Genomic DNA, 57,671 nt, shown 5'->3' with positions numbered 1-57,671 from the left:
CGAAAATAAGGAGACCTGATGGGAGCCTTCTTTCACCATAACGACTTGATGGATGGGTAATAAGATCACCCCCGACAACCATCTCAGAAGAAGCACCACCGTCTAAGAAACCGGCATTTATGCAGCCTTCTTCCAGCAATAAATCCTGAACGTCTTTTAAAGAAGCTCCTATACTCTTAGTCTGACGACCGTCAATAACGACGAAGACAATGACACCATCTGCGCGTTGACCGATAGCTGTTCGGGGATTTAATCCATCACCTACGATGGGCAGTGCTTTTCCGTTTGCAATGATACGCGGATAGAAGGAAACAGCATCACTCACATGCAAATCTAAAAGCTCCTCAATAGAATATTTGCCGATGATCAATTTACCGCTATTGTCCAAAGCGACAACTTGTTGAGGTACAGTTCCATCAACGCTCGTATACAAAATCTCACCACCTGACATAATAACACCAATAGGAGCAAATCCGTTGCCAAGACCCTGAGGGTCGTCAAAGCCTCCACCATTCACACCGGCTAATGCTCCCGTACGTTTCACCATAGAACTGATTGTTTCACCTTGACCCACTACACTGGGAACAACAACCCGGATTGCTCTTGGGTCGTATACGTACATTTTTTTTCCAACCCAGCCACGCCCAGATATATCTTGAATGTCTATTACCTTGCCATCTTGTTTTTGAATGGTGATGGCATTCATGTCTTGTTTTTCTATCGAGTTATTTTCACTCATTTGCATGACATTTTGAATCATCTCGTCTCGTTTCTTTACACCAACAAATATCCATGCCCAGTCACGATGCTGTGTGGCAATTACGGTATCCGCAAGAAATAGGCGGATGTTCTCTCCTGGCGACGTACTGAAAAGAAAACTGACGGAAAGAAATAAGAGTAACAGACAAATCAGTACCGAACGTTTCAGCCAGCTTCTGCTTTGATCTTGTTTGTAATTAATTCCTGCTAGCTTCATATTAAATGGATTCCTACTTTCTATAAAATTTAAGCGTGATAGATAAATATTCGAAGTTACGGCTGTAGCTTTTATAATTGTGTAGATAGTGTAAAGGTACTCAAAGTATATAAAGTAAATGTGTATTGGAGATGAAAATGAGATTAAGATTTCAAAAACATGCCGATTAAATAGATCCAATTTAGTTAAATAATTCAGAATTACCTTTGAACTTAACACAAAAATGGCAACCGCAATGGGCAGCCATCTTTACCGAGAGTATTAAATAGGCACTTTTCTTGACGTGAGGTAATGCGTCTAGGAAGGTGTTTTTTTATGTTCATCTGCCTCTTATAAAATAACTCTATGAATGAAAGTTTCAACTCAGATATAGTTTGCATAATGAGAGGAGATCCACTTATGAGAAAAAATGGAATTCTTGCCTTCACTGCAATTAGTACACATATTTCCGGCTTCATTGTATATAACGTACAGGCGAGCAGCCTTTTTAAGAACGAAACTGTCCAGTCTACAGTACAGTCTGCAGAACAGCTGGGTACCCAGTCTGTAAGTAACAACGCTATGAATAAAGAGGAGCGTATTTTAGAAGGGAAAACGATCGTCATTGATGCTGGACATGGAGGCAAAGATGTAGGTGCAACAGGACAAACAGGCATCCATAAGAAAGATCTTACACTTAAAACGGCGTTAAATATCAAGCAGGAATTAGCGGGGCAAACGGGTGCGAACATTGTATTGACCCGTGAACAGCGAATTCAAACTCAAAAATTTCAAAACAAGGCAGCAACATCAATTACTGAAGGTATTATCTCTTTTTATCATAATATTTTTCGACAAAATCTTCATCTTATCTTTATCTCGACTCCACTTTAACTTTGCGCAAGGGGAGTAGAATGCCTAATGAAGACAGATAAAGAAAGGTACTAGGAATACATGAAAAAGTTTGCAAATAAAGTACTAATCGCCTCACTACTCATGGTAGTATCACTTCCATACGAGAGCTTTGCCGCCAAAATAGTTATTGATGCTGGTCATGGTGGTAAGGATCCTGGCACAACTAGCGCAACAGGTTTGAAAGAGAAAGATTTGGTTCTAGATATTGCCATGAAACTTAAAAATGACATGATAAGAATTGGTCATGAGGTTGCTATGACACGGATGGATGACCGATTTCTTACGTTAGATGAACGCATTCAATTTACCAATGATCAGCATGCTGATCTCTTTGTTTCGGTCCACGCGAATAGCAATCCGACTACACAAGTAAACGGAGCTCAAATCCTTTATTATGATTCCGCATATCCACAAAAAGATTATCCGGCAAGCCCAGAAATGAGCGCACTTACACCAGTGTCAAAGAAATTGGCACAGAACGTACTTGATGATCTCTTGAAATCTACAGGTTTAACGAATAAAGGGCTGGTTGCGGATGCTTCAAAATTGGTACGATCCGGAAAGGTTCCCAGTATCTTAGTGGAAACCGCGTTCTTATCTAATCTAAATGATGCTTTAAAAATGGCCGATCCCAATTTTCGCACTCGAATAGCAACAGGGATAAGTAATGGCATTCAATTTTTCTTGAGATCTAGAACATCTGGTGACAACAGCAGTAACAACAGCAGTAGCAACAGTAACAACAGCAGAAACAACAATACTAACAAAAGTGACAAAGATAATTCAGTAAAGACCGCGCCTGTTGTTTTTCCGGATACCGTGAACCATTGGGCCCGCCAAGCTATTTTACGACTAAATGATCGTAACCTGATAAATGGCGTTAACGGTTTATTCCAGCCAGATCGTTCAATGACTCGTGCTGAATTCATCACCTTGCTTGATAAAATGGGCTTAGTTGCTACAACGCCGAATCCCCCGCAATCCAATTTTAAAGATCTGCCTAAATCGTTTTGGGGATATACCGTTATGCAGAAAGCATTTGCAGTCCAAGTCATTCAAGGCTATGAGGATGGAACGACTAAACCGAATGGTTCTATCACTAGGGCAGAAGCCGCGGCCGTCCTCCTAAGATTGCTGAGTAATCAGTTAACCGATATATCTGTAAAGCCGCAGGAAATGATCGGATTTTCCGATGTTCCAAACACCTTATGGTCTGCAAACGCCATTTATACACTTAAAAGAGCTGGATTCATTGACGGCATCTCAACGACAAAGTACATGCCAAATCGGAGTATAAGTAGAGCAGAAGTTGTTGTTGTGATGGATCGGTATTTGACAAATAAGGAAATTTAAGAATTGTAAACTTTCTAGAATTGAGGCGAACTTAATGAGAAAAACAATTATCCCTATCATCGTTGCATCTTTGACGCTCGCAGGTACTTTAAGTTTGAATGTACCTGCTTATGCAGATGGCGGGCAACGCAGTGTCGAAGCTCAACTCGGTACCGTTGCTTGGACGGGTGATAGCAGCTTTGAGCTCAAGAATATTCAAATGATACCTGAGCAAGAAGGACAATTACTGACATTCACCGTTACCGTTCATAATAATGGGAGTCGTGAGTTAAGTTTTAATGATGTTTGGATTCGTTTAAAAGACAGTTCAGGTAAATCATATTCCGTTAAACTGAACCCAAAAGATCATAACAACAAACGAATCCAACCAAAATCAAGTCAAGATCTAAGCTTCTATACAACGGTAAATGATACAACCAAATTACATGAACTTATCTTCCAATTCTTTCAATGGGATTTCAGTCAGACGAATTATGAACGTAATATTGGAGAATTAACGATTCCAGAAGGTTATACAACTACGGTGCCAGCTGGTGAAAGCCAAGTCATTCACATGAATGATGTCAACATCAAAGCGCAAGTAACCAAAATAGAAACGAAGTCGAATGGGAGGTATATCTTACCGACTGTCTATGTCAACATGGAGAATGAAGGAGCCTATCAAGTCACTGTACCTACGTTCACCTTTGCCATCCGTACATCGGATGGACGAATCCATCCACTAGAAGCAAAAGATGTGAAAGATATGACCATCAGCCCCAATGATGCCAAAGAACTTCAACTCTCTGGATCCATTCCTGTTTCTGTAGACACAGATAACTGGCAGCTTGTTGTGACTAGCTTGGATTCGGATCTTAAACGGCACATGCCCGTTGCAACGTTTCAATTACCACCGGAGACCATGCAAGAAGTCAAGACGATTGGCCGTGAATATACATTTTGCAACGATGATGGGATATATTCGACTCAGTTAAATGATTTGCAACGCTTGCCATTGAACGATCTAGACATGCTCTCTGCGAATGTGATTCTTGGTAATAAAGGCGATCAATCACTGCCAATTCCCGAGTTAACAGGTTATTTCCTACTGGATGGTGGCGTGAAAGTGGAGGCAGAAATGATTCGAATGGCCAAGACAATAGGAATTGGTTCTGGCGACCATGTAGATGTCCAATTCGTAGGGAAAATTCCTTATACGTACGCATTCTCGGATTTGAAACTTGTCTTACAGCAAAAAAAGAGCGACGCTAAGTTGCAAGATTTGCTTACTTTTTCCGATTTGAAAGAGCAGCAAACCACACCTTACATACGTAAATTCGAAACGCACATGATCAGTGACCCAGGTCGCCGAACTCGATATGCCATTTATGGTTCCGCGGTATACAAAGGAAGTTCATCCGATTTATTTACAGCACAAGTTCGTGTTGAAAATCTAGAAAAGCGCTTCTCCAACCTTCCGAAGTTAGTAGCGTATTTCCGCTCAAAGGACGGTTCTATCTTCCCAGCAACTCTGGACGAAGTAAATCAGAAGATTAGCCCATCTGGTATAGCGCAGCTTAATGCTTGGACCCGCTTGCCGAAAGATTATCCTACACAAGAACTGGAACTCGTTTTAGGTGAAGCCATTCAAAAAGAATCTGAAGTATCAACGGCAGTTAGTTCAACGGATGTCATGTACGTGAAACCTACTGCGTACTGGGTGCCAGAAGATACCAAGGATGTGAAGTCGCTGCTAAAAGAAATTACACTTTACCCCTATAACCTGTCATTAAGTCAGATAAGCACATACATTTCTGGAAATAATCAGGGGATTAGTGAACTTACGCTAAAGTTTAATTATGAACTAACGAAAGATCTAACCGCTGAAACAAATGTAGATGGGCATAAACTTGTCCTAGCGTTTGAAGATCACAACGGTAAGACTTCGTTTGAAAGAGCGTTTGAAGCTAAGGATTTTGAACCTAAAGCAATGGATGATGATCGATCTGGTCAACAGAGACTATTACTAGGTATGCATGAAGGATTCCGCATTGACATCAATGAGAAAGACCTTATCTACCAGCAACAATTCCTAAAAAAATATACATTGAAGTTATATGATGAATTCCATGGTCATCGAAGGCTTCTAGGAAGCCAAGAGATCGACTGGTTCATAACGACAGATTAATTAAAAATAGCTAAATCCCTCTCAGTTGAGGGATTTTTTTTTGCCCGCGGCTTAATCTTCATCTCATCTTTATTTTGTTATGTCTTTATCTTGATATGAGCAGGTTAAGATCTAAGTAAGGTTGAGCAAGAGAGAAATAAGTTTGAAGTAGGTGGTTCACAAGAATGAAGATGCAACAATTAGTACGAAAACAAAGTGTCGTAGCGATTGGTTTTCTTGCACCAAGCATCATTGGTTTCGCTATCTTTTATTTAATCCCATTTGCTATAGGTGTCTTTTACTCCCTTATGGATCGTACGATTGATGGCTCGTTCGTAGGCTTAGCCAATTATAAAGAGTTGTTAGCAAGCGATTCTTTCCTCAAGGCATCAGCGAACACCTTGTTGTTTACAGGTATAAGTGTGCCGGTATTGATTGTTATTTCACTACTTCTTGCTCTGCTCTTGAATCAGAATGTTTTCTTACGTAAATGGCTCAGAACCGCCTATGTTTTGCCGCTTGTTGTACCTGTGGCCTCGATTGTTATGGTTTGGCAGATCCTGTTCGATTGGAATGGTGCGCTAAACGGCGGGTTGCATCTTTTTGGTCTAGAGCGTGTGGACTGGATGAATTCAGAGTGGGCGAGGGTGGTCATTTCCGCTGCTTACCTTTGGAAAAATGTTGGCTATAACATCATCTTATTTCTAGCTGGTTTGCAAAGTATTCCAAGTGATTATTACGAAACGGCAGATTTGGAAGGGGCTGGACCCTTCCGTAAACTAACTTCGATTACGTTGATCTATTTAACACCAACCCTGTTCTTTGTAGTTCTCATGTCGATCATCAACTCTTTCAAGATTTTCCGAGAGACATATTTAATCGCAGGGGATTACCCGCATGACAGTATTTATATGCTTCAGCATTATATGAACAATATGTTTTACTCACTTGATGTTCAGAAGTTGACAGCGGCAGCAACATTAATGGTCATTGCGATATTTGTTCTTGTCCTTGGGATGATGACGCTGGAGCGCAAATTCAGACAATTCATGGAGTGATTATGAAAAAATCAGCTTTGATAAATAAATGTCTATTATCCCTTATATTAGTGGTCATTTCAGCCTGTATGATTTTCCCTGTTGTGTTCACATTTACGAACTCGTTGATGACGGAGAATGAAATCAGTACTAACTATGATTTGATTGGCCAAATGATTGAGAAGACCGCAGATAGCAAAGAGCAATTCATCACGTTAAAACTCATTCCCGACTGGGTGTCCTTTGCGCAGTATGGGAAGATTCTATTCGAAACGCCAACGTATCTAAACATGTTCTGGAATTCGGTGTTCCTGGTTGTGCCTATGATTATCGGGCAAGTGATTGTGGGCTCGCTGGCTGCTTATGCCTTAGCCAAACTTCGGTTTCGAGGTCGCGATACCTTATTCCTTGCCTATGTCATGGTTATGCTAATGCCATTTCAAGTTACTTTGGTGCCGAACTATATTATTGCTGATAAGCTTGGCCTTCTCAATAGTGCGAGTGCCATTGTATTACCTGGTATTTTTGCTACATTCGGCGTTTTCATGCTAAGACAGTTTATGTTGTCGATCCCGTATTCCTATGTTGAAGCAGCCATTATGGATGGCGCTGGTCATCTTATGATTTTTCAGCGAATTATTGTTCCTTTGATTAAACCGGGTTTGGCCGCACTTGTCGTACTTCTCTTTGTGGATTATTGGAATATGGTCGAGCAACCTCTGATCTTCTTGGAAGATGCTTTCAAACAGCCATTATCCCTTTACTTATCACGTATCCAAGAAGAAGCACGAGGCATTGGTTTCGCAGCTTCCGTGCTGTATATGTCTCCTATGTTGCTCTTATTTTTGTATGCAGAACGTTACTTTATTGAAGGCGTTCAGTTGTCTGGGATCAAAGGCTAGTGCAATGAAAACATCTAGGAAAGGGGGATTATATTGAAAACCCAAATCTCTGATCAGGCTGGAACTGGTTTAAATCCAAAACTGAAATGGACTTCGATCCTATTTATTGCTGGATTACTTATTCTTACCCTTTATAGCAATACGATGCGCACCATGAATTTACCTAAGGTTGTGGCAGAAGAAGGGAAATCGGAACCACTCGTTCAACAATACAACGGCAGTGGTGTGCTGCAGCCGATTAGCAAAGTGGAGTTTTCCAACAAGTCTGGATGGACGATTAAAGATGTCATGGTGAAGGCAGGGGACCATGTCGAGAAGGGACAGCTTCTCGTTACTTACGAGAGCAAAGAAGCATCGCGTCGTATTCTCGATGAGGAGGCTACATTATCACGACAGAAGTTTATGATGGAAGGCATGCAAGATGGCTACATCGAAGCTGTCCAGAGTGGGGAGGATCTCAAGATTCGCGCTGCCAAACGAGATCTGGAGGTCGCTCAACTGGATAGGAATATGCAAGAGCGTAAAATAAAAGAATTGAAGGATGACTTCGCGAGCCTAAGTCAAATAGCAGCTCCTTTCGAAGGCATCATCTCACATCTATCTGCTGTGAAAGGATTGGTTTCTGGAAGCGCGGGGATTGATATAACGATTTCAAATGCTAGCTTAGGTTATCAGTTAGTTCTACAAATGCCATCAGCAATCTCTGACAAGTTGGAGGTTGGCAGCAAACAGGATATGGCTGTCAAAATCAAAGGGGAAAGTAAAACCTATGAAAGTGTCATTGCTGGGATTGAAGCTACGGATGAGCAAATGAAAAAAGTAAGTTTAACTGTGCAAAGTGCCGAATTACAAGGCGGCGAGAAAGCTAGTGTGGAATTCCGTATAAGTACGGACGCAGGCGATGGGCTACTTTTACCTAAAAAAGCGGTACACGGTGAAAGTACGACCAAATATATGTATGTTTTGGAAGAGAAAAAGAGTCCGCTCGGTAATACCTATCATGTTCGTAAAGTGTTCATAGAAGTAGGAGAATCCACTGAAGATGCGGTGATTGTCACAAAGGGGGCGTACCCTGGACTAAGTATCATTACGGATAGTAGTGAAGCGCTCACAGATGGTGGTCGAGTAAGAAAGAATTAGAAAAGATGTACTAATTATAAGGAGTGAAGTAAAGATGAAAAAATGGTTTCTTCTTCTCATGAGTTTAGTTGTCATGTTCAGTTTGACAGCGTGCAATGAAAGTACCTCTGTCAACCAAAGCGAACCGACGAGCAGCAGCAATACTGAAAGTACAGTAAATCCGAGTAGTCCCACTAACAGCCCAGCAGGAAAAACAGTCATAATTGAAGATGAAAACAAAGACAGCAAGAAAACGATTATTGTCTCCGTTCTTGCGGTCACTGATTTCTACAAGCAGGCAAAGCAGAAATATGAAGCAGCGCACCCTAACATCACAATAGAATTCAAACCATTCGCAACTGGAGGAGGTACTATGAGTCCTGCCGAGGTTGAAAAATACGTGAAAACGACGACGACACAAATCTTGTCTGGTAAAGGAGCTGATTTGTTTGCCCTGGACACCATAGACTTGCCAATCGATAAATACGTGAACAAGAAAGCATTCGTTAATTTGGACGAACTTTTGAAGAGTGATAGCACCTTTGACCCAAGCCTTTATTACATGAACATTCTAGAAAGTTCAAAAATGAATGGCGGACTCTACGTTCTGCCAACACGTTTCTTCTTGAGTCTGTTGTTCGGCGACGCAGTTGGTATTGAAAAAGCCGGGGTCGTCATCGATGATAAGAATTGGACATGGAGTCAGTTTGTGGAGACAAGTAAACAGCTAGCTGCCAAAGGAGTTCACGCCAGCTCTATGGGAAGTACGCCCGTGCAGATGCTTAACTCGCTAGTATCCGACAATTATGCTCAATTCGTGGATGGAACAAAGGCGAATTTCGAATCCACAGCCTTTACTGATTTACTAAACCGTGTAAAGAGTTTGTTCGACGAGAATATCATAGCATCCGGAAATTCAGGTCCTATAGGCAGCAACACCACTTTCTATCAATCTGAAATCTATAATCCCAAAGACTACGTGGCTCGTCTCGGGCTTTATTATACAAACGGAAAGATTTATCAAAAGCCGCATGCTGCAGGACAGAAATCAGGAGTAGCCTATGGTGGGCTTGGTAAAATTGCCATGAATTCGAATTCAACTGTTAAAGGAACAGCGTGGGATTTTATGAAGTTTCTAATGTCTGAAGAGATGCAATCCATGCCTGGGCTACAAGAGAACGGCAATGGCTTCTCGCTGAACAAGAAGATTACGGAGAAACAACTAGCAGATTTAGTAACTGAAGTGACAAACGGTAAAGGAACGATAACCGTTCAGAAGGGCGGTGCCGTCAATGTAACTGAGAAGGATATTCAGTCCCTTAAGACGATGGTGTCTGAAGCGAGTCTCCCGATTACGCTATTTAACAAGGTTCAAACGATCATTTCTGAGGAAGCCAAAGCTTACTTTGCGGGTCAAAAATCGGCTGATGCTGTTGCTAAGTTGATTCAGAATCGTGTGACGACTTATCTTAACGAATAAGATCAACTGCATGGATGCCGGCTCTTGAAAAGTAGAAACTTTAGAAACAACACTAGAAAGACAGCCATTATATGCTGCATTGTAGAAGCCGCGCAAATGCGGCTTTTTTTTGTACTATAAACGACAAAAATGTAGTTGTGTGGTCCTGTACCTATTACTCTTGGGATAAAAAAACGACTTGCAGGAAAATATAGGTACAGGGGGTGAGTTCTTTGTCGACATTTTCCAATCCAAAAATCAATCCTATGCATGGTCTTATTTTGTGTATGAGTGCAACTTTAAGCTTAGCCCAGATTTCAGGTGGAATCATACTCGTAGAACAAGCAAAGCGGGATTCATTTGTTAGTAGTATTATTGGCTCCATTGTGTATTTCTTATATGCCTTTTGGATTTATCGAATAGCAAAGAATCAAGCGCCTAACCAATCTTTCCTCGATGTACTTGAACTTAAAATGGGATTCTTCATCGCGTGGGTAGTCAGATATTGGATTGTCTTATATTTAATTTGTGAATTATTTGTCATTGATAACAATGTAGTCATATGGGTTAAATCTTTTTTTCTACCTTATACACCTATATGGGCGATTTCATTGCCCTTATTAATTGTTTGTGCGTACTTAGCTATTAAGGGAATTAAACCGATTGCCATTTCCTTTTCTGTTTTATTGCCGATTATTTTATTCCTGATTTTTTTTATGGCTGTGTTTACTTTCAAATATAGACAATTTGACCTGCTGCTCCCGCTATTCACTGAAGGGTCTCGCCCCATATTAAAAGGCGCAACTACCGTCGTTAGGGCTGGTATGGATTTGTTTTTATTATTATTACTATCCCCTCATTTTGAAGGCACCTTTAAATGGAAACACTTTGTAGCCATAGTGTCTGTTGTTTCATTTTTTTTCATCAATGCGGTTATGAGTGTTTTGACTATATTCGGTACTTATGAAGCATCCAAACAACGATTCCCTCTCTTTACACAGTGGCGATTAGTTAGAATCAGCAGTTTCTTGGAGCATCTGGACTTCTTATCTATCTACCAGTGGATTAGCAGTACAGCTATTGTAACCAGTTTGGGATTATTTTTAATTGGCGATTTGTTGACTTCCAAGCATTGGCTTAATAAAACTACTATCCTTGCATGCACGACGGCCTTATTCATCGGGTTAGAGTTGCAAATCAATGATAGCGATTTTTTAGCTTATACTAAAAATTACTTCTATCCAATTTCCACGTTTTCGATTCTCTGTTGGACTGTTTTAGCCTATTTTACAACAAGAAAAAGAGGAATCGTATGAACATTAAACATGCAAAAGAAGAGGATTTTAGGGCATTATTCTCTGCCTGTTACGATGTGAAATTTCAGAAACGCAGCGGCACGCAAGTTGTTTATTGCGATGGCTTGGTGGATAGCAAGCAATTAAATGAGAATGTTCTCCCACGAATGACAGAAATGATTCGAAACGATGAGTTGAAGCTCATCGATGAGAACGAAGAGTTAAGCCAAATTGAGCAACGGGTTTTTTCAGGAAACGTGATTGTTTTAATTTTTCACGAAAATGAAACACACGTATATGAAACAGATATTTCGAACCCGCCAAAACGTCAGCCCGAAGAGTCCATTAGTGAAATATCCATCCGCGGACCGCGCGATGGTTTTACCGAGGAAGTCATCACGAACGTAGCTCTCATTCGCAAACGATTAAAAACCAGTTCCCTTCAATATGAAAATTTCATTGTCGGTAAAAGGGGAAATGTACATTTAGCCATTCTATATATCAAAGATATTATTAACCCAGATTTCGTAGTTGAAGCGAAACGTCGGATATCTCAAATCAATGTGGATTCCATTATTGGCGTCGGACAATTGGAAGAATATTTAAGCGATTCCAGCGACTCTATATTTCCGTTAGTGGATACCATTGGAAGACCTGACTTTGCTGCTGAGGTACTTCTACGGGGGAGATTTGTGATCTTGTTGGACGGGTCTCCAATGGCCATCATCGGCCCTTCTAATCTTACCGAGCAATTGAAGTCCCCCGAAGATGCCCATTCCTCTTACTATTACACCATATTTCAACGTTTGTTACGTCTTAGCGGTTTAGTGATAGCGATGTTTTTGCCAGGATTCTATACTTCATTGACCTGCTTTAATATCGACCAAATTCCATTTCCTTTATTGGCAACGATTAGCGAAGCACGTAAGGGAATACCCTATTCAACGACGATAGAAAACTTCTTAATTTTTGGATTATTCGAGTTGTTCCGTGAAGCTGGTATACGCCTACCGAAACCAGTGGGACAAACGGTAACTGTAGTTGGGGGGCTCATTATTGGTGATGCTGCGATTCGATCAGGACTTGCCTCCTCGGCACTGCTCATGGTAACGGCGGCTTCTGCCGTTGCATCCTTTACATTGGTAAATCAATCCTTGACAGGAACTGTCACACTGGTCCGTATTTATTTATTGTTGATCTCCTCGTTATTGGGGATATATGGTTTTTTTATCGGATTATTTTCGGTTGTGGCTTATACGTCGACATTAACTTCTTTCGGAATTGCGTATTGGTCTCCGATCGCTGAACTCAATGTGAAGTCGTCCATAATAGCGGTACTTAATCGACCTTTCAAATCCAAAAACAAAAGACCTAGCATATTACAACCGACAGATTCTACGTCACAAGGAGATAGAGAATGAAACCCGCGGTACTCTTCATTACACTCTGTTGTATGGTATGCCTATCCGGATGTTGGGACAATAAAAATATTCAAGATCTGCTTTATGCTACTGCGATAGGAGTTGATTATAAAAATAATGTATATGAGGTCTACATACAAACGGTATCCTTTGGGCATGTAGCTAAGTCGGATACGGGAGCCGGGGGAAACGGCCCGCAAGTGTATGTCGGAAAAGGGAAAGGGAAGTCACTGGCGTTGGCCTTAGGTGACATTTATAGTACCGTACAAAGACGAATATATTGGAGTCATGTTCGCACATATCTATTTACCGAAAATGCCATTCAATCAGGTGGCGATGATTACTTCGATAATTTAAAGAGATACAGAGAGTTTAGGTATACACCATGGATATTTGGCACGAAAGGATCCATCGAAGACATCTTTAAGACACCATCTTTTTTTCAAATGTCGCCCATTACCAACTTACTTGGCCAACCGGAAGAAAATTATCTTCAGAGATCGTTCATCAAGCCTTTGCTTGCGCAAGATTATCAAATTGATCTCAATGAGCCTGGTGAAACGGCTATAATTCCTACGCTAACCATTGACAAAACAGCATGGCAATCCGAGAAGAACTCGGAAGAAAAATTGAAAATAAACGGGGTGTTTGTTGTTCGAAAAACCGGTTTTCAAGGATGGATGGCAAACAATCAGCTGAATGGATTGCGATGGATGGAGCAAGAGACAGAAAGATCACCGATCGAGATCAAGTCCGCGATCATTTCACTTGAAAAACCAAAATCTAAAATAAGGGTAACAGAACAAGATGGGAAAACAATTTTTAATATTGAAGTGAAAGTCACAGGAAATATTGTAGAGTTGTTTGACAGCCATTCATCCGAGCAAGAAATGCAAAAAGAAGCAGAGGAGAAAATCAAAAAAGAAATCCGTTCTACATACGAAGAAGGGTTACGCATCAATGCTGATTTGTACAAATTTAGGAATGCCATGTTTAAGAAAAGAATGAACGACTGGCAAGATATAGAACTTACCTCTTCCTCGCTAGACCAAATCAATGTCCATGTTTATATTCAACATACGGGCGAGCTTAAGAAAACTTAAAACACGGGACCAATTGGGTAACGTGTTTTTTTGTCTGTCTTTAATTTGCATACGTATTCAGATAATTAAGGGGTAGTTTTTTCGATTTTGATGACTCTGTTCAGGTTTTGATGGCTATTCAAGCGAAATGGATTCGTAACATAATAAGGTATGGAAGTCTACCACATCCAGAATTGTACAAATTGTTGTCGCTTGAAAGTGAGGATTAACATGAAAGAGAAGAACATATCGAAAAAACCTAATGTTGTATTTATCATTGCTGACGATCATCGTGGTGAAGCTATTGGAGCGTTCGGTAGTGAAACCGTGCAGACGCCTGTACTGGATTCGCTGGTCGCAAGCGGAACCTCATGTCGTAACACGCATATATTTGGCGGTTTAACCGGAGCGCTTTGCGCGCCGAGTCGTGCGTGCGTCCATACGGGCAAGCCGATTTTCCGCGCTACGATTGGCAAAGATATGATGAACCGAGAGCATTCGAGTGTTATTCGGTCGGATGTGCGACTCATGCCGCAAACGATGCAGGGGGCCGGGTATCGAACACATGCAGTCGGTAAATGGCATAACGACAAAGCGAGCTTCACACGAAGTTTCGAGGGGGGAGATAAGCTGCACTTTCACGGAATGAGCGATCATTGCAAGGTTCCCGTATATGATTATGATCCGACCGGCGAGTATTCGAAGGAAAAAGAATACATGGAACATACGTTCTCGACGGAGCTGTTTACGAATGCAGCGGTCAACTTTATTGAGGAGTACTCGGATGAGCAGCCATTTTTCCTATATCTAGCATATACGGCACCGCATGATCCCCGAACCGCGCCGGAGCCGTATGCCAACATGTATAACTCGTCCGAAATTCCGCTGCCACCGAACTTTATGCAGGAGCATCCCTTCGATACAGGGGATATGGTAGTACGGGATGAGAAGCTAGCACAATGGCCGAGGGACGAGGGCGAAATTCGTCAACATATGGCTGATTACTATGCGATGATTAGCCACATGGACGCTCAAATCGGTAGAGTTATCGAATCGTTGAACGCAAAAGGCATTTATGACAATACGCTCATCGTGTATACGGCGGACCATGGATTGGCGGTCGGGCAACACGGACTGATGGGTAAACAGAACCTTTACGAGCACAGCGTACGCATTCCGCTTATTTTCCGAGGGCCAGGCGTGCCAGCGGGCAAGCAGGTGCGAGCGATATCAAGTAATATCGATATTTTCCCTACCGTTGCCGGGCTATGCGACATCGAGCTGCCAGAGGAAACGGAAGGCATAAGTCTGCGTCCAATCTTTACAGGGGAAACCGAAGGGGTACGCAGTATCGTAGGCTCGGTTTATCGAGATGTCCAACGGATGGTAACGGACGGCCGATGGAAGCTAATCCGGTATTATCGCTCGCCTGTTACGAACGCAGGAACAGAACGAATTCAATTGTTCGATCTGCTCCATGATCCATGGGAAACACAGGATTTGTCGGCAGAGCCTGCACATGCGGAGAACATTAAACGGCTTGCCTCTGAACTGGCATCATGGATGCATACGAATGATGATATTTTGAAAGATAAGCCTGTACAAAAGGGTGAGTTCTAGCATGCAATTCATTGAAATCAATACAGCGTGGTTTCGTGGAGCCGTTTCCATAGAAGCGGATGAATCAGGCCTTCGACCATGGAGATTGCCTCACGATCAGCTCAGCTTATTTGCATCTAAATTAGTGGAGAAGGCCGGGGAAACGGCGGGGGTACGACTTGCTTTCCTAAGCAATTCCACTTCAGTGGAGGTGCATGTGGTTAAAACAGAGCAAGACCGACAATTTGATCTCGTTATTGAAGATCAATTCATCGAAACCAATACTCTTCTTGCAGGTGAAGACATTTGTTTATTTTCAAATTTACCAAGAAACTTGAAGCGGGTTGACATTTATTTATCGCAAAAAGCTGACGTCACGGTGAAAGGACTAAAGCTTGATGACGGAGCATCCGCTGATCCTTTGCCAAACAATCAACCCCGGTGGGTTACATACGGCAGCTCGATTACACAATGCACTGCAGCTAAAAGTCCAGCTCAAACATGGCCGGCAATCGTTGCACGCCATAAAGGTTGGGACCTGACCTGCATGGGGTTTGCTGGACAATGCCATTTGGAACCTATGGTTGCTCGTGTCATTCGTGATCTTCCCGCAGACATCATTTCCTTATGCCTCGGTATTAATGTCATGGGGGGCAATACGTTAAATATTCGAACGTTTCGATCTGCCATTATAGGTATGGTATCGATCATACGGGAAAAGCATCGCAACACGCCTATTTTTATATTTTCTCCTATTTATTGTCCTTACAGAGAAAAGGATGAAAACCTAGTTGGGATGACCTTGGTTACCATGAGGAAAGAGATTCAAGAAGCAGTAACTATCTTAACTTCTTATGGGGACTCAAATCTTACTTATGTAGATGGCTTGGATGTTTTTGGAGAAACGTTCATTGATCTACTACCCGACCAGATTCATCCGAACGCAGAAGGCTATCAAATTATGGCTAAACGTATATTGGGCATGTTGGCTGAAACGCAACTAGTACCATGCAAGGAGAAGATGTAGATCATGATGAATCTAACAAGAGTAAGGGAGCAGAGTGCTCTTTCATTATTTGATACAAAATGGATGATTAAACAAGCCGATGCGTCAATGAAGGAAAGTACCCTACATATTACAGATGCCATTGCCGACAATAGCGAAGGTGGCCCGCATGATTATTATTCGAACGGTGACTACTGGTGGCCAAATCCTGATACCGTAGACGGGCTTCCTTATGTACGTCTCGATGGCGAAAGCAATCCCCATAATTTTAACAGCCATCGGTTGATTTTACGAAGCATGAGAAGCCACGTGGCGAACTTGGCCGCTAGTTATACCGTGACTGGCAATGAGGCTTATGCAGAGAAAGCGGTCATGTTCTTACGGGAGTTCTTCTTGGATGAAGCCACAAAGATGAATCCGCATCTGCTCTATGCGCAAGCGATACCTGGTATTTGCTCAGGAAGAGGGATAGGGATTATTGATACACTCCATTTGATCGATGTACCAGTTGCAATAGAAGCGTTGAAATCATCTTCTTCCATGACAGACGCCATCTATCAAGGACTTCAAATGTGGTTTGCTGATTATTTGGAGTGGATGAGCACACACGAGAATGGCATTGATGAGATGAATGCTCCTAATAACCATGGAGTTTGCTGGTGTGTGCAAGCGGCAACCTTTGCATGGTTTACGAAGAACGAAAAAATGCTTCAATTTTGCAGTCAAATGTTCAAAGAATCGCTGCTCCCTGACCAAATGGACCGCGACGGCAGCTTCCCGCAGGAATTAGCACGTACCAAACCTTATGGATACTCCATTTTCGTGCTGGATAATATGGTGACGTTGTGTCACATTCTTTCAACGCCGGAAGAGAATTTATGGCACTTCGAACTGCCTGATGGTCGTAGCATCCGCAGAGGATTGACATATCTGTTTCCTTATATGAAGGATAAGTCCACATGGCCGAGTCCGCCTGACATCGAACATTTCGAAGGCTGGCCAGCTCAAGTGTCATCCTTGTTGTTTGCAGGGCTTGCGCTTGAAAGTAAAGCATATGTTGAATTGTGGAGCAGCCTTGACTCGGCTCCTTCAGACATGGAAGTTCGCCGTAACATTGCGATCCGTCAACCATTGCTTTGGATAAGATAAAATACAACGAGGCTGCCGCAGATATGACGGCAGCCTCGTTGCGCGAACGATAGGTTATAGTAGCTTTTCCTTAAACGGCAGCTCCAATAGCGTCCGGTAAGAATTCCTGCTGACTTCGAATTGCTCTGGAATGAAGCTCTGGTTTTCTTCAATCTTCGCAACTCTGTCCAGAATTGCTTCCATTAACTGGTCGTGATGTGTAGGCAGTATATAATCCGGCAGGTTAACGGAGCATCCGAAATCCAGCGATTTAAATCGGTAGCCCAGACAAATGAAGGGGACTCCGGCTGCTGCGGAAAGATAATTGCTGTGGAGCTTGAAATTGATCGTTAAGTCATACCCCTGCATAATTTCCAGTAGATCCTCGTAATGATGCAGTCGCAGATCGAGTTTGACATGCTCCGAATCTCCAAGCTTGCGATATAGACGCTCACAAGCTTCCCGGTCCGGTCCCCATACCGGGAAAATGGTAATATCATAGCCCTGCCAAATCAAACGACGGAGCGCTTCGACTAAATGTTTTTCAACTTTTTCCTCGCTACCTCCAAAAATCCGGTTGTACGCTGTTCCCCAGTTAACACCAATGACACGTTTTGAACCTTCGCGTTTCGAACGCTCAGGGTTAGGCAGTAGAAAAGCAGGATCGCCGCTGATCATGGTTTTCTCCATGGGTACACCGGAATGGTGGAGAAACTGCTGAGAGAGCGGACCGCGAACCCCGCAGAAAGCAGACTGACTGACAACTTCGGCGAGCTTTGCGCTTGTCGGCTTGTGCTCTCCGGTATAAGCCAAATGGAGGGAGGATTGACCTGATTCGTCTAAAGGGGTGTACTCCGGCCGATCATGTCCACTTCCCCAGATGATCACTTTTTTATTTTTTTGAATGGCTTGGTAAACAACATCGATATAGCCGGGGATTAATAGCGAACCACCGCCAAGTACGATCGTATCGTAGGGTCCGTGGTTACGAATATCCACACCCGGAATCGAGGGGATGACATCATACGTTTTGGAAGGGAGGTATTTCCAACTTAATTCTCGAAACAATTGCCACATCAACTCATCACCAATATTATTAAAGCCGATCCAACCTAAATAGAGAATGCGTTTCATAATTGTCCCCTTTCTCGCGATAACTCTGAAACGGACTGATAAATATGAAGCAGTTGATCGGTAGTCCGCTCAATATGGAATAAGCGTTCAACCCAATGTCTGTTTTCACGCCCTTGCTCCTTTAACACATCCAATCTCTGATAACCCTTCAAAATTTGATCCGCAAAAAGATAACGTGAATGGAAAGCACGCGAGCCGTGATCGCCGAAATAGAGCGACCAGGCATCCTCATAATTTTCAGGCTCCACCCATCCGAAGAAGCCATTGTTGCCGATTGCTAGCACCGGTTTCTCAGAAGCTAATGCCTCAAGCGCCACCCGTCCTGTACCAATCACGATATCGGCGGCGTTATAGAACTCACGCATTTGGGTTTGCTGCCCGGCAAAATGGATAAACTTCCTGCCGGTTTCCTGATGGATGAACTCGGCTAGTCGCTGAAGTGCTTCCCGGTTAGGGCCGTCCCCGACGACGACAAGCTCGAATTGATGCCAGCCGTACCGATGGAGATCTTTCATAGCCCGCAACAGGATGTCGCATGCCGTCGCTTTTCCCCATGCCAAACGGCTAGCGTATACGATAAGAACGGATGTTTCAGCGATGCCGAGTTCCGAGCGCACCTTGGCGCTATTGGACGGATAGAACTCTTCGAGGTCGATGCCATTTGGAATTAAATGCGATGGATAGCCGATATGTTGCACATACTGTTGTACAGGTTTACTCACACTGATGACGGCTTTCGAATGGGAGAGGAGAGATCCAAGACTGTCTTTGGGATAATACGTCCCATGGGTTGTGAAAATGAAGGGGATATCTTCTCTGCCTGCAGCTTCTGCTGCCATAAGTCCAGAGGGAGTTTGATGCGCATGAACACAATCGAAATGGGCGATCTTCAAGATACTTTGCAGTTTGTTGATCCATTCCGAGCGATTGGTAGACACGCCTTCAGGTGAATCCATGAGATATACGGTACAGCCAGCTTGTTCGAACGAGGATCGAAGTTCACCATCAGCAGCGACCAGTCTGACGTCGTGTCCTCTCTGAATCAAAGACTTCGTCAAGCTTAGTACATGCGTCTCCGTGCCGGCGGGAGCCAATTGATCGAGTACCATTAACACAGACAAAGGGGAAGTGGTCATGTTGCAGCACCCCCTTTTCCGAAATACGCTAGAGACCTTTGATCGCTGTGTAAACGATAGTAATAGAGAACCTCGGGAATATTCTCGATTCGAGCTCCACTATTGAGAAATTTAACGATAAACTCATAATCCTCTGCGCCATCGATTCGCCTTGATAGTCCTCCAATCTGGTCGAATATCGCTCCCCGGAACATGATGGTGCCGTTGCAAACGCAGTGACCGCCATTCGCATACACTTTACGGATTTCCTCTCCGTACTTCAGCCAATTAGCCGGGATATATTGACGATTGTTTTCGTTCTTAAAGGAGGCGTAATTGCTTCCAACCAGTGATAGTTCTGGATGGTTTTGAAGGAAATTCACTTGCTTCTCGAAACGTACGATATGGGAGAAGTCATCGGAGTCCTGGATGGCGATAAACTCGCCTCTGGCCAAGAATAAACCCGTGGATAATGCACCGGCATAGCCAACATTCCTTGGAAGACGAACAAGAATAAAGTTATTGGAATGGACGCCATTATCATCCATCCACGACTGTACCACCTCGATTGATCGATCTGTGGAGGCATCGTCTACAAATATGATTTCTTTATTCGGATAGGTTTGATGGTGGAGGCTATCAAGACATTCTTTCAGATAAATTTCACGGTTATAGTTGGTTATAACTACGCTGACCATGATGGGTTCTCGCTTCATCATGATGGTACATTCCTCCTTTTCTGTCTAAAATGATATGCATGGCTTCAAGGTGGTCGCCAATAATCTGTTGCGCCGCTTGAGAATAACGTTCTCCCGCCAAATCATGCTTTTCGGGGCGGTAACGGTTCAGTCGGTCTACGTCGACTCGGTGTGCCGGCAAGCAGACCAGCCCGCCAAGCATTCCTATTGCATAAGCTTTGGGAGGACACTGCAAGTGTGTCCAATGGATGACTTCAAGTGCTCGACGGTTTATGGCAAACGGCACATTCACAAGCGATGCATTCTCGAGATCCTCTCTACCAAGCGCGGTATTCAGTGCAACTTTCAGAGCCGTGACCGTCCCCGGAGGCATGCGCATCCCCAAATGTTGATTTAATTGGTTTACAGCCAAATCACAGCAAGTTGCAGCAGATTCCACGAAAGGCGTAAGATCCTTCCAAGGGATAACAAAATCCCCGTCCAAAAACAGCAAAATCTCACTTTGCGCAGCATATGCTCCGATTGCACGACCAACATCTGTACCAAGCGGTTCCGTAAAACTGATTGTCACAGCTCCTTGCTCCCTGGCTATCGTCTCGGTTCGGTCACTCGAGCCATTGATGACCACGATAATTTCATTCGGAGCAAGCATTTGTGCTTCCTGGATGACTTGCCCGATCGTCGCTTCCTCGTTCTGTGCCGGGATAATGACGGATAACGACTTCGAAGCATGGGGTCTCTTTTTAAAAGAGAAGTTCGTTCCGGGCCACATAGGTGGCAGCGATAAACTACCTTGGTTTAGTTGGTCGACAATATCCCTTCTTCGAGACCCATCATTCCAACCTCCCCTTGGAGGAGGCGCAAGAGATAGGAAGGCCGCAAGCCGCTCATCCATCTCAGAAAGCGGCTCTAAGCTTTTCTGCTCAAGTGAAGCTAGACGGGTTGAAAAGCTGTCGTCAACACCGATTCGCCAATGGGACCGGAGCAAATCAAGGTGCGAATCAACAGGATTTCTTAGCATTTGAAGTCCGCAGATCGAGCGCCACATAGGTAAGGGCAGGGCAAAGGGAAGATTCGCAAGCGAGCCGCTGCCCAGTTCGGGCCTTCCGGCGAACTCGTTTACTAACCTGTCCCAAAGGGGGAGAGGGGACACGCTTAAGCTTAGGTCCAACCTATCTTCCCCTTGAGACAAAATAGCATCAGTGCGGCTCTTTTGAAGTGTTTCTATCATCTTTTTTAGATCCTTTGGATCGCTGCTGTCATCTGTCACCAATACAAACTCTCCAGTTTGTTCCAAGTCTTTACACTCACCATGTAGGGGGGAGAGATCCTGCTCTGAATGGCACAGATAAATAGGGGGATTTACAAGTATTTTGCGGCAGTTGGTTACGAATTGCTTGAGAGACTCGGGACTCTGGTACGAAGCAATAATCAAGATCACTGGTTTCTGTGAACTCTTTCGACACTTCTTAAATAACCCGAACATAATCTATCAAACGGGTGCGGATTAGCAATTCTTCTTCACCGTCGTAACCAGGTACGCTTGCTGACCGAACGATAACGTAAGAGCAGTTCACTTCTGCTAGAACGCCTTTAACGATGTCTCCGTTTGAAAGAACCAGTTCAACATTATTTTCGATAAACATGCGTAGTTTCATAACAAATCTCACAAAATCTCCTCCAAATCTAATGAAATATTTGCAAACTTTATAGAGTCTACATAAAACATAATATATTCAAGAAATTAGCAGGGGGTAGCGGTAGGTAACTATATTAATGTGTTGATGTTATGTAAAAATATCCATTTTATACTATTTTTAAACTTGAAGCGTTTTCTTGTTCTCGCTGAACTTCGAGCAGGATAGTAGAATATGGATGAGGAAGTTATATGTAATCAAGCACTGAGTGAATTAGAGGGTGATAAATATGGCTATCGATAGACTGATCGTAGAATGGTCTTCAATACTAGAGAAGATACAAAACAATGGTGGTAAAATAATTGAACTCGCGAAGAGTGAACCCTCAAGCGAATTGGAAATTAAAGATAAAGAATTCAATTTAGGCGTTAATATCCCAAGTGATCTTAAGAAGGTACTTCTTGATTCAAAACAGCTATATTTTAGATGGTCGTTACCAGATGAAGCAATACTTCCGCAAGAATTCAAAGAAATTTTTAGTGGAGAAATAGGTTGGAGTATGGATTGGTTGGAATATTGGGCCGTAGATTCGACAGACGAATATGCAATCAACTTGAAGGGAAAACTTACTTTTTTTCAAGTTGGAAATGGTGATTATTTAGCTTTTGATTTGAGTATGAATAATGATTATAATCCACCTGTTGTTTACTGGGATCATGAGACAGACAATATAATTCCTATTGCTCCGTCCTTTATGGAGTATCTTATTAAGATCACAGAACTCAGTTGTATTGGTGCGGAGATATGGCAATATGAAGACTTTATAGGTCCTAATGGGATTGAAACTAAATCTGACAAAGCAGAGCGCTGGAAAATATGGTTCCAATCATTTCAGAGCTTACGCTTTGAAGAAGCCAGTCAGTCACTCGAATCTATATTTCAATACATTTTGTACCATGGGGAAGTAAAAGCAAGAGAAGTAAACGCACTTCGTCAATTTAATCATTTAGATATTCTTGAAAAGGTTCAAAAGCAGTTACCTAATTGTAATGCAAAAGAATCGAAAGCTTTATGTTTAATAATAGGAGAGGTTGTTAAAAGCGACGCACAAGCATGGGTCAGAACACTGTGGTCAGAGCCGAGTTCTGTAGATCCTACTGATAGGTCGTATTTAACTGCTAGGTGTTTGCCCTTTGAGGAAGGTTACCAGTTGGTCATCGAATGCTTAGAGGGAATTTCAGAATCAAAGGTTAATCCTTATGAAGCTCTAAACCATTTGTCAGCTTTCCAATCAAATCGTGTGATAACTTGGCTGGAGAAGAATGGTCGTCTGCCTGCCACGAACGGTTGGGCTGAATTATTCGCATTTTCATCTCCGACATGGGAAGATATTAATAAGTGGTCAAAAATGGAGACTCGGCATCAATTAACTCTTATTCATGCACTAGAAGAAATGATTCGTGAACGGAAGAAACCTTATGATTTCATACAATTAAAGGTCTACGGGGTTCCAAGCAGGGAAGAGCTACTGGACTTATTAAGGAGAATACTTGAATCAGAGACACTTAACACCAAAAATTCGATAATACTAAAAATCATATCTAATGTTGAAAAAATTATCTAGTATCCAACCCAATTTTCGAAAGGAAACTGAGTTATGAATGGAATTGAAGCATTCATTGTTGCAAGAGTAGAAAACTTAGGAAAAAATAATTGGCTAATAGATGGACGTGCTTGTGAAGATATTAACATTGGAGATATCTTAAAGCATGATTTGAAAAGTACTAGTGGCGATGCCATGTTGAAAGTTTTGTCGATATCAAGCTACGGAAGAGAACTTACTACCTTGTTTAGAATGATGACAGGTTTTATTGTAGTAAGTGCAGAACAAGAAAATGAATTTGAAAGTGTTAAGATGTTGTATAAATGACTTTAAGATCCGGTTAGTACCAATTAATAGGGAATTCTACTTGTAACAGCCTGAGAAATCAGGAATTTTAATTTCGATTTTAAAAAATAAATGTTTTTTATAATATAAATTAATAATATTAATATAAAAATTTAAATAATTAATAAAATGAATTTACAATTCAACAAAACTGATTTATAATTTTAAAAAAGAAAGGAGTAGAATATGAAATATCCTATCCTTACACAGTGTCCCGTATGCGACCATCAGCTTCACGCCGTAAAGCTTGAATGTGGACATTGCCGGACGACGATTGAGAACAAATTCGAATTATCAAAGCTAGCATTACTCTCGCCTGAACAGCTCCATTTTGCGATCACCTTTCTAGTGAACAGGGGCAACATTAAGGAAGTGGAGAAAGAGCTCGGCATTTCATACCCAACAGTACGCGGAAAACTCAATGACATCATTACGGCCCTCGGATACGATACGCGGAAGAAGCCAGAAGTCGATGAGAAGAAAGTTATTTCCATGCTGGAGAATGGCGAAATCACCGCGGATGAAGCTGTCAAAATGTTGAAAGATGAATAGGGAGGAAGAAACGATGAAAGACGAAATCAGCAAAGTGCTGTCCATGATGCAGGAAGGCAAAATTGATTCAGACAAGGCTTCGGAGTTGATTGCCGTGCTAAAGGAGAAGCAATTGACACCTACATCACAAGCCGTGCACGTGCAAGGAAAACCGGACTATTCAAAGAAACTGTCATCGAATACTGGCAGTTATTTAGACAAGACCTTGAAAGTACGGATAACCTCCCAAGAAAACGATAATGTTAATATTAATTTGCCGATTAAGCTGGTGAAGGCTGTTCTCGCTGCGGGACACAGCATCGCGTCCAATATTCCGCAGGCTGCGCCATATGTGAAGGATCTCGATATACACATGCTAATCGATGCCATCGAGAATGAGCTTGATGGGCAAATCGTTGACATTCGCTCCGGTGAAAATGATACCGTCTCTATTGTGATTGAGTGATGAGTCATGATGATAGTGAAGCTTAAGAGCAAGGAGTTCAATTTGACGATTCCGATTCCTTATGCCTTTTTACGTATGGGGAGTGGTATCCTGACTTCCGAATTAATCTTGCGTCAAGTGAAGTATTGGCTGAACAAGCACAATGGGCTTACGGAGGGGCAATTGAGCCAGCATCATGTTTTTGATTCCGACAGTAGCAAGTACTGGATTGAACTTGTGTTGTCTATACTCGGAAATCCAAGCTCGAAGCATGCGCTCAGGCTGCTCATCAAGGAGTTGCGACGTTATAAAGGGACGGTTCTGGTCGATGTTCAGGCTCAGGACGGCACGGAAGTGTTGATTAAATTGTAAGTGAAGCTTTTACATACAAATGTGTTATCCGTAGTCGCAGCCGCTCCCTGAGCGGCTTTTTCCTTTTCGCTGATTTTTCAATTGAGCCACCAAATTTCGACATGTTATGAACCTTCTATTTGTTGAAACAAATTTGTAAATAGGGTCTTAGAGGCAAACGCTCTACATGGAAACTAAAACTTACAGCCTATGGAAATAGAAAACATAATATGAAATTATAGTAATATCTTTTGGAAAAGAAAGGAGATTATAGATTTAGCGGAGCAATTGCGCTATAAGATTGTGATTTAGGAAGCATACAAATCGCTAGAAGTAGTTTAGCAGATAACTTCGAGAGGATGTTTTGCATGTTCAAAAAATCTTTTGTTTTAACCTGTACGCTATTGTTGTCCATGATTCCTATGTTAACTCATGCCGCTGAACCACAAAAGAATGACAAAGGGAAAGAGACTGCCATTAAAGTACTGCAGTATAATATTCATCATGGACAGGGCACAGATGACATTCTGGATTTGCAAAGAATTGCTGACGTTATTAAAACATCGGACGCTGATATCATTGGTTTGCAAGAAGTAGATAATCATTTTTCCCAGCGTAGTAATTTCGAAGATCAAGCGAAATGGTTAGCAAATAATTTGGGCATGCATTATGCCTATGCTGCAAATCTTGACTTTGATCCGTTAAATGTAGGAGAACAACGTCGCCAATACGGAACGGCCGTCATAAGTAAGTATCCTATACTTTCTGCCGAAAATCATCTTCTCACGAATATTCCATATCCAACAAGCCCATCGGAGCAGCGCGGTCTTGCGAGAACTGTGATTAATGTGAGAGGAAATCATATTAACTTTTACAATACACATCTAGACAATAAAAGAGCCGAACAAAGGGATCTACAAATTAGTGAGATCCTTGACATTGCGAATCAACATGAAGGAACAAGCATCATCGTAGGAGACTTCAATGCTACACCTGATGCTTCAGAAATTCTTAAGATGAGAACACAATTCAAAGATGTATTTGCTGAACTCGGTCAAAATGAAGATTATACCTCTTATTATTATTCAGATACACCTAATCGTCGCATTGATTATATCTTTACTTCTGAAGATGTAGGAATTAGTTCTGGGAAAGTGATTAACTCTAACGCAGCTGACCATTTACCAGTTACTGCAGATCTCATCATTAAAAAGAAATTGAAATAGCTAAAACAAAGTGACAAGAACCCTTCGCGTAACCACGCAAGCAAGGGTTCTTTTTATATTTGATTTTTCACATGTTCATAAAACGTTTGGGCAGGATAACGTAGAAGAAAGTTGAATTATCTGGAAGAAGTGAATTGCCTAAACATGCGAATACGATGAAAATAGTAAGAAAAATTGTCAGCGACAATCGATTTCTAATTGAGAATGTTATTTTAGGAGGATAAGGAATATGGACATTTTATTTGATGAAACGTATGTATCCGAAGATGGGAATAAAGCAAGCAGAAATATATGGTATGGATATGCTGATATGTCTGTTGATGGCATGTACGGAAAAGAGCTTAATCTTACTGATACCTTAATGGAAGATTTGTGTAGAATAATAACAACTAATTTGTCAGAGAGTACTACGCCTACTCCTACTGAAACGAATTGGTATTTTTATGGAAGCACTGTTTCCCAAGACGCTATTGGCGACAAAGTTCGTCCGACGATTATGGTTCGCGAGAGATCTGGATTGTTTGTAATCAATTTCAATTTGAGTGATCATGATTTTGCTGTAAAACTCGATGATATTCTCTTATTTAAAACACAGTTTGAACAACGTTTAATGAGTAATTGAAGAATACGCGGATGCAAACGAGGTGATTCATATGCGCAAGATTGCATTAATAACTGGCGGAGGTCAGGGTATAGGACGAGCGATTGCTCTTTCTTTTGCTCAAGAAGGTTATGGCGTTTCTATAGCTGATGTTCATGAAGACAAGGGTTTGGAAACCATTGAGTTACTACGTCAGTTTACAGAGGATGTCCTCTTTATGAAGGTTGACGTTTCCAGAACAGAGGAAGTCGAGCAGTGGATGGAACATACCGCCTCCATGTTGGGCAGCATCGATGTGTTGGTGAATAATGCAGGGATTATGCATAATACCGATGTGTTGGAACTTAGCCTTGAGCAATTTCAACGGGTCATTTCCGTAAACCTGGGAGGCACGTTTCTCTGCTCGCAGGCCGCAGCCCGCATCATAAAAGCACAAGGGAGGGGCGGCGCCATCATAAACCTCTCGTCAACCAGGGCTGTTATGTCGGAGCCTAATACCGAGGCATATTCAGCGTCCAAGGGAGGCATCTCTGCAATGACCCATGCGATGGCCATTAGTTTAGGCGGTTATGGCATTCGCGTCAACTCCATATCTCCAGGGTGGATTGAAGTTAGGGAAGAGGGCAGCTTCACCCATACGGAAACGGATAAAAGCCAGCACCCAGTAGGCAGAGTAGGCAAACCAGAAGATATTGCAACGGCTTGTCTATATTTTGCTAGTGAGAAAGCTGGATTTATTACGGGACAGAACCTGACGATAGATGGCGGAATGTCCGTTAAAATGATCTACGTAGAGGAATAATTTTCCCATGCATTCATTAAAATAGAGACAAACTCCGCTCTATGACTGGGAGTGGATAACAAATCAGATATAGGTAATCCTAATTCCTAATAAAGGAAGGGGGGGGTAGTGTGAATGATGAGACAACAACTCCTCAAGAGCAAGAGACTCCACGCATAGCGGAAATTGAATTTAACCAAGATTACGATCTAATGCGTGCCTATGCTGAACAAATGAATGGTCAGCTCGAAGATAAAGAAGAGTAACCGTTCTTTTACGAGGAAAAATAATTGATCAATACTAGGAGCAGATCCGCAAAGGGAGCTGCTCTTTTTTATTGTAGCAAAAACAGGATAAAGCCATTACTTGGTTAATTAGTATATAGAACAAATTTTCTTTGAAATGGGCGTATATGAATGAAATCAATAGCGCTAATAACCGATATTCACTAATTGGGGGTATGCATGTTACGTACAAAGATAACGATCAGCGTGCTTGTTGGTATCATCATGGTGTTATTACTGATCCTAGTTATGAATTTAACGACTGACAAAAATGCACTTGAAAGAAAAGAGGGTATCCTTCATCATTTTAACAAACTCGATGTAGAGCGTTTAAATGAGATGGTTCAGCGCCATAACAATGGGAAAGGCGACTATCTCATGCTCATCCCACCGATTATCGACGGTGGTTACTGGATATATGATGTGCAATCAAACGGCAGGGAAATCACCTGGACCATTGATAACACCAGGGATGGAATGAGTTCTCAACATGGAAAACAGGTTTACACATGCAAGAAAATCAGCATGGATGAGACAAAAGATCATTATGTGTATACACTTCATCAATGTGACAATGAAGGTGAAAAGAACATACCTATTTTTAGCCTCCTCAAGGAAGATGTTTGGTTACGCTCCCTCGGAGCTCGATAATTAAATATCTGTGTGGTAAACCTTCACTGGGAAGGATAGTATGGTATTCATGTTGAAATAAAAAACGGCTATACATATGTAGTGTACTGGTGATCGGAGTCGGAGAGGGGAGAATCGCCTTGAACAAGATAAAAGTCAGAAAAATCGGGGGCACGGATCCTGGGCTTCGTTTCAGAAAGTTAACGGTTATGTGCATCTTCGCGCTATTGATGTTTGTCGCGAGCGGATGTTCGAATTCGCAGCAAGCCGAAGGCGATGACGCCACCGAAAAAGACGAGCTGATCTGGTATTATCCGCAAAACAAAGCGAATGCCGATTTGCAGCTGGTGAATGCTGAAGTGAACAGGCTGGTCGCGGATAAAATTCATGCGAGAGTTAAGCTGCAGCCTGTCGATTTCGCGAGCTATGAGCAGAAGTTGAATACGCTCGTGGCGGCGAGCGATCCGATGGATATTGTCTGGACGTCGAACTGGCTGTTCTCATGGGAAGCCAATGCCAGAAAAGGCGTCTTCCAGCCACTGGACGAGCTACTTGAGAAGTACGGGCAGAAGCTGCGGGCGTCAATGTCTCCACGATTCTGGAATGACGGCAAGCTGGACGGCAAGCAGATTGCTGTGCCTAACTACCAAATTGCTGCCATGCGTCCTAGCTTGGTTATTCAGAAGCGGTTCGTCGATAAATATCATCTCGACTTAAGTGCGATCCGTAAGATTAACGATATAGAGCCCTTCCTGAAGCTAGTGAAGGAAAGGGAGCCTGGCATCATTCCTTTCGGTACGATGAGAGGCTTCTATACGAACCACATCTATGGCATCGATTGGCGTGTATCGGTTTACAGGGGCGATGCGAACCACCGTGTTCTTCCCGATATCACTTCGGAAATGAAGGAGAATTTAACATTAGTTCATTCCTGGTATGAAAAAGGATATATCAAACAAGACGCGGCTACGTTGAAGAACGCAGCAGATGTCTACAATAAGGGAAATACGGCTGTTTGGTTCGATTTCACGGGAAAGCCTGGCTCAGAGGCGGAGTATAAGGCTGGTGACGGAGGCTTCGACGTCGTACTCGTTCCGTTGGCAAAGCCATCATTTACAGGTGCAGTCAGTTCGATGAACGCGATTAGCCGAACGTCAAAGCATCCTGATACAGCGATGAAGCTGCTTGAGCTGGTGAACACAGATAAACAACTGTATAATACGCTCGTTTACGGGATTGAAGGCAAACACTATACGCGAGCGGATGGGAACTACATCAAACTGAATCCGGATTCTGGGTATTTTACGAACACGGATTGGGTTTTTGGCAACATTCGTAACGAATATTTGCCTGAGGGGGCTCCAGCGGATAAAATTGAACAGACCGTTCGGATCAATGAAGAGGCAGAGGTTTCACCGTATTATGATTTTGTGTTCCAAACGGAAGAGTTGAAAGCGGAAATCGCCAATGTGAAAGCAGTAAACGATGAGTATTATCCAGCTCTCGCCACCGGAACGGTAGATCCATCGAAGTTTTTGCCAATTTACGAGGAGAAACTGAACAGGGCAGGAAGCGAAGTCATAAGGGCCGAGAAACAAAGACAGTTGGATGAGTGGTTGAAATTAAAAGGAAAGAAGTAACAGCAAGTGTGTAAAGGAAAAGGCAGAGATTGACAGTGAAACCACACTGTTCAGTTCTCGGCCTTTTTAGCGTTTACACAAGCGTTTTCCGTGCCAAACCCTATGTAACATGACGAATCCTGTTTGGTCGTCAGTTAGTAAAATGCAGATCGTTTACTCAAAGTGGCGATAAAAGTACAGTTTTTGCACTGTTTTATAGGTGATATTTCAGCTAAATTAATCTCAGGCAGCAAGCCAAGCAAATCGCTACAGGCAAGGAGGAAGACATCCTATGAAGCGCAAGAAGGCATTCCGGTTTTTCGGCAGGAACATCGAACTGTTCACACTCTCGCTTCCCGCAGTCATCTATATTTTTATCATGGCGTACATACCGATGTTCGGGGTCGTCATCGCTTTCAAAAATTATAAGTATGACAAGGGCATTCTGGGAAGTGATTGGGTTGGATTCAAGAACTTCGAGTTTCTGTTTACAAGCGAAACCGCATTTCGAATCACCCGCAACACGGTCGTGTATAACCTGGGTTATATGGTATTTACGACGATCGCAGCACTCACCGTAGCTATTCTTCTCAATGAAATTGCAAAAAAGTGGCTTAAAATTTATCAGACATCGTTGATATTGCCCTTTTTCCTTTCATGGGTCGTTATGAGTTACATCTCTCAGGCGTTTCTTGATCACGAAAATGGATTTATCAACAGCTGGCTAGTTTCTGCTGGCTTTGAAAAAATTTCGTGGTACTTCGAAGCCAAATATTGGCCCTACATTCTAAACATCGTGCATTTGTGGAAAGCGATCGGCTTTTCGGCGATGGTGTACTATGCCGGTATTCTCGGGATTGATGGAGAGCTGTACGAAGCGGCGCGAATAGACGGAGCGAAGCGAATGCAGATGGTAACGAATATTACGATCCCGCAGTTGACGCCGCTCATTATTATTCTGCTTATCCTCAGTATCGGAAATATGTTCCGAGGCGACTTCGGTTTACATTTCTTCATCCCGAACAACGTCGGCGCGACGTATTCGACCACGGATATTATCGATACGTACATCTATCGGGCGCTCAGTGAACTTGCGGACGTTAGTATGGCATCAGCAGTAGGTTTGTACCAGTCGTTTGTCGGTTTTGTTCTCGTAGTCAGCGCCAATTTAATCGTTAGACGAATTAATGAGGACAATTCTCTGTTCTAAGGAGGGAACATTTCGTGGTAGTCCAACAGTCCAAAGCGGTATGGAGCCAACTCATCATACATACCATATTCATCTTGCTCACGATCGCAATGCTGGTTCCATTTGCCCTCGTTATCGTTATCTCGTTTTCTGATGAACAGTCGATTCTGCATAATGGCTTCCGTCTTATTCCGGATCAGTTCAGCGTTGCGGCGTACCATTACTTTCTAAAAACGCCGGAAACGATCCTACGTGCCTATGGTGTGACAATTATCGTCGCTGTCATTGGCACATGCATTAGTCTAATTCTAACCTCTACGATGGGCTATGTGCTGTCGAGGCGGGATTATGGTCTGCAGCGAGCAACATCATTCTATGTGTTCTTCACAATGCTGTTCAACGGTGGTCTTGTTCCGTTCTACATTATGATGACCCAGATCTTGCATATAAAAGATTCCATATGGGCACTTATCGTGCCTGGTTTACTCAGTCCATTTTACGTACTGATTATGAAGGGTTTCATGGCCAAAATTCCGACCGAAATTATTGAATCGGCCAAAGTGGAAGGAGCGCGTGAATGGCGAATTTACACGGCACTGATCCTACCGCTCTCGAAGCCCGCACTCGCTACATTGGGATTGTTTATCATGTTTAACTATTGGAATGAATGGTTCAACGCACTTTTGTTTATCAACAACGAGAAACTGGTTCCGCTTCAGTTGCTGCTCGTGAGGACCATGAACACACTTGACTTCATCACATCGCGTCCCGAGTTCGCCACAGCGATGGTTACGCTGGGTGCTGATATGGCAGATTTTCCGAAGACGGCTTCTAAATTTGCAGTAGCTGTTCTATCCGCTGGTCCGATGTTGTTGGTATTCCCGTTCTTTCAACGGTTTTTCGTTAAAGGTCTAACGATCGGTGCTATTAAAGGCTAAGTTGCAAGCCTCGGATGGGGGAAGCTTGAAAGGAGGGGAAACAAAGGTATAGGAATCGGCTTTTCACATCCGCTTTCATAAATAAGCTTGATAATTATATTCAGGGAGGTTTTTTCATTGAAAAAGATAATGTCCACGCTTGCAATTAGTTCCGCTCTCGCCATTGCCATAACTGGTTGTGGCAGCAGTACAGACAACACAAGCAGTCCTTCCCCATCAAGCAGCACAGCACCAGCTGCATCTGCAACGGCAGCACCTAAAAAACTTGACCCGGTCGAACTGACTTGGTACTACCCACAGAACAAAGCTAATCCAGATTTACAACTCGTGAATGATGCTGTTAATAAGATTACTCAAGAGAAAATTAATGCAACAATCAAGTTGATGCCGATTGACTTCGGTACTTATGAGCAGAAGATGAACACGATTGTAGCTGCTAACGAAGTAACGGATATTATCTGGACGTCGAACTGGTCGTTTAAATTCGAACAGAATCAGAAGAAAGGTGTATTCCAGCCACTCGACGATTTGTTGAAGAATCAAGGTCAGAAGCTTAAAGCCTCTCTGCAGGATAAGTTCTGGGACGATGCGAAGCTGGACGGCAAAATCTATGCGGTACCAAACTATCAAATCTCCGCACAACGTTTAGGACTGGTCATACAGAAGCGTTTTGTAGATAAATATAAATTGGATGTCAACACGATTAAGAAGATGGAAGACCTCGAGCCGTTCCTGAAGCAGATCAAGGATAACGAGCCTGGGATCACACCTTTCGGTACCCAGAAAGGATGGTATCAAGGTGCTCTCTACAACATTGATACGAAGGGAAATGTTTACAAAAACGATCCAACGTTCAAAAGTCTACCAGAAGTGACAACTGAAATGAAAGCCCAATTCAAACTGGCGAACTCCTGGTTCACGAAAGGTTACATTAATAAAGATGCTGCAACACTAAAAAGTGCAGCAGACGCTTACAACAAAGGCACAACAGCAGTCTGGTTCGATTTTACTGGCAAGCCTGGCTCTGAGGTTGAGTTCAAAGCAACGGCAGGTGGAAATGACGTCGTGCTCGTACCACTGGTTAAAGCAGTCTTTACCGGTGCAGCAAGCACAATGAACGCGATCAGCCGGACTTCCAAAAATCCAGAGAGAGCTATGATGTTCTTGGAACTGGTTAACACCGATAAGCAATTGTATAACACGCTTGTATACGGTATTGAAGGCAAACATTACACGAAAACGACAGGCAATTTCATCAAAATCAACCAAGAAGCAGGCTACTTCACGAACACGGACTGGATCTTCGGTAGCATCATCAACGAGTACTTGCCAGAAGGCTCACCAGCTGACAAGTTAGAGCAAACAGCGAAGATTAATGCGGAAGCTGAAGTTTCCCAACTTAATGGATTTGTCTTCAATTCGGAACCAGTCAAAACAGAAACAGCGAACGTCAAGGCTGTACAAGATGAGTATTTGCAGGGTCTAGCGACTGGTACACTCGATACGGATAAGTACTTGCCGATCTATGAAGAGAAGCTGCAGAAAGCTGGCGCCGATAAAATCGTAGCTGAGCGTCAAAAACAACTTGATGCATGGTTAGTTGCGAACGGCAAGAAGAAGTAAGATTGACGAACAAATCCATGGCTAACCTGGGCTATCTCCTTAAAACAGCAATGTTTTTCCGGAATAGCCCGGGTTTTATGGGCTTTGCTCGATCATTTGCAACAAGAGAACAAGGGAGGACTTGAAGTGAAGATTGCCTTACTGCAACGAAAAGACATGAGGGAGCGAGTATTTGGTCCCGAACATTTGGCACAGCTCCGCGAAATAGGCGAAGTTATCCTCAATGAAGAAGACGTAAACCCAACGGAAGAGCAAGCGCGTGCACTCATTGCCGATGCTGATGTTGCCATCACGTCATGGGGCTGTTGTGCATTGACGGAACGGGTGCTTGAGAACGCACCGAATTTGAAGCTCGTTCTGCATGCGGCTGGCACAGTTAAGCCAATCGTGACGGACGCTCTTTGGCAACGCGGAGTTCGCGTATCCAACGCGACGGAAGCGCTTGGCCAAGGGGTAGCGGAGACAGCACTAGGCTTTACAATCGTGTCGCTGAAAGACATGTGGCGACTCAGCCGGGAGACAGCAGCTGGTGGCTGGGGTGACGGCTCACGTGTACGTGAAGTGTACGGTCTTACGGTTGGTGTTGTCGGAGCAGGACGTGCGGGCTCTCACTATATTAAACTACTTCGCAACTTCGATGTCAGGATCGCGCTCTACGATCCATTCGTCAGCGAGGAGCGAGCTAGGGAAATGGGCGCTCAGAAACTAGAGCTGGAGGACCTGTTGCGCCAGAGCGATGTCATTTCTATTCATCTGCCATCTCTGCCAGAGACGAATCATATGTTTAACGCCGAACGGTTAGCTTTGATGAAAGACAACTGTGTACTCATCAACACAGCGCGCGGTTCGGTTATCGACGAGGTAGCTCTAGCAGCTGAATTGATCAAGGGTAGATTGTTCGCATGTCTCGACGTTACGGATCCGGAGCCGCCGCAAGTGGATCATCCGTTTCGTAATCTGCCGAACGTGATTCTGACTCCGCATATCGCAGGCGCCGTTAATAACGGCATGGGCCGCATTGCGAAATCGGTAGTAAACGACCTGAAAGCTTATCTCGAAGGTCGCCCCCTGAGTGGCGAGGTTCGAGCGGAACAAATGCATTTGTTGGCATAAGTTACGTGCTGGCAACTACATAGGCGGAAAAATGGTATCTATTTCTGGAAAAAGTCCTTTACTTTAGGATTATTGCAAAGTAGATACCAGAAATCCGTCAATTTCTGCAGACTGCCTTGCAGGATTTCAGTTTATTAAACAGAAAGGAGAGTAAATAACAAGAATAACAGACTAGGATAGTATCGATTATTGATTATAAAAGGAGGCTTAATAATGAAAGTAAAGTCTTTATGCCGCTTAAGTCTAATCGCTACAATGAGTTTTGCCATGGTGATGGGTGGATTGCCTGCCAAGCCGGCTTCGGCAGCGGGAATTACCTATTATGTATCTCAAACAACAGGCAATGATACAGCGAATAATGGGCTGTCCTTATCTGCTCCGTTCAAGACGATTCAACGATGTGCAAACAGCTTGCAAGCAGGTGATATCTGCGAAGTATCTTCGGGTATTTATCGCGAAACCATCACGCCGGCCAACAGCGGGACGAACGGTTCGCCAATCACGATTAAGGCTGCAACTGGCGCTAACGTTGTGGTTAGTGGTACTGATGTAATCAGCGGAACGTGGGCATCAGCAGGGATTGTCGGCTCACCGTCGGTGTACAAAGTGCCTTTCACTCGTAGTTCGCTTTTAGATGAGACGGAGGAGCAATTCTTTATTGTTCCTAAGGACGCAAACGGTTACTTGTCCGCAGATCCAACCTTGCTCTGGGAAGCTCGCTGGCCTAACATTTCTGCTTACAACTTAAACGCGCTTAAAGACAAGATGGCTTACATGGAGTCAGCCACGAATATGACGACCTATTATACAGTCACAGATAGCACTTTGCCTAACATCAATTGGGTTGGTGCTTCGATCTGGGAGCGGGGAGGGGACGCCTACACCGGGCAAACTTCGACCATTACTGCTTTCAACAATACGACGAAAACGCTTACCATGAATCCAGTCACGAACGACCAATCGTATTATTCGCCACGGCAAGGAAGTACGTATTTCCTATCTGGCGTTTTGGGAGCACTCGACGTAGCCAGTGAGTGGTGTACAGATGCGACTGACCTATATTTGTGGGCTCCCTCAGGTGGCGTTCCCACGAATGTTGAAGCCAAAACGCGTCAAACCGCCTTCAATCTGAAAGGTAAATCCTACATCACGATCTCCGGCATTCGAACGATGGCAGCAAATATTCTGATGGGTACGGTCGGCACTACACCGTCTACTTACAATGTTCTCGACAAAGTAAAAGCTGAGTATTTGTATTTCTCTGATTACAGCCATGGCACGTCGATCGAAAGTCAGCGCGAGCGGGGCATCAACATGGTAGGCGATTACAATGAATTGAAAAACAGCACGATCGCCTATTCCACTGGAACGTTGGTGCATATTGCCGGCAAAGGCAATCGGGTTGTGAACAACAGTATTCATGACGGTAGTTTCATGGCCACGCACGATTCACTCATCCGTTTATCCAGCGGAACTGAGAATGTGATTGACCATAACGAAATCCGCGATTCCGGGAGAGGTTTACTCTCCATTTATGGGGGCAGTGGAGTGGTTAGCTACAACGATATGTACTGGGGCATGAAGCTCTCCCGTGACGGTGGACTAATCTATGCTTGGGGTTCCGATCTCGGAAACAGCGAATTCCACCATAATTGGATTCACGACAGCAAGGGAGACGACACGAGTGTCGGTATGTATTTCGATAACTATACGGAGAACGCTATCATCCATCACAACGTCATCTATAATAACGATACAGGGATTCAGATGGGTGCGCCAGGCAATTTCAAACTAGTACAAAACAACACGATCGTCAATAACGATAAAAGCATCGGGTTTCACGGTGCGACAGGATATCCGGACGATTTCTACGGCACCCGCTTTTATAACAACATTATGACGGATAAGGCTTTTGCGATTGATACCGATCGCAAGCTGTTTCCAACTACTGTTTCTCAGGGCTACAACACCATTTCACCAGTCGGTCTGAACTTCGTCAACTCAGCAGGAGGCAACGGGAACGATTTCCGGCTGCAAACAGGCTCTACGGCGATTGACAGCGGGGCGGCAATTGCAGGTATTACCAGTACGTATACTTGGGGCGGGTCTGCTCCAGACGCTGGAGCCTATGAATTCGGGGGTGGTTCCAACAGCTCCAACTGGATTCCATCTTACAATTTCTCCAATCCTCCTTCTTCACCCGCTTTTCAGTTAATCGACACGCCTTATATGAATCGGATTTCGAATAGCGCTTTCGAAAGAGGGCTCACCAATTGGCTTACTTGGTCTGCAGCGGGAACTGAAACAACGGTCGGCTCCGATACGCAATATGCCGTTCCTGCGTCTCCAATGCCGGCGAAGCCGAATTGGATTAACCGTGGCAAGAATAATAAGTTACGTCTTGGGGACGGAGCCAGCCCTGCGGGAGGTTCTACGGTCGGTGACGGGATCGAGCAGTCGATTTCAGGTCTAAAGCCTAATACGGCCTATACGTTCTCCTCCTGGGTCTACAACATTCCGGTGGATCCGAATATTACGACACCTGTGTCGACGGAAACGATCTATCTCGGAGCAGAAAACTATAGTGCGTCCTCCCCGCCACCTGTATCGGTAGCTTCGACCAGTGGGAAGTATGTGCGCCAGGAGCTGAATTTCACAACAGGCTCGCTAACGGATGTGAATGGAAATGCGATCAAGCCGCGCGTGCAAATTTTCAAAAACAAGTCGTACGCCAACCATTTCTCCTTCGCGGACGACGCTGGCTTGATCGAATCAGCGGCGTTCAATTCAGGGCTTAGCGATGGTACCAACCTGAAGGATGTGGCTTTCAGCAGTGCGCCTGCTACAAGCACGACAGCGGGAGCAACAGGAAGCCTGACCTTGAACGGCACGCTTCAGAACGGCAGTGCAGCTAGTTGGACGGGAGCGACGATTACGTTTGCTTCGAGCGATCCTAACGTCGTGAGTATCAGCAGCTCCAGCGGAGGAACGGTTAACTACACAGCGGTGGCACCTGGTCAAACGACCATTACCGCTATTGCACGGAAAGGGATCATCGCCAGGGCAACAAGTCAGATCGTTACCGTGTATCCAGTCGGCACGCCTGCGACGACGGACTTTATGGCTAAAGCATACGGAACGAATGCTAGCGGGTTTACGACGTTCAATAGCACCACGAGTACGTACACACTCGTTGGCAAAGGGGATAACATTTGGGGCACCTCCGACGACTTCGTCTTCCTGAATAAGTCCGTGCTTAACTCCAATACAGCAGGCAACAAGATTACGCTGAAGGCGAACATTGAGTTCAGTTCGTACGACCCAGGTTCTATCGGTCTTATGTTCCGTGAACAGGACACGGCAGGTTCCGAGCATGCGGAGTTCCGGATGGATGGTGTAGGCGATGTCCTTCGTCTAGTGTTCCGGAATACAGCATCGGGTTCGACCGATCTGATCAATCATTACAAAACTGGCGTTAAGCAAGTGCCTGCCACAGCAGGTGTGGTGCCTCGGGTAATGCCGATCATGCTGACCAAGGAAGGGAACATCGTGAAAGGCTATTATCTGGATGGCAACAATTACATTCTATTCGGCCAGACGACAGTCAACTTCACGAACGGCGCCAACATTCTTGCAGGGGTTGCGCTGTACTCCAGCTCAGGAAGACCTGATGTGAAGGCTGTTATTACGGGTCTGCAGCTTACCAAAAATTACTAAGTGTAGGTTCCACTAAACAAAAGTACACCCTTCGGTCATCCGAAGGGTGTATATCTATGAAAAGGAAATGCGCATTATATGTAGAATTATGTAGAGGCCGACAAGCGTATACGAGATGCTGAGGCGATAGAAAAATAAAGGAAGTCGGAGAAGAGGGGATACACCAATGAACAACTACTTGCGTAAGTACCGGGAACGGAAATATTTCATGCGCATCATTCTATCGATCAATCTACTTATTATATCCGTTATGCTGGCCTCCTTGCTGTCCGCTTTCCTGTATTCGAAAAAAATTAGTTTGGACTCCCAACAAGAAGCGAACGAGAAAGTCCTTTCACAGATCAACTACAACATCTCTTACATGAATGACACCGTGAAAAATTTCGCAATCTCCATGTTCTACGACACGGATTTGGCCCATTTGTTATTCAGTGGCGAATCGGACACTTTCGAAGATACTAACCGAGTCAACAAGTTAACCAAGACCATCGCGTATAACTCTTTTATTCACTCTATCGTCATCTACAATAGTAAGAGGAACATGTTCTTTACGAGCGGTGACGACGCGATCACAAGCTCAACTAGCAATCTCATGAATCAAATGGGTGAATTTTTAAGTGGCGGCAAGCCAATTTTTAAAATGCAAATGATGCCGCTCCGCTACGTGCCGGACCTCAAGCATCCAGAGCGTTCGCAGCAAGTAATTTCCCTGTTTATGTTTGATTCGCTCGACGCGTATACCAGGAAGGAAAGCGCGCTAATCATCAATGTGAAGCCAGAATGGCTGTTTGAGAAGTTGGAGCTGATGAATCGACAATCGTCGAATCGTTCCAACCGGATTTTCGTCCTAGACCAGAATAAAGAAATGTACGGTCCGGACATTCAAAACGACCAAGATCTGGGGAACTTGAAGGACGAGGTGTATAGGCAGATTGATTCCACCCATCGCCAAGTATCTCAGTTTACGTATATGGCTAACGGCGAAAAGCAAATCGTCAACTATATCGTTAATCGCTCCGTTAACTGGGTAATCGTCGCTGTCGAACCTTATGTCGGTGTGCTCGCTGCAGTCGATCGGCTGAAGGCCGTCTTCATCACAGTCGCCGCAATCTGTCTCGTGATCGCCGTCTTTGCCTCTTGGATTATCTCGAATCGTCTGTACTCGCCGATTAATGGTCTGCTCAACCAGACGAAGCGACTGCCTGGCGGCGAGCCGAACCGTACGAACGAGCAGGACGAGATCAGTTACATTTCGCATATCTACAATCATCTGATCGAGAAGCTTATGTCTGAGCAGACGAAGCATGACAGCAATGAAGCAATTGTGCGATCTTACTATTTGCGTAAGCTCGTGACGGACAGCCGAGCCTTCACCCCTGAGGATTGGGCTGAATGTGTACAGGGCGGTTACATCAACGTCAATTTGGAAAAAGCGTGTATAGTAGTCGTTCTTAAACTCGATCGTTACGAGAAATTAAAAGATAATATGCTCGGTGTGGATGTGAACCTGCTGAATTTTGCCGTATCCAATATCATTCGGGAGATTGTTTCGGAAGATTTGCGCGGGGAAGTTGTTGACATTCGCGGGGAGCACCTCGTATTGCTCTTTGAATCTGGCACACGTTCGGCTGATAGTTACATAGCCATTACCAAGTTGTTACAGCAAGCGCAGCAGATCATTGGCGAATATTACCACGTCACCTTCACGGCAGCGATTGGCGATGTAGTGTCTCATTATCATGAACTGACGTCGAGTTATGAGAAAGCATTGGATTACCTTCTCTATAAAATGAATTTTGGTCACGGCTCTATCATCACGCCGGAGATGGTGCAGAGCAATCTCGCTAATCTTGAAGCGCACATCCCGCTTGAGCTCGAACGAAAATTCGCTGAAGCCATCAAGGCGAGCCATCCGGATAGCGTCTTCCAGGAGTTAGAGCATCTGCACCGGCTAATCGCTGGGATGAGCTCTGATGCTGTCGTGCAATCGGTCATTCAGCTTGGGATTCTGATTAAGCAGACTGTCCGTGAAATCAACCAGAATAAGCTATCGCCGCTGCTTATCGATCTTCGCTCCATCGATCGTCTCGTCTTTGAGAAGGAAACGCTGGATGAAATCTTTGCAGAGTTCGGCGCAATCCTCAGTGCGATTTTTGAAGACCAAAAACGCGGTACAGAGTCGAAGGACCATTTTATCATCGATACGATTAAAGATGTGATTCAGGCGAATTATTCCAATCCCAATCTTAGCCTGCAGGAAATCGCCGATATGCTACGGATGTCATCGGCGTATGTTGGCCGCATTTTCAAGAAGCAGGAGACGATCTCTGTGGCGGATTACATTAACGAAATTCGTTTGTTGAAATCGGTCATGCTGCTCGAAAACAATAACCTACCAGTGAACGAGATCTCCGAGAAAGTTGGATTTAGCTCACCAAGCTACTTTTTTAAACTGTTTAAGAAGCGCTTCGGCACGACGCCGAAGGATTACCGTATCAAGAAATCGCTGTCGTTGTAGGTAGACCGTATAGAATCTTCATCGTGCATAAAAGTTCAAATTGTTCATCTCTTTGGTGAAAGAAAGTGCGAATCTTGCACTTTTTTTTGCTTTTTCAAGGGGTTAAGCTGATTCTAGGTCAAGCGAACAAAGGGGAAATCACATGCAGGATTTATTCATTTTTGAGACACACTGTCTCCATTCCTTAGTAAAAGTGTTTCCGGACGAAGAGCTTCTAGCTGAGTCTTATACACGGGGCTCCGCCTTGCGCGGAGAAACGTTTCATTTTCAGGTTGCCTATCGGGCACCTGCTTTGACCAAGCCAATTCAGGTGAGCGTCACTTCCACCTTACAAGCAGCAATTACTTTACGAGAGGTAGGCTTGGCGCCGTCAGAGCTTCCTTGCCAGAAGCGCCATGATGACAATGTGCTGAGGGTTACGCCAGGGCTTTACCCAGATCCCTTGTACCCTATCGTTGGAGATCGGGGCGTTGTGGGAATCCATTATCAGTGGAGATCCGTATGGGTCACCGTGGAGGTGGATGAAGAGACGCTAGCGGGAGCTTATGACCTGACTGTGCAATTTGCAACGATAACGGGTGAAAATCTTGGCGGAGAGAGCTTTCAACTAGTTGTCTTGCCAGCGGTGTTGCCGCCACAGTCGTTGATTCACACGGAGTGGTTTCATTGTGACTGCTTGGCAAATTACTACGAGGTTGAAGTTTTTAGTGAAGCACACTGGGGGCTCATTGAGCAATATCTACAAACCGCTGTGCAGCACGGCATGAACATGGTACTCACGCCGCACTTCACACCACCGTTGGATACCGTAGAAGGCGGCGAGCGCCTGACCGTTCAACTGGTGGAAGTGCGAAAGGAAGAAGACGGCACCTACGAATTCAGCTTCAATCGACTGGTTCGGTGGATCGAGCTGTGTGAGCGCGTGGGGATTCGCTATTTTGAGTTTTCGCACCTGTTCACGCAATGGGGTGCGAAGCACGCTCCAAAGATTGTAGCGGAGGAACAGGGTGAGATGCGACGCATTTTCGGCTGGGAAACGGATGCGACTGGGGAAGCCTATAAGTCATTCTTAACGCAATATTTGCCCACACTTACAGCGTTACTACGAGAGCGAGGGCTTGTTAATCGGTGCTATTTTCATATTTCGGATGAGCCTCTGCTTGAGCATATGCCCTGGTATCGCAGCGCAAGTGAGTTGATGCAGGCGCACTTAGGAGAATTTCCAATTATCGATGCTTTGACAAATGTTGAGTATTATGAGCAGGGTCTTGTGAAAGGCCCGATACCAGCGAACGACCACATCGAACCGTTTCTCGAGCGACAAGTGCCTGAGCTGTGGACCTATTACTGTTGCGTACAATATCGGAAAGTTTCCAATCGGTTCTTCAATATGCCATCCGCCCGTAATCGGGTGATGGGCGTACAGTTGTATAAGTTCAAGATTGCCGGCTTCTTGCATTGGGGCTATAACTTCTGGAATACGCAATATTCGCTGCAAGCAATCGATCCGTATCGCGTCACCGACGCCGGCCGGAGTTTCCCATCTGGTGATGCCTTCCTGGTCTATCCTGGGGAGGAAGGGCCGATAGAGTCGATCCGGATGGAAGTGTTCTTTGAGGGCTTGCAGGATCTTAGGGCACTGCAGTTACTAGAAAGTTTGGCCGGGCGCGACCATGTGCTGGCGTTGATTGAAGAGGGGCTGACGGAGCCTTTGAGCTTTAGCTGTTATCCATCAGATGCGGAATGGCTGCTGGGGCTTCGAGAAAGAGTCAATCAGGCGATAACTATTGCATCGGAGTCAACCAAAAGGGGAGAGAGCTATGAAAGCTGAGAATAAACCAATAGAGGTCATCATAGTTGGAGCAGGCAGCCGCAGTATGAATTACGCGAGCTACGCGCTGAAGCATCCGGAGCAGATGAAGGTGGTTGGGGTTGTAGATCCCAATCCGCTTCGGCGTGCACATACGGCTGAACGTTATGGATTAGCGGAGGACATGGTGTTCGCAGATGTTGAGGCGCTTGTCGCTCGGCCGAAACTGGCTGATGCAGTGATTAACGGGACCTTGGACGCGCAGCATGTGTCGACGAGTATACCGCTCCTGCAGAAAGGCTATGACCTGCTGCTGGAGAAGCCGATCGGGATTGCGGAGGATGAGGTGCTGGAACTGCATCGCACAGCGCAAGCTTACGGCCGCAAGGTTATGATCTGCCATGTGCTTCGATATGCCCCGTTCTACGTGGAGCTGAAGAGGGAGCTAGAGGCCGGGACAATTGGGGACATCCTCCACATTCAGACTGAGGAAAATGTGGACTTTCACCACATGGCCACAGCGTTCGTTCGCGGAAAATTCGCCAATAAAGAGCGAGGAGGGTCGTCCTTCCTCATGCAAAAATGCTGCCACGACCTCGACCTGATCACTTGGTTCCAATCGAAGGTACGCCCGGTCAAGGTGAGCAGCTATGGCGGCCGCTCCTATTTTCGCGAGTCGCGAGCCCCTCAAGGATCAGGCTCCCGCTGCCTAACGGACTGTGCAATCGAAGAGAACTGTGTGTACTCGGCGAAAAAGCTATACGTAGAGCAGCCGCTCTGGCCGGTTTATGTGTGGCCACGTTTCCTAGACGGCGTGCGGCTCAGCGACGAGGAGAAGCTAGAGAGCCTGCGCAGCGACAACCCATTCGGCCGTTGCGTTTGGAGGTGCGATAATGACATTGTCGATCACCAGGCCGTGATCATGGAATTTGAGAACGGAAGCACCGCCGTTCACAATCTAGTAGGCGGGGCAGCGAAGGCTTGTCGCACCGTGCATATCACGGGAACGAAGGGCGAAATTTACGGAGAGCTGGAAGAAGGCTCCTTCGTGGTACGTCACCCGCACCTGCGGGAAGGCGGCGTTTATAGCGAGCACCGCGTAGAAATTCCGGTTAGCCGGGATATGCATGGCGGCGGCGATCACCGGCTCGTCGAGGATTTTGTGCGTGTCGTGCAGGGAGATACATCCGCCCAATTTTCCACCTCATTGGAGCATAGCATCGTCGGTCACCTTGTTGGGTTTCGAGCGGATGCCTCCATGGAATCCGGGCAATCCTTGCATATTGATTGGAGCAGCTTGTTGCAAAAGTAAGACTGGAAGAAAGCAAACACCCTCGTTTCGAATCCGAAACGAGGGTGTTTCTTTGCAATTTTTATTTCCCGACGGTAACTACGCTTGAAACTACGGTTTTATTGCCTGCGTTATCGGTTGCCGTGAAAGTAATAGTATAAGTACGATCTTTCTCGGCACGAAGGCTGAATGATGTAGCGGGAGAACCGATTTCCGCTTGGATGTCGCTTACACTGCTAGTTGGATCGCTGCTTGTAATAGAGCTCAAGATGACCGACGCAACGCCCGAATCCGCATCGCTTGCGTTCAAAGTGGCCTGGATAGCAACCATCTTATGGTTCGCTGGCCAAATCGAGGTTTTGCTTAGCGCCACGTTTAGTACCGGAGCTGTTCGGTCCATTAGGCCAACGACAATGGTTTTGGCTGCTTCTGTATTGCCCGCTTTATCGACAGAACGATACTGAACCGTGTGTGTGCCGATTTGGTCGAATAAAATAAGACCCGTATAAGTGCTCCATGTTCCGCTGTTATCGATCTGATATTCGGTTCTTGCAACACCTGACAAATTGTCGGTTGCCGAGAGGGCTACCACCATCGTCTGAGTTCCATAAACAGCTTCAGCTACTGAGACTGGAACTCTTAGATCAGATAAGAAGCCAATGCTCGCTTCCTTCGTTACAGGTCCTAAGGTAACAGTTGTATGAATGGAAGTAATGCCTTCGCCAGTTGCTGTTACAATACCATTGATATCTACTGATGCAACTGCGTTATTGTCGCTTTTGTAAGTGATTGATGCCTGGCTTAAATCTGCAAGAGATCCATCGGATACATAGCCAGTCACCGCTATTGCGGCTGGGCTTGCGGCTCCTACAAACATTTTATCCGCTGCCAGAGAAACGGAAGCAAGCACATCTTCAACTTGGATGTCTAACTGAGAAATGACAGCCTTCACAGGTGGCTTGCCGCTACCAGAGAACATCCCGATACCCGCGAGGAAGTCCGTTCCTTCAAACTCCACGGTAGTGGAACCGATAGAAAGCCATTGCGATTCTTTATAATAATAACCAGTTACTTTATTGCCTTCTTTGACCAATCTCATCTGGAACGGCGTATTGATGCTCTTGCCCGCGTAGTCTAGCAGCAGGCCTGTCTGCGAACCCCAGTATTTCTGTTGCGCTGGTGGATTTTGTGAATCAAGAATACTCTCATTGTTACGGAATACATAACGTAGCACCTTACCCGTACCGTCCGTACGGAACTGAACATGCTTAGAATCCGCAGTGTCTTTGGCGCGGAACATCAAGCCCACTGTTGCGGGATCCGCGTAGTCGAAGGAGTCAATCGTTGCTGTAAACGTAACTTTTGCACTAGAGTCGGAGAGATGAACGTTTTTGCTTAGGTATACGAAATCATCCGTGGAACCCCATACATTGTCTCCAACACCTACAAGTGAATAGTTGTTATTGGAGTCTGTCGTTACAAAGCCTTTGCTGTGAGTGCCGTACGTCTTCAAATCCCAGCCTGCTGGCCCCGTATTTGATCCAGCTGTAGGGAAGATCGTCGAGATTTGAGTTGTTGCTTTCGTAATGCCGTCTTTGGTGACGGTTGCCGATACAGTGACTTGACCCGGTGCAAGAGCTGTCACAGAAGCGGCGCCATTGCTGACACTATTAATACGTAGTACTTGCGGGTCACTAGAAACCAACTGGATATCTGCAGTAGACAGATCTGCCGGTAAGCCATTTTGTTGAGTACCCGTCACATTTAAGATTCCTTGCTCTCCAGCAGTAAAGAGATTTACCGGTGTCGTGAATTGGACGTCTTTCAAGAAGGTTTGGGCTACACCTGCATTAAAAGGTGTGTTTTCAATCAAACCTGTATCATCCGCATAGGAGAGACCTACAGATGATCCTGGCTTATAGATACGCACTCGTGCATCTGTATTTGTTGGACCTGTTCGGAAAGTAATTTCTTTGCGAACAAATTGGTTATCTTTTATAACCGTATCGATAGAATTTCCGCCATAATTTAAAACGCCGAGAACAATGGATTCCCCAGGCTCGTTGTATACCCAAGATACAAATTTATATTCGGTGTCCGGTTTAAGACCCGTGATTTTTTGTTCTACACCAGCTCCGCCAGGCCCCAATTTCAAGCGGTATTGTCTACCACGTACTTGCCAGTCTGGAGTGGCCGGTACGGATTGAACATCCGTGGTGCCATTCGTCGTCCATTTTAGCCAGTTATCCGTAGTCCCGTTAAAGCCACTATTCTTAATCAAGTTCATATAAGGCGTATTGATCTCAGTGTAGGTTACGCTTGGAGGATTGGTGAAGTTCGGACCTGCTTTCCAATCAGTTCCACCGTACTCATAAGCACCTGCATCCGGGGTAATACCAACGAAACCGTCCGTGATTTCCTTAATCTCTGCACCTGTGTTAATGGCCGTAGAACCGGCATTTAAACGGTAATCGTTCGCAGCTGGATTCACAAAATTCAAGCCGACGCTCGAAGTCGTGTTATAGCCATTTGCAGTATCCCCCGTTAAGGAGACACCATTTGTAAAAATGTTGTTATACACCCTTGACCCAAATAACTCCTGGTTATACGGTGGAGATCCCCAGTAAGCTATGCTGTTGGTTCTAGAATTCACAACCGTGTTGTTATAAATGAGTCGGTAGTTGCCTGGCGTATTCATCTGGATTCCTACATCGTTGTTGTAGATGACGTTATGATGCGCCACCACATTGTTCGCGTAGTTGTCGAAGTAGAGGCCGACGCTCATATCGGTTCCTTTACTGTCGTGGATCAAATTGTGGTGGATATCGGAGTTGCCCATATCAAGTCCCCAGCTATAGATCAGGGCTCCGTCACGGGAAAGCCACATCCCATTAGAAATATCGTTGTATGAAATCTCCCCGCTGCCAGATCTCCAATAAAGGTTGAATCTTCCAGAGTCTCTGATTTCGTTGTAGCTGATCAAGTTGGCGGTCCCGCTAGTAAGCTTAACCAACGGATCGTAGGAGGCCATATAGCTACCGTTATGAATAACGTTATTCACAATGCGGTTGCTGCTTCCATCAATATTGATCAGCGTTCCTGAGGAGTAACCAATCTTACTGTTTTTAATTTCGTTATTGTTTCCGACGATGCTAATTCCACCATTAAGTTGATCAGCATTTGTTGTATTCTGTGAATAGTTCGAGAAATATACGTAATCCGCCTGGATGCCGTCCAAAATGTTATTGTTCGAAGTGTTCATCGTGATGTTGGCGGCGAAAGTACGAATTCCTCTCAAATTAATGAAGTTTTTTCCATTCAAATTGAAAGCGGTGTTACGTTTTTTAACCTCAACATTGGAAGGAGTCCCACCATCAGGTGCCCACAAGTATACTTTTTGAGCAGTTTCATCTACATACCACTCGTTTGGAGCGTCTAATGCGCCTAACACCCCGCTAAGGAAGTATGTACTGCCTAGTCGAGGATACAGTTCCTGATAGTCACCAGCTATTGGTTCATAGGTCAAGGTGTGGGTCGCACTATTGTAGCCTGTTACCTTAGAGGTCATGCCTTGGTACGCATTCCCGCCTCGTTCCCAGACTTGAGCGCCCTTCCAAAAATCCGTAGGCTGCGTAATGCTGGAATCCACAATCGTTGTGGCCGATCCTGCATCTGCGGTTGCTGTACCTGCTTTTAAACCAGGGAGCGAGTATTCGCTAATATTTGGCCAGCGCGCTTCCCAGAGCGGGGAGACGGCTGCGCCGTTATTCACGAATAACTGGTTTTCTTTGCCCAAGCTCCATGGCAGATCGGCTTTGTAGATGTTTCCTGCGTGTGGAGTCCAACCGCTGATCGGCTCGGTTCCGCTTACAATTACGGTTGCGCCCGTGGCTGGCTTAAAGGTAATGGGCTGGCCGCTAGTTCCAGAAGCAGCTGGAGTAACCGTCTCACGATACGTACCTGATGCGATGATGCAGGTGTCCCCGGCCAGCATAACTTGGGCGCATTTATTGATCGTTTTGAATGGTGTTGCCTCTGAATTCACTGCTACGGCGTCATTTCCGTTCGGAGCCACGTAGTAGGTCGTTGCAGCAGCAAATGCGCTTGGTGCGGGCAGCAGCCCACCGATAAAGCCTAGCGTTAACGTTAACGCCAAGCCATACCCAAGCTTCGATTTTTTCCACATTATACATTCCTCCTTGATAAATTGTTATGGATAATATCCATATAACTAACTTACCAATTGGCTAAATAATAAAAAGTCAAATATCCGTACTTTACTCTTGAATCACGCTGAAACATTTATATTTTAGTGAACCTCCGCTTTTAACAGTAAGAAAATAAAACATACAGTTCCATAAGAGAGTAAAGTGCAGATCTTGCACTTTTCTTTTGTTTGCATTCCAGTTTATGTTGGATAGGTGCATGAATGGGGGGAAGGATTTGCAACAACTAAATCTATTTCAATTTAATCGGATTTCTGTGAGGGTCGTATGTTCCAATCGAACATTTACATGTGGCGACGCTCTTATTGAGGAAGATGTCGACAGTGGACAACAGACTTGGCGATGGGATGTTTTGGCTGTCACTATGACTTGTTGTCAAGATCAGGAAGTCAGAAGTATTACGGTTCAAAATATTGGCGTTCATGACATTCACTTGCGTTATATCAGTTTGGAGTGGAAACCCATGGATATCTCTCCATATTTGGATGCCAGAAGATATGTTCAACTCCATCATTCCCAATGTTTCGAAAAGATAGCGGGAGTTCGTCCAGTACATCGTCCCAACGATTGGTCGGATCCTAACGAAGCCTCTGCCATGGTAACGGTGATATCCAGCAGATTGCCTGGCGAAGCATTGCTGCTAGGGGCTTTGCCTCCATTTGAAGATTGCTTCGTTAGCTTCCCGATTCTGCACGAAAGCGCGCATCGAGACGGTGCTTTCGGTATTAGCGTTCAATTAACAGCTCCTCGCCGAATTATTTCAAACGATGAGGTGGCGTTGGCTCACTTGATCATGCTTCACGGCAAGGACGGGAATAACTTGTTGGAACAGTATGCAGAGCTCATGCGAGATCGACTTCCTCAATCCCTGTTGAGTAAACAGCGGGTCACAGGCTGGAATTCATGGGATTATTACGCTGGCGCAGTTACACAACGCGATATCATTGAGAATACTAGTACCGCACAAGAACAATTTGCAGACTCCATTCGCTATATCGTCATCGACGAAGGATACGAATGCCAGTGGGGGATTTGGGACGAGGGCTGGAAATTTCCTGACGGGCTGAAGACGCTATGTGAAAAAATTCGTGAGTCCGGGTTCGAACCAGGGATTTGGACGGCTCCGCTCATGGTGAATGTATATACCCCCTTATATCGGGAGCATCCGAATTGGTTTGTCGGTGACAAAGAAGGTAACCCCTATCTGGTAAGTTTGGGATATGGTTCCATGGCACAGCTAGACATCACCCTGTCTGAAGTGCGAGAACATTTAGGTGCTATATTTACCAAATTGCGGCAAGCAGGCTTTACTTACTTCAAATGCGATTTTACGCAGCTGCTGCTAGGCGCTTCCCGCTTCTCGCGTGATGACATTACGCCTGCTGGCATGCTTCGCCAACTATTCTGTCTTATTCGCGAATCGATTGGGGAGGATGCCTACCTTCTTGCTTGCGGCGCCCCATTCGAGGCGGTTATCGGCATTGCCGATTCCCACAGAACGACTGGAGACATTCACCATTACTGGAGTCATATCCGGCAAAATATAAGGTCGATGTTTGCGCGTTGGTGGATGCAGGGATCGATAGGGAACACCGATCCTGATTTCGCTATTGTCAGGTGCGATCGCACCACGGACGATGTACTTCTAAGTCGGCGCTTAGCCAAAAAGCCTTGGAATTCAGGTGCCAATTGGTATGCCGGGCGAGAGATGAATTTAGAGGAAGCGCAGACACTGCTGCTTGCTTGCTATTTGACCGGGGGGGATATGGTTCTCGGAGACGCGCTGAACCATTTAAATGAAGCAGGTTTGGCTCTTCTTTCCACGGTTCTTCAGGAACCGGTCAAAGGCGGAGTACCGATCAATCTTTTTGAATACGATGGAGATGATTTTCCAATCGTGGTTGCACAGGGGGACGGCCGCAAACTTGTGGCCCTATTCAATCTTAGCGATGATTATGTACCAAGAAAGCTACCTCAGCCGTTTGCCGGAATGAAAGGATCGCATGAAGAATTTTGGAGCAGGCAACCACTTGATTTTTTAGAAACAGAAGAAATCATCATGGAACCTCATACGGCGAAGGCTTGGTGGGTATCCGAGACATAAATCGGCGAAAGTAAATTATCATGTTAGGAGGAGAGTTTCCTTGGCTAATTATGTAACGATCAGTTGTTTAGGTCCTAGACCTTTGGTTATTGAAGCAGATACTCCTGCCCAAGAGGCAGTGGAACTGATGATCCAACATTGGCAGAGTCAGCTAGACCAGGTGCTCCCGGATCGTCCGGATTTGATTATCCTGCATGAAGCTTGTGATAGGCCGGATCAAAGGAAGTACCCGCAGGATCAAAAATTAGCTTATTATCGGGTTCGAAAAAATCAAATCCGTGATTTTCTGGCGGGCGTGGCGAAACAGCACCGTTGTTATATCACGTATCCAGCACATATAGAAGCTGAGGATGGGAGCTGGCGCAACGCGATGCAGTTGATTGATCGCGAGGGTCAAGTGATGGGGGCCTATCATAAAAACTATCTGGTTCCAGATGAATATAACAAGCATCATATTCTTTATGGGAAGGAAGCCCCCATCTTTGAATGTGATTTTGGGAGAGTTGCAGCAGCGATCTGCTTTGATTTGAACTTTGACGAGCTTCGGCAGCAGTATGCGAAAGCAAAGCCAGATTTGATCGTGTTTCCTTCCATGTATCATGGCGGGCTTATGCAAAACTATTGGGCTTATTCCTGCAGATCTTATTTCGCCGGCTCGATATCGGGCTTGCCTTGCACCGTTATTACGCCATTGGGAGAGGTGGCGGCTCAGAGCACGAATTACTACTCATTTATTACAACCAAGGTTAACTTGGATTACGCTGTCATTCATATTGATGAGAATGGTGCACATTTTCTTAAGATCAAACAGAAATATGGGGCGAAAGTCAAGATTCATGATCCTGGTTTTCTTGGCTGTGTTCTGTTAACAAGCGAATCTGAGGACTTGAATGTGAAAGATATTATTGCAGAGTTTGGGCTGGAGCTGATGGATGATTATTTCCGACGATCCGTAGATTCCCGTTGCATGCCTGGTCGAATAGAGCTTTGAATAGAAATGGGAAGGAATGGGACAAATGATCGACTATCGAAGAACTATTCTGGATGGCGCTCATCAAGCGATAGGAAACACACCAATGGTTAGATTGAGCCGGTTAACCAAGGAATTAGACGGAGAAATTTATGCCAAGCTCGAATACTTCAATCCTGGTTTTAGCAAGAAAGATCGTATTGCGCTTCAAATCATAGAAGAAGCAGAGCTGGATGGCACGCTGACGCCAGGTCAGACCGTTGTGGAACTGACTAGCGGTAATACAGGAACTGGGCTAGCTATCGTCTGCGCGGTGAAAGGGTATCCGTTTGTTGCTGTGATGTCGAAAGGGAATTCGATGGAGAGAGCGCGGATGATGCGTGCGCTTGGAGCTGAGGTTGTATTGGTTGAACAAGCTGCTGGCTCAGTGCCAGGACAAGTGTCTGGGGAGGATCTTGCGCTTGTAGATGCAGAAACGCTTCATATCGTTCAAAAGCGAGGCGCATTTCGTGCGGATCAATTCCATCATCGAGGGAGTTTACTCGCTCATGAGTTACATACAGCAGAAGAGATATGGGAGCAAACACGTGGCGAATTCGATGTGTTTCTTGACTTTGCAGGAAGCGGTGGTACGTTTGCTGGCTGTGCCAAAAGGTTGCATGCCTATAATCCTAACATTCGTAGTTACTTAGTAGAACCGGAAGGGGCACCATATCTGGCGGGTGGAACGCAGACCAATCCGAACCACAGACTGCAAGGCGGTGGTTATAGTATGGAGTTGCCATTGGTTGATCGAAACTTGATCTCTGATTTCTTGACGGTCACCGATGAGGAGGCGATTGAAGCTTGTCGGAGATTAGCGCGCGAAGAGGGAATTTTTGCGGGTTTTTCTTCCGGGGCCAACGTTGCTGCAGCACTGCAACTGCTGAAGTCGCGTGAGAAGGGCGCACGGATCGTATTGACCATTAACGATTCAGGTTTGAAATATTTAAGCACCGATCTATACCTGTAAAGGAATAACGCCGACACAAACACGGAGGAAACAATGAAAAAAATCACGGCAGCACTTATAGGGGCAGGTGGAAGAGGGCAGTATGCTTATGCGCCATATGCACTTCAATACCCGAACGAATTGGAATTTGTTGCAGTTGCAGAAACCCGAGGGTTTTTAAGAGATGAATTTGAAAAAACGTATCACATAAAGCCTGAATATTCATTTCAGTCGTGGAAGGATATGTTAAAACTTGACCCGATTGCAGATTGCGTAATCATCTGTACGCAAGACACCCAGCATGTTGAACCGGCTATTTTGGCAATAGAGAAAGGTTACAAACATATTTTGCTCGAAAAGCCAATTGATCCGCATATCGAGAATAGCTATAGACTTTTAAAAGCGGCCAAAGAAAATAATGTTAACATACAAGTATGTCATAGTTTACGATATACACCTTATTTCAGAAAGATGAAAGAACTCTTGGATAATAAAATAATTGGGGATATTATCAACATTATTCATGTAGAAGGTGTGGGTTTTTATCATCATGCACATAGTTTTGTAAGAGGCGACTGGAGTGATACATCCGTTTCGAGTCCAATGATATTGGCTAAATGCTGTCATGACATGGACTTGATGGTCTATTTAACGGGCAAAACATGTAAAAGTATATCCTCATATGGGGCGTTGACCCATTTTAGGCCTGAAAATGCGCCGGAAGGCAGTACGGATAGATGTACCGATGGTTGCAAGGTTCAGGATTCCTGTCCTTATAACGCAACTAAAATTTACAGCGAAATGGAAGATTTTCGTAAATTGGCCTGTGAAAAAGAAGGTTTCACTGATTTGAACGAAGCTTTGCAAAAGGGGCGTTATGGGAGATGTGTCTATCGTTGCGGAAATGACGCAGTTGACCATCAATCCGTAAATATTTTATTGGAAGACGATATCACCGTTATGTTAACCATGTCTGCCTTTTCACATAGAACCGGTAGAGATATTCGCATCATGGGAACCAGGGGTGAGATAACTGGAAGTATGGAAGATAATACGATTAAAGTTCATCATTTTGCAAGCGGCGCTATCGACATGTATGAGGTGAGTCATCCGGAATCCGGGCATAGTGGGGCGGATGAGATTCTGATGAGGGATTTTGTAGGGATGGTTGCAGGCGGTAAACTAGGAAGTAGTGATATTGACCTCTCTATTCAAAGCCATTTGATGTGCCATCTCGCTGAAAAGTCAAGATTAGAGAACAAAACCTTAGAAGTGGCGGCGAATTGAGATTTGAATAGGAGGTAAAAGAATGCAAACGCTACGAATTGGAATTGTAGATTTGGACACATCGCATCCTTCCAATTGGGTGCCGATCATCAAGGAACTAGGCCATCAGGTGGTAGCAGTTTTCGATGGGGGAACTGTTCATGAGGAAGGTTATGCCTCGCAATTTGCCGAGAAGCACGGAATCAAGGTTGTATGTGAATCGTTGGAAGAAATGGTGCAACACGTAGATGCCGTAATTATCCATAGTGTGAATTGGGACTTGCATGTTGAGCGTGCACGTCCATTTGTCAATGCGGGTAAAGCTATATTGATTGATAAGCCTATGGCTGGGAACTTGCGCGACATCCAGCAGTTCCTGGACTGGGAACGAAGTGGTGTTCGTATTACAGGCGGTTCTTCGTTAAGCGTCTGCGCAGAGGCTAAAGAGTGGCATCAGCAGCATGATCCAAACGACCAGATCGTGACTGTGCTTGCGGGCTGTTCCGTTGATGATTTTAATTACGGCATACATGCTTTCTACTTACTGCAAGCGATCATGGGACCGGGAATCGAAAGCGTACGATCCACAGGTGTATCTATACAGCATCAAATTGAACTCATATGGCAGGATGGGCGCAAGGTATTCCTTAGCGTCGGGAATACAAAGGGATATTTGCCCTTCTATGCAACGATTGTCACCGAGCATACAGTTAAGCATTTGCAGGTGGATAGCAGCCGATTATATCGTTCTTTTTTGGAAGCAAGCTTGCCATATTTGGCTGGAGATGCGGAACCTTTCCTATCATTAAGTCAACTGCTAGAGGTGGAACTCGCTGCGATAGCCGTGAGAAGATCTCTCTTGTCGGGAGGGCAACAGGTAGCCTTAAAGCAATTATCAGAAGAAGATCAAGGTTATGAAGGGGCCGCTTTCGCTGTACAGTATCGAATGAAAGTGAAAGGACAATAGGATGATAACGATTAAGAAAACGAATCTGATTGTTGAACGTGAACCGTTACTTGCTCCATTTGGCTTCAAAGGCGGCTATGTAAGTGAGCTCTGGCAATCCCTCGTTTCCTTGGAGGATTCAGAGGGGGATGTTGGCGTAGGACTAGGTGTTCAGAGCATACTTTGGTCGGATCCACAGGTCTATACCGGATGGGGCAATGAACGAGGTAATTTATTCATGAATGAGATTACTAACTATGCGTTGTTAGCCGCTCAGAATACTTCATTCAAAACCCCTATGGACATTCTGGATCCTCTGGTGGTGCAGGCCTATGAATATGCCTCCCGCACTTGGGGCGGGAACCCGCTCAGGGTTACCTTTGCGCTCAACGCACTAGTTCCTATTGATCATGCAGCTTGGATGCTCCTGAGTCGTAAAACACCTGGCGCCCGCTTTACAGAACTGATCCCGGAAGAGTATAGAACCATGCTGGCGGCTCGGCATGAACGGCTTGCCTGTACGCCGGTCGTTTCGTATGGGATGACAGAGGCGGATGTAGTGGCGTTGCTGGATGAGGGTTATTTTGTACTGAAAATTAAATTGGGCTCCGATCCGAATCAAGATGGAGATCCCGAGAAAATGTTGGAATGGGATATCCAAAGATTGAAAGAGATTCACCTTATCGCAGGGAACCGTGACTGCCCTCATACCGCAAATGGAAAAATCGCCTATTATCTAGACATCAACGGGCGCTATGGCTCCAAAGAGCTTCTTTGGAGGCTTGTGGACGCTGCAGAGCGAATAGGAGCCATTGAGCACATTATATTGGTGGAAGAGCCGTTTCTGGAGCATGTCCACGTGGATGTTTCAGATATTCCGGTAAGGGTGACAGGTGATGAAAGTGTGCATAATGAAAAAGATGCATTGGAGCGAATCCAAATGGGGTACGGTGCCTTTGCCTTAAAGCCGGTAGCCAAGACGATGAGCATGAGCTTGCGAGTCGCGAAGTTAGCTAGTGAACATGGCATTCCTTGCTTCTGCGCTGACTTAACAGCAAATCCGATGATGGTTGATTGGAATAAGAATCTGGCAGCGCATCTGCTGCCTGTGCCCGGACTCTCCATGGGCTTGATCGAATCTAATGGCAAACAAAACTATACCAACTGGGAAGTTATGAAGGGAAGGCATCCCATTCCCAATGGTAGCTGGATCGACTCAATTGATGGTCAATTCCAACTGCATCCTGAATTTTATAAGCATAATGGTGGCGTATTCGGTAGAAGTGGTTATCAGGAGACGCTATTGGGTACTCGGGGGAAGTAGGGAGGCAAATATTTGATTGGGTATTTGGCCATTCTTAGTGCGGTATTGATTTGGGGGCTATCCTATATTGTAATGAAATCCACGACTGCGGAGTACCCCCAGCTGCTGTTTCAATTTTGGCGGTATGGTGCCGTGTCGCTAGTGTACCTGGCCCTCTTTCACCGATCGCTCCGGGCAATGCCGGGCCGCATCTGGAGAATGGGCTTGCTCCGCCTCGGATCAGCCAATTTCGTGTTGGGCTTCTTTTCTATTTACGCAGTGCAGCATACGACCCCGACGCGCGTCGTGGTAATCAACAGCTTCATCATTGGCGTGGTGCCACTTCTGCGCTGGGTGCATGACCGATGCAAGCCTACGCGGCAAGAGAATGGGGCGATCGCTATCGCGATCATAGCCATTATCCTATTGATCGGGCCACAGGAGCAAGGCGTGAATCTTGGCGATGGTTTGGCCTTTGTCGGCATGATTGGGTATGCCTACTCAATCGATCTGACCGATCGATTGCTTGCGAAGGAGCGGGCGACGGTTTCGCAAGTTTCCTTTTTGGGCATCGCAGGCTGCGCTTTGTTTTTCACCGTGGCGGCGGCCATCTATGCATGTTTCAACAAAGAGGGGGCAGCGCTATCGGTTTTAATATCTCAGTCGGAGACTCTCGCAGGTATCGCCTATATGGTCGTGTTCGTGTCGCTCGCGGCCAACCTGCTGCAGGTACACGGTCAACGCCGTCTGCCGCCGGTCACCGTCTCGATTTTGTTCTGTCTGGAGCCTGCTGTAACAGCGGCGCTTGATTTTGCGCTGCTCGGCAACAAGCCGTCGCTCCGCGTGCTGCTCTGCGGCTTGCTGCTGATCGTGGCGACGGTGGTTGCCGCCCGACCAAATAAATCCATAAGCCGCCAAAAAGAAGCGAATCTATGATTGCCTTTTTTACGCATATGTTATCGTATGTTTTATACAACCAGCAATCGACAGACTTCTTCAGATAAGTTTAAATTCTACTAATCATTAACAATATACTTTGTTCTTGCTTGGATGTTAACATAAGAGTGATTGATCGTTTAGCATCTAAGAAGGGACTTTCCAAATGAAAGCATATAAAAACATCGTAGCAACAGCGATATGAACTGCACCCCGTCAAGTAGACAGTACAATAAATAAAAATTATTTAAGCGGCCTTGGTCCTGAATTCAATCGGACTGAGGCCGTTTAGTTTTGCTTGTAACCGTTCAAA

Annotated in this window: 46 protein-coding genes (1 of these 46 running past the window's edge); 39 read left to right on the top strand and 7 right to left on the bottom strand. The window is 44.8% G+C overall.

The features are described from left to right. Positions 1–1,156, bottom strand: partial view of a phosphodiester glycosidase family protein gene (locus tag AC58UX_RS14455; RefSeq protein ID WP_497253774.1) — the 5' portion only. It extends 107 nt beyond the left edge of the window; the window shows 1,156 of its 1,263 coding nt (coding positions 1–1,156); the start codon lies at positions 1,154–1,156; its stop codon lies beyond the left edge, outside the window. Between the two features lie 219 nt (positions 1,157–1,375). Here AC58UX_RS14455 and AC58UX_RS14450 point away from each other — a divergent pair, with 219 nt between their 5' ends. The 13 genes from AC58UX_RS14450 (at position 1,376) to AC58UX_RS14390 (ending at position 17,438) form a co-directional block, all read left to right on the top strand. Continuing rightward, complete coding sequence (locus AC58UX_RS14450; RefSeq protein WP_497253772.1) at positions 1,376–1,849, top strand: N-acetylmuramoyl-L-alanine amidase family protein; 474 nt, start codon at positions 1,376–1,378, stop codon at positions 1,847–1,849. A gap of 102 nt (positions 1,850–1,951) precedes the next feature. Continuing rightward, positions 1,952–3,223 carry an N-acetylmuramoyl-L-alanine amidase gene (locus AC58UX_RS14445; protein WP_497253770.1) on the top strand — a complete coding sequence of 424 codons (1,272 nt, stop codon included), beginning with the start codon at positions 1,952–1,954 and terminating at the stop codon, positions 3,221–3,223. A 34-nt stretch (positions 3,224–3,257) separates the two neighbouring features. Then, positions 3,258–5,390, top strand: coding sequence for a COG1470 family protein (locus AC58UX_RS14440; RefSeq protein ID WP_497253768.1), 2,133 nt, complete (start codon positions 3,258–3,260; stop codon positions 5,388–5,390). Between the two features lie 164 nt (positions 5,391–5,554). Beyond that, entirely contained in the window at positions 5,555–6,427 is an 873-nt protein-coding gene (locus tag AC58UX_RS14435) for a carbohydrate ABC transporter permease (RefSeq protein WP_497253766.1), read from the top strand. Between the two features lie 2 nt (positions 6,428–6,429). Further along, positions 6,430–7,308 (top strand): carbohydrate ABC transporter permease, encoded by an 879-nt coding sequence (locus tag AC58UX_RS14430; RefSeq protein WP_497253764.1) that lies wholly within the window; start codon positions 6,430–6,432, stop codon positions 7,306–7,308. Positions 7,309–7,341: 33 nt separating this feature from the next. Further along, positions 7,342–8,448, top strand: a complete 1,107-nt coding sequence (locus AC58UX_RS14425; protein WP_497253762.1) for an efflux RND transporter periplasmic adaptor subunit — start codon at positions 7,342–7,344, stop codon at positions 8,446–8,448. Between the two features lie 34 nt (positions 8,449–8,482). After that, positions 8,483–9,907, top strand: coding sequence for an ABC transporter substrate-binding protein (locus tag AC58UX_RS14420; RefSeq protein ID WP_497253760.1), 1,425 nt, complete (start codon positions 8,483–8,485; stop codon positions 9,905–9,907). A gap of 212 nt (positions 9,908–10,119) precedes the next feature. Beyond that, positions 10,120–11,202 carry an endospore germination permease gene (locus AC58UX_RS14415; RefSeq protein ID WP_497253758.1) on the top strand — a complete coding sequence of 361 codons (1,083 nt, stop codon included), beginning with the start codon at positions 10,120–10,122 and terminating at the stop codon, positions 11,200–11,202. Beyond that, positions 11,199–12,602 (top strand): spore germination protein, encoded by a 1,404-nt coding sequence (locus AC58UX_RS14410; RefSeq protein WP_497253756.1) that lies wholly within the window; start codon positions 11,199–11,201, stop codon positions 12,600–12,602. The genes AC58UX_RS14415 and AC58UX_RS14410 overlap by 4 nt, the downstream gene beginning before the upstream one ends. Next, positions 12,599–13,705 carry a Ger(x)C family spore germination protein gene (locus AC58UX_RS14405; RefSeq protein WP_497253754.1) on the top strand — a complete coding sequence of 369 codons (1,107 nt, stop codon included), beginning with the start codon at positions 12,599–12,601 and terminating at the stop codon, positions 13,703–13,705. Before AC58UX_RS14410 ends, AC58UX_RS14405 begins: the two co-directional genes overlap by 4 nt. A gap of 210 nt (positions 13,706–13,915) precedes the next feature. Beyond that, entirely contained in the window at positions 13,916–15,304 is a 1,389-nt protein-coding gene (locus AC58UX_RS14400) for a sulfatase family protein (RefSeq protein WP_497253751.1), read from the top strand. 1 nt (position 15,305) lies between these two features. After that, the gene (locus tag AC58UX_RS14395; RefSeq protein WP_497253749.1) at positions 15,306–16,310 is read left to right on the top strand and encodes an SGNH/GDSL hydrolase family protein; all 1,005 of its coding nucleotides are present in this window, start codon (positions 15,306–15,308) and stop codon (positions 16,308–16,310) included. A gap of 3 nt (positions 16,311–16,313) precedes the next feature. Next, positions 16,314–17,438: an alginate lyase family protein gene (locus AC58UX_RS14390; protein WP_497253747.1), complete on the top strand. Its 1,125-nt coding sequence runs from the start codon at positions 16,314–16,316 to the stop codon at positions 17,436–17,438. Between the two features lie 54 nt (positions 17,439–17,492). Here AC58UX_RS14390 and AC58UX_RS14385 read toward each other — a convergent pair whose 3' ends face one another. From AC58UX_RS14385 to AC58UX_RS14365, 5 genes are all read right to left on the bottom strand, one after another. After that, positions 17,493–18,551: a polysaccharide pyruvyl transferase family protein gene (locus AC58UX_RS14385; RefSeq protein ID WP_497253745.1), complete on the bottom strand. Its 1,059-nt coding sequence runs from the start codon at positions 18,549–18,551 to the stop codon at positions 17,493–17,495. Beyond that, positions 18,548–19,687, bottom strand: a complete 1,140-nt coding sequence (locus AC58UX_RS14380; protein ID WP_497253743.1) for a glycosyltransferase family 4 protein — start codon at positions 19,685–19,687, stop codon at positions 18,548–18,550. Before AC58UX_RS14380 ends, AC58UX_RS14385 begins: the two co-directional genes overlap by 4 nt. Then, positions 19,684–20,382 (bottom strand): glycosyltransferase family 2 protein, encoded by a 699-nt coding sequence (locus tag AC58UX_RS14375; protein ID WP_497254854.1) that lies wholly within the window; start codon positions 20,380–20,382, stop codon positions 19,684–19,686. The genes AC58UX_RS14380 and AC58UX_RS14375 overlap by 4 nt, the downstream gene beginning before the upstream one ends. Beyond that, entirely contained in the window at positions 20,336–21,661 is a 1,326-nt protein-coding gene (locus AC58UX_RS14370; RefSeq protein ID WP_497253741.1) for a glycosyltransferase family 2 protein, read from the bottom strand. Before AC58UX_RS14370 ends, AC58UX_RS14375 begins: the two co-directional genes overlap by 47 nt. A 172-nt stretch (positions 21,662–21,833) precedes the next feature. After that, positions 21,834–22,034 (bottom strand): hypothetical protein, encoded by a 201-nt coding sequence (locus AC58UX_RS14365; protein WP_497253739.1) that lies wholly within the window; start codon positions 22,032–22,034, stop codon positions 21,834–21,836. A gap of 256 nt (positions 22,035–22,290) precedes the next feature. Between AC58UX_RS14365 and AC58UX_RS14360 the strand changes: the two genes are divergently transcribed. From AC58UX_RS14360 to AC58UX_RS14270, 19 genes are all read left to right on the top strand, one after another. Then, complete coding sequence (locus AC58UX_RS14360; protein WP_497253737.1) at positions 22,291–23,625, top strand: SMI1/KNR4 family protein; 1,335 nt, start codon at positions 22,291–22,293, stop codon at positions 23,623–23,625. A gap of 33 nt (positions 23,626–23,658) precedes the next feature. Beyond that, positions 23,659–23,931 carry a hypothetical protein gene (locus tag AC58UX_RS14355; RefSeq protein ID WP_497253735.1) on the top strand — a complete coding sequence of 91 codons (273 nt, stop codon included), beginning with the start codon at positions 23,659–23,661 and terminating at the stop codon, positions 23,929–23,931. A 204-nt stretch (positions 23,932–24,135) separates the two neighbouring features. Then, the gene (locus tag AC58UX_RS14350) at positions 24,136–24,501 is read left to right on the top strand and encodes a DUF2089 domain-containing protein (protein WP_497253733.1); all 366 of its coding nucleotides are present in this window, start codon (positions 24,136–24,138) and stop codon (positions 24,499–24,501) included. A gap of 13 nt (positions 24,502–24,514) precedes the next feature. Then, positions 24,515–24,946 carry a hypothetical protein gene (locus AC58UX_RS14345; RefSeq protein WP_497253731.1) on the top strand — a complete coding sequence of 144 codons (432 nt, stop codon included), beginning with the start codon at positions 24,515–24,517 and terminating at the stop codon, positions 24,944–24,946. A 9-nt stretch (positions 24,947–24,955) separates the two neighbouring features. Further along, positions 24,956–25,297 carry a hypothetical protein gene (locus AC58UX_RS14340; protein WP_497253729.1) on the top strand — a complete coding sequence of 114 codons (342 nt, stop codon included), beginning with the start codon at positions 24,956–24,958 and terminating at the stop codon, positions 25,295–25,297. Between the two features lie 347 nt (positions 25,298–25,644). Beyond that, entirely contained in the window at positions 25,645–26,502 is an 858-nt protein-coding gene (locus AC58UX_RS14335; RefSeq protein ID WP_497253727.1) for an endonuclease/exonuclease/phosphatase family protein, read from the top strand. A gap of 229 nt (positions 26,503–26,731) precedes the next feature. Then, the gene (locus AC58UX_RS14330) at positions 26,732–27,124 is read left to right on the top strand and encodes a hypothetical protein (protein ID WP_497253725.1); all 393 of its coding nucleotides are present in this window, start codon (positions 26,732–26,734) and stop codon (positions 27,122–27,124) included. Between the two features lie 31 nt (positions 27,125–27,155). Continuing rightward, complete coding sequence (locus AC58UX_RS14325) at positions 27,156–27,905, top strand: SDR family NAD(P)-dependent oxidoreductase (RefSeq protein WP_497253723.1); 750 nt, start codon at positions 27,156–27,158, stop codon at positions 27,903–27,905. A 110-nt stretch (positions 27,906–28,015) separates the two neighbouring features. Further along, on the top strand, positions 28,016–28,150 hold the full coding sequence (locus tag AC58UX_RS14320; protein ID WP_497253721.1) for a hypothetical protein: 135 nt from the start codon (positions 28,016–28,018) through the stop codon (positions 28,148–28,150). 198 nt (positions 28,151–28,348) lie between these two features. Next, positions 28,349–28,819 (top strand): hypothetical protein, encoded by a 471-nt coding sequence (locus tag AC58UX_RS14315; protein WP_497253719.1) that lies wholly within the window; start codon positions 28,349–28,351, stop codon positions 28,817–28,819. 119 nt (positions 28,820–28,938) lie between these two features. Beyond that, positions 28,939–30,438, top strand: a complete 1,500-nt coding sequence (locus AC58UX_RS14310) for an ABC transporter substrate-binding protein (RefSeq protein ID WP_497253717.1) — start codon at positions 28,939–28,941, stop codon at positions 30,436–30,438. Positions 30,439–30,709: 271 nt separating this feature from the next. Further along, positions 30,710–31,627 (top strand): ABC transporter permease, encoded by a 918-nt coding sequence (locus tag AC58UX_RS14305; protein WP_497253715.1) that lies wholly within the window; start codon positions 30,710–30,712, stop codon positions 31,625–31,627. Between the two features lie 14 nt (positions 31,628–31,641). Beyond that, positions 31,642–32,544 carry a carbohydrate ABC transporter permease gene (locus tag AC58UX_RS14300; protein ID WP_497253713.1) on the top strand — a complete coding sequence of 301 codons (903 nt, stop codon included), beginning with the start codon at positions 31,642–31,644 and terminating at the stop codon, positions 32,542–32,544. Positions 32,545–32,661: 117 nt separating this feature from the next. Continuing rightward, positions 32,662–34,167, top strand: coding sequence for an ABC transporter substrate-binding protein (locus AC58UX_RS14295; protein ID WP_497253711.1), 1,506 nt, complete (start codon positions 32,662–32,664; stop codon positions 34,165–34,167). Positions 34,168–34,293: 126 nt separating this feature from the next. Then, entirely contained in the window at positions 34,294–35,280 is a 987-nt protein-coding gene (locus AC58UX_RS14290; protein WP_497253709.1) for a hydroxyacid dehydrogenase, read from the top strand. A 213-nt stretch (positions 35,281–35,493) separates the two neighbouring features. Then, a complete protein-coding gene (locus tag AC58UX_RS14285; RefSeq protein ID WP_497253707.1) occupies positions 35,494–38,997 on the top strand; it encodes a right-handed parallel beta-helix repeat-containing protein in 3,504 nt (1,167 codons plus the stop codon). Between the two features lie 166 nt (positions 38,998–39,163). Then, a complete protein-coding gene (locus AC58UX_RS14280) occupies positions 39,164–41,515 on the top strand; it encodes a helix-turn-helix domain-containing protein (protein WP_497253705.1) in 2,352 nt (783 codons plus the stop codon). A 142-nt stretch (positions 41,516–41,657) separates the two neighbouring features. Continuing rightward, complete coding sequence (locus AC58UX_RS14275) at positions 41,658–43,346, top strand: DUF4091 domain-containing protein (protein WP_497253703.1); 1,689 nt, start codon at positions 41,658–41,660, stop codon at positions 43,344–43,346. Continuing rightward, positions 43,336–44,637 (top strand): Gfo/Idh/MocA family protein, encoded by a 1,302-nt coding sequence (locus AC58UX_RS14270; protein ID WP_497253701.1) that lies wholly within the window; start codon positions 43,336–43,338, stop codon positions 44,635–44,637. The genes AC58UX_RS14275 and AC58UX_RS14270 overlap by 11 nt, the downstream gene beginning before the upstream one ends. A 61-nt stretch (positions 44,638–44,698) precedes the next feature. On the opposite strand, the gene AC58UX_RS14265 is transcribed toward AC58UX_RS14270, so the two are convergent. Then, entirely contained in the window at positions 44,699–48,802 is a 4,104-nt protein-coding gene (locus tag AC58UX_RS14265; RefSeq protein ID WP_497253699.1) for an OmpL47-type beta-barrel domain-containing protein, read from the bottom strand. Positions 48,803–49,059: 257 nt separating this feature from the next. On the opposite strand from AC58UX_RS14265, the gene AC58UX_RS14260 reads away from it, so the two are divergent. The 7 genes from AC58UX_RS14260 to AC58UX_RS14230 are packed head-to-tail and all read left to right on the top strand — an operon-like array spanning position 49,060 to position 57,358. Continuing rightward, complete coding sequence (locus AC58UX_RS14260) at positions 49,060–50,946, top strand: alpha-galactosidase (protein WP_497253697.1); 1,887 nt, start codon at positions 49,060–49,062, stop codon at positions 50,944–50,946. A gap of 40 nt (positions 50,947–50,986) precedes the next feature. Continuing rightward, complete coding sequence (locus AC58UX_RS14255) at positions 50,987–51,937, top strand: carbon-nitrogen hydrolase family protein (RefSeq protein WP_497253695.1); 951 nt, start codon at positions 50,987–50,989, stop codon at positions 51,935–51,937. Between the two features lie 16 nt (positions 51,938–51,953). Beyond that, a complete protein-coding gene (locus AC58UX_RS14250) occupies positions 51,954–52,928 on the top strand; it encodes a PLP-dependent cysteine synthase family protein (RefSeq protein ID WP_497253693.1) in 975 nt (324 codons plus the stop codon). 33 nt (positions 52,929–52,961) lie between these two features. Next, positions 52,962–54,194, top strand: coding sequence for a Gfo/Idh/MocA family protein (locus AC58UX_RS14245; RefSeq protein ID WP_497253691.1), 1,233 nt, complete (start codon positions 52,962–52,964; stop codon positions 54,192–54,194). A 22-nt stretch (positions 54,195–54,216) separates the two neighbouring features. Then, positions 54,217–55,140 (top strand): Gfo/Idh/MocA family protein, encoded by a 924-nt coding sequence (locus tag AC58UX_RS14240; RefSeq protein WP_497253689.1) that lies wholly within the window; start codon positions 54,217–54,219, stop codon positions 55,138–55,140. A gap of 1 nt (position 55,141) precedes the next feature. Continuing rightward, positions 55,142–56,443, top strand: a complete 1,302-nt coding sequence (locus tag AC58UX_RS14235) for an enolase C-terminal domain-like protein (protein WP_497253687.1) — start codon at positions 55,142–55,144, stop codon at positions 56,441–56,443. A 12-nt stretch (positions 56,444–56,455) separates the two neighbouring features. Beyond that, the gene (locus tag AC58UX_RS14230; protein WP_497253685.1) at positions 56,456–57,358 is read left to right on the top strand and encodes a DMT family transporter; all 903 of its coding nucleotides are present in this window, start codon (positions 56,456–56,458) and stop codon (positions 57,356–57,358) included. Positions 57,359–57,671 lie beyond the last annotated feature (313 nt).

Source organism: Paenibacillus sp. J22P90, assembly GCF_059692195.1.
This window is presented reverse-complemented; position numbering and strand designations above follow the sequence as displayed.

Bases quoted from the DNA above. Each gene is read 5' to 3' on its own strand.
- AC58UX_RS14390 (WP_497253747.1), top strand. From the start codon at position 16,314: ATGATGAATCTAACAAGAGTAAGGGAGCAGAGTGCTCTTTCATTATTT.
- AC58UX_RS14330 (WP_497253725.1), top strand. From the start codon at position 26,732: ATGGACATTTTATTTGATGAAACGTATGTATCCGAAGATGGGAATAAA.
- AC58UX_RS14355 (WP_497253735.1), top strand. From the start codon at position 23,659: ATGAATGGAATTGAAGCATTCATTGTTGCAAGAGTAGAAAACTTAGGA.
- AC58UX_RS14250 (WP_497253693.1), top strand. From the start codon at position 51,954: ATGGGACAAATGATCGACTATCGAAGAACTATTCTGGATGGCGCTCAT.
- AC58UX_RS14435 (WP_497253766.1), top strand. From the start codon at position 5,555: ATGAAGATGCAACAATTAGTACGAAAACAAAGTGTCGTAGCGATTGGT.
- AC58UX_RS14275 (WP_497253703.1), top strand. From the start codon at position 41,658: ATGCAGGATTTATTCATTTTTGAGACACACTGTCTCCATTCCTTAGTA.
- AC58UX_RS14345 (WP_497253731.1), top strand. From the start codon at position 24,515: ATGAAAGACGAAATCAGCAAAGTGCTGTCCATGATGCAGGAAGGCAAA.
- AC58UX_RS14450 (WP_497253772.1), top strand. From the start codon at position 1,376: ATGAGAAAAAATGGAATTCTTGCCTTCACTGCAATTAGTACACATATT.
- AC58UX_RS14315 (WP_497253719.1), top strand. From the start codon at position 28,349: ATGTTACGTACAAAGATAACGATCAGCGTGCTTGTTGGTATCATCATG.
- AC58UX_RS14410 (WP_497253756.1), top strand. From the start codon at position 11,199: ATGAACATTAAACATGCAAAAGAAGAGGATTTTAGGGCATTATTCTCT.
- AC58UX_RS14360 (WP_497253737.1), top strand. From the start codon at position 22,291: ATGGCTATCGATAGACTGATCGTAGAATGGTCTTCAATACTAGAGAAG.
- AC58UX_RS14335 (WP_497253727.1), top strand. From the start codon at position 25,645: ATGTTCAAAAAATCTTTTGTTTTAACCTGTACGCTATTGTTGTCCATG.
- AC58UX_RS14280 (WP_497253705.1), top strand. From the start codon at position 39,164: ATGAACAACTACTTGCGTAAGTACCGGGAACGGAAATATTTCATGCGC.
- AC58UX_RS14430 (WP_497253764.1), top strand. From the start codon at position 6,430: ATGAAAAAATCAGCTTTGATAAATAAATGTCTATTATCCCTTATATTA.
- AC58UX_RS14340 (WP_497253729.1), top strand. From the start codon at position 24,956: ATGATAGTGAAGCTTAAGAGCAAGGAGTTCAATTTGACGATTCCGATT.
- AC58UX_RS14235 (WP_497253687.1), top strand. From the start codon at position 55,142: ATGATAACGATTAAGAAAACGAATCTGATTGTTGAACGTGAACCGTTA.
- AC58UX_RS14375 (WP_497254854.1), bottom strand. From the start codon at position 20,382: ATGAAGCGAGAACCCATCATGGTCAGCGTAGTTATAACCAACTATAAC.
- AC58UX_RS14325 (WP_497253723.1), top strand. From the start codon at position 27,156: ATGCGCAAGATTGCATTAATAACTGGCGGAGGTCAGGGTATAGGACGA.
- AC58UX_RS14405 (WP_497253754.1), top strand. From the start codon at position 12,599: ATGAAACCCGCGGTACTCTTCATTACACTCTGTTGTATGGTATGCCTA.
- AC58UX_RS14305 (WP_497253715.1), top strand. From the start codon at position 30,710: ATGAAGCGCAAGAAGGCATTCCGGTTTTTCGGCAGGAACATCGAACTG.
- AC58UX_RS14440 (WP_497253768.1), top strand. From the start codon at position 3,258: ATGAGAAAAACAATTATCCCTATCATCGTTGCATCTTTGACGCTCGCA.
- AC58UX_RS14240 (WP_497253689.1), top strand. From the start codon at position 54,217: ATGCAAACGCTACGAATTGGAATTGTAGATTTGGACACATCGCATCCT.
- AC58UX_RS14400 (WP_497253751.1), top strand. From the start codon at position 13,916: ATGAAAGAGAAGAACATATCGAAAAAACCTAATGTTGTATTTATCATT.
- AC58UX_RS14420 (WP_497253760.1), top strand. From the start codon at position 8,483: ATGAAAAAATGGTTTCTTCTTCTCATGAGTTTAGTTGTCATGTTCAGT.
- AC58UX_RS14265 (WP_497253699.1), bottom strand. From the start codon at position 48,802: ATGTGGAAAAAATCGAAGCTTGGGTATGGCTTGGCGTTAACGTTAACG.
- AC58UX_RS14445 (WP_497253770.1), top strand. From the start codon at position 1,952: ATGGTAGTATCACTTCCATACGAGAGCTTTGCCGCCAAAATAGTTATT.
- AC58UX_RS14270 (WP_497253701.1), top strand. From the start codon at position 43,336: ATGAAAGCTGAGAATAAACCAATAGAGGTCATCATAGTTGGAGCAGGC.
- AC58UX_RS14385 (WP_497253745.1), bottom strand. From the start codon at position 18,551: ATGAAACGCATTCTCTATTTAGGTTGGATCGGCTTTAATAATATTGGT.
- AC58UX_RS14285 (WP_497253707.1), top strand. From the start codon at position 35,494: ATGAAAGTAAAGTCTTTATGCCGCTTAAGTCTAATCGCTACAATGAGT.
- AC58UX_RS14245 (WP_497253691.1), top strand. From the start codon at position 52,962: ATGAAAAAAATCACGGCAGCACTTATAGGGGCAGGTGGAAGAGGGCAG.
- AC58UX_RS14380 (WP_497253743.1), bottom strand. From the start codon at position 19,687: ATGACCACTTCCCCTTTGTCTGTGTTAATGGTACTCGATCAATTGGCT.
- AC58UX_RS14395 (WP_497253749.1), top strand. From the start codon at position 15,306: ATGCAATTCATTGAAATCAATACAGCGTGGTTTCGTGGAGCCGTTTCC.
- AC58UX_RS14350 (WP_497253733.1), top strand. From the start codon at position 24,136: ATGAAATATCCTATCCTTACACAGTGTCCCGTATGCGACCATCAGCTT.